A 57671-nucleotide genomic window follows, 5' to 3' on the forward strand; every position below is an offset into this window, starting at 1 on the left:
CGATGCTGCACTGGGCCTCATCAGCAAACTGAAATGCCGTGCGCAACAGGGTCATAAGCCGTTGGTGCTGGGCGGCGCTCAAAAAGCTCGGTGAACCGCCACCCAGATGTAACTGTTGAACGCGACAATGGCTGAATGCGGCGGCGCGCAGGGTTATTTCTTTCGCCAGATAGTCCAGGTAGCGATCCGCTTTTTCCTCATGACGGGTAACAATTTTATTGCAGCCACAGTAGTAGCACAAACTGTGGCAAAAGGGGATGTGCACATACAGCGACAACTCATCATTGGGGCTATTTCGGGCAGCAGTGATGAGGTGGGTGTCATTGACACTGTCATTAAATTCAAGCGCGGTTGGGTACGAGGTATAACGTGGCCCGTTAAGATTGTATTTACTGATAAGTGCTGGATCAAAAAAGTCGGTGGTTTGCATGGCCTGGTATCGCTGTTGTTAATAACTAAAAGCCAACGGGAGTAGTGGGCTTTTCAATGACAAACAGCATACAGAAACAGTAAAAAAGTAACTTTGATCTCGTTCAATAAAAAGGCGGCCAGGCCGCCTTTTAAGTGAAGAGGTTGAACGTCTATTCAGGTGAACAGTCAGAATTGTTTTCTGAGTGTTATGCCAAAAGTGCGGGGCATGCCGGGGTAGGCCATAATTTTGCCGGTTTGTACCGGTACATCAAAGCCATTCTTAGCCACATAGCGGGTGTCGAAAACGTTTTTGCTCCATACAATCACCTGACTGTCCCACTGTGGCAGTTCCCACAGCCAGCTGGCATTGACCAGTTCAAAACTGCCGACATGTTTATACGGATCGTTGGTGTCATCCATAAACAAATCACCGGTATACATGTAGTCTACACGCACAGTGGTAGGTAAAGAGCCTATGTCGAGGTAATGCTCAAGGCCCAGCGTGTACCGGCTTTCGGGTTCAAAGCCAATGCGATCTCCGGCGCGGGAGCAAAACGGGTCGTCGGGATGTTGCCGGCCGGGATCGTCAACCCCGGTGTGCCAGGTATAAGCTACCCAGCAGCTACCATTGTCGAAGTCGTCAAACCTGGCCAGTAAGCGCGCGTAATTAAAGGTTATTTGTGTAGAGGCCAGCGGAAACCAGGTGACATCAAGCTCCAGACCTTTGGTGCCGATACTGCCGGCATTTTGCAGGTTAAATCCCGTGCCGGTAAAGGTCGACGCCTGAAAATCGTCGATATCCGTATGGTGTATAGCAAGGTTCACCCGCAGATTGTGTTGCGGAACTTCCTGTTTGATACCCACTTCCCAGGCCGTTGAGGTTTCAGCCCTAAATACCGGGTCGAAGGCGCTACTGATACGGTCGGTATTGATACCACCTGATTTATAGCCGTTTGCCCAGGAGGCGTATATCAGCTGATTGTCATTGGGTTGGTAGCTGAGCTTAACGGTTCCACTGAGGTTGTTTTCTGACAGCGACTCGTTAAGCGGCGGGCGCGGCAGGACCGATGCGGTGTTTAAAAAGTAAAATCCCCAGCCAGGCTGTTGAAACGGGGCAATTGCAGCCAGTGAGGCACTGTCGGGCATCTGTCCACTGCTCAATGCTGCGCCAATACTGGCCAGAGCTGCTCCTGCTGCCAGAGGATCCGGAGGCGGCGGTAAGCCATTAAAGCCGGGGCCGGTTTCCTGAAAATTTCCTGTGAGTTCTTTATCTTCGGTGGTCCAGCGTAAGCCGGTGGTGAGCGTGAAGTGGGGCGCAAACTGCCAGTCGGTTTGCGCAAAGAGCGCGTAGCTGTCCTGTGTTTGATCTGCACTATGAGGAAACTGTGTTGCGCCGGGGGTCGCCGCTGCGGTAGGCGCTATTAAACCGCCTGACAGCGCACTTAACGTATCCAGGCCCTGGGTCAGTGGCGCAAGTTGTGCCGTGCTGGCGGCAAAAAATACCGGGAAGTCCTCGCCGATATGATTGGTAAAATCCAAATCCAGCCCCTGGTGAAAATAGAACGCTCCCACTATGGCGGTCAGATCGTCAGTATTATAATGTAAACGAAGTTCCTGGGTGAATGCCTGTTGTGAGGCATCGTTGGTGGTTGACAGCAACTCAACGTCGGCAAAGTCGGTATCAGATTGGTCTGAACTGTCGAAATAGCGCAGCGCAGTGAGCGAAACCAGCGACAGCGTGTTGCTGAGTGCCCAGTCAATTTCAGCCGATAACCCCCTGTCCTGCATTTTTGAGCGCGGCGGGGTGCTCAGTGCAGTGGTGAAATCATAAAACTGCTGTTGGGTAAAAACGGTACCGTTTAGCAAAGGTGAGGTGAGTATTGCATCAGTGCCGAACTTGCCGGCTATCTCATTGGCTTCGAGGTTGTCCTGCCAGGTGAGCGCAGCGCAGCAGCGCTCGTCCAGCTCAGCATAATCGGCAATCACCCTGACCGATAGCTTTTCTGCCGGCTGATACAATGCCTGTAATCTGACTCCCGAGCGGTCGCGGTTGTTGAGTGGTTTGCCAGGGTGGCTCAAATCATCCACCCAACCGTCGCGTTGCGAGCTGAACCCACTGATCCGAAAGGCCAGAATGTCATCGATGACAGTGATCGATTTGGCGCCGCTAAGGTTCAGCGTATTAAAGTTACCCCCGGTGAGCTGTAAAAAGCCGCTGCCGTCAAAATCTGGTTTTATTGTGTTGATTACAACCGCGCCGGAAGGCGTGTTCTTACCAAATAAACTGCCCTGGGGACCTCGTAATATCTGCACTGATTCAAGATCGACCAGATCATTGATAACTGAATTTTGGCGGGCACGATAAACGCCGTCTACGTATAAACCTACTGATGACTCAAAACCAAAGTTTTGCGAGGATGTGCCTACACCGCGTATCGCAAAAGCACTATTGGTTGCCGTTTGGCTTTGAAAGGCTGAGAGTGTCGGGACGCTTCGTTCGACGTCAAATAAATCAAAACTGGCTTTTTCTGCAAGCATTTGGCCCGTCAGCGCTGTAACGGCTACCGGCACTTCCTGCAGGTTTTCAGTACGCTTTTGCGCGGTAACTTCGATAACTTCGAGTTTATTGCCGGCAGCGGTTTGATTAAGTGTAGCGGTTTCATTGGATACAGCGGTTTGACTGAGTGCAGAGGTGCTGCTCAGTGATAAAGCGAAAAGTAAAAACGATTTTTTTAGCCAGTAAAACTTACTCAGGGCGCAGTCTGTGTGCATGTACAATCCGGATATGCGTCGCAAAAAAGGCATAGTGTAGTGCCAATTGCCGCTAAACGATAGACAGACCGGTTAATTAATAGAGTAAAAATCAATTAGCTTTTCATCATAATGTGAAACACGTTTGCAACACTTTGTGTTTCACCACCTGTTAACGTGCGTTTTCAGATAACCACATCGTTTGCGACTGGCGAGCCGGTGCTTTCAGGTTTTTTGTGGGTTGGCTGCTGTGAGTAACATGCTTACCGAGTAACTGTTCAATGGGCAAACGGCTATTGTCGGTGCGTAGTTTTTTAATCAGCTTGATGGTAGTGTGCGTTCTTGCTTGTCCATCGGTTTGGTTTTTTGCCAGTGCCGGACCAGCAGCAACAGATAATATCAGCAGGGCGGTTGAAACTAATTTAGTTGTCATCGTTAACTCGCATTATTGGTTTGGGGTCCAGTGAGTCTTATTTAACCTCAGACTGCTGGTGCAGACCATGGCCGCTGTCATACATAGGTATGTTAATTAATAACAATCGGTGTGTTAGTATGAATATTAAATGGATTGCCTAAGCTGTCTGAGCTAAAAAGGCGCTTTTCAGCGCCTTCTCCGGATATCCCTCACTACTGACAGGGAGCATCAGTTTGTACTTATAAGCGGGCCAGCAATGCTTTTGACACCTGGTGGTCCTGCAAGCTGTTTTCGGCAATCCAGCTTTGTAACGTTTTACCGTCTGTTTCAGGTGCGCCCAAGTCACTGCTTGGCATCTGTTTTACTAACAATGTGCCTACTTCAATGGCGTTATTGGTAATTGCTGTCTTAATCAGGCTCTGGCCACTGCAGGTGATGCCTGAGTAATAGTCTCGCAATTTTAACGAATAGTCAGCTTGAATATCACGCATTTTTTTGCGCAGTTCGCCTTTATCGTCAGCAGCAACGATAGTACAAATATTGGCAAGAGACTCTTCAACACCGGCTATAGCAGTGGTGTTGATGCCCAAAGTAACAGTTAGCAGCAGAGCAGCGGTCTTAGTAAATTTTAACATGGCTTGAATTCCAAAAAAGAGTAATGAGCTAAAGTGTGTTTCGATTGCTCGATGGCGCGCATTAAACACTGTATTGTTGAATAACTGAACAACTAAGGTGATACGTAGGTATGGTTATTTATACTATTTTTAAGTTGTTGATTTTAATTATAAAAAATGTTGACTTCAACTTTTGAGCGACACGCTAAAGACTGTGGTTTACGCGTGACAATTTAGTCGGGTGGTGATACTACAAGGGCTAAATCATATTCATGACAATGTTGATGATAGAGTGGGTGAGCAGTCAGCATAGCGGCAGATGCAACAGTCATACTACGGTGATTGGTAGCAGGCTGGTAATTGATATAAAGTAGACTTGCGGTGTGACAGGGGCTGTTAAAAATAGCCAAAAGGAAAAAAGACGCCTTGCGGCGTCTTCTTAACGCAGGGAACTGCTAAGTCCCTGCAACCATGTTGAATGAGTACATGGCGAACATGAATCCGGGTCGAGTCCGATTATAAGCGGCTCTGTAATTCTTGTGCTACAGCGTGGTCCTGGTGACCGTTTTCGTTGATCCAGGCTTGCAGCGTTTTGCCGTCAGTTTCTGGCGCGCTTAAGTCGCTGCTAGGCATTTTCTTAACCAGCAGGGTGCCTACTTCTACCGCGTTGTTAGTAATCGCAGTTTTAATCAGGCTCTGGCCGTTACAAGAAATACCCGCGTAGTAGTCACGCAGCTTTAAACGGTAATCTGACTCTACAGAACGCATTTTTTTGCGCAGCTCACCTTTGTCATCGGCAGCAACGATAGTACAGATGTTAGCCAGTGAGTCTTCAACGCCAGCCGTCGCTGTCGCGTTAATTCCGAAAGAAGCAGTTAATACAAGGGCAGCAGTTTTAGCAAATTTCAACATGGTTATTTCCTATTTGTTTCAGCAGTTAATGGTTTTGTTTGTTTCGTTTTGTTGGATGTATTACACACCGGGCTGCTGAATGATTAAACAGCAGGGCTGATACATGGGTATTTGGTTATATACCTTTTTTTCTGGTCGTATTTAGTCTGCAAAGTATTGATACCATAGAAGTTAGTAAAATAAAGACCAAATGCTCCAGGCTATCTGGTTGCTGGGTCGACGAGGTATAAAGCATCGTTATTCAGGCTTGTTAAGCGCGCTCTAATCGCAGAGCAGCGTAACCGTTGCGCGGGAGTTAAGGGTTGGTTTAATGCGCCGTGATCACAGTTCGTCACAGCATATCAATAAGGAAAAAAGGCGCCTTGCGGCGCCTTCTTAACGCAGGGGACTGCTATCTCCCTGCAACCATGTTGAACTTGTACATGGCAATCATGAAATTGTGTCGTAAAGGCCTATAGGCGGCCCTGTAATTCCTTAGCGACGGCGTGATCCTGGTGGCCGTTTTCGTTTATCCAGGCCTGCAGTGTTTTACCATCTTTTTCCGGCTCGCTTAAATCACGGCTCGGCATTTTCTTTACCAGCAGCGTGCCAACTTCCACGGCATTATTCTCAATAGCGGTTCTGATAAGGCTCTGGCCATTGCAAGAAATACCCGTGTAATAGTCACGCAACTTTAAGCGGTAATCCGACTCCACAGAACGCATTTTTTTGCGTAATTCGCCCTTGTCATCAGCACTCACAATGGTGCAGATATTAGCCAGGGCTTCTTCAACATTGGCATACGCGGTGCCGCTTACAGCAGTCAGAGCGGTAATAGCAAACAAAGAGGTTTTAACGATTTTCAACATGGTTAGCTCCTTCAAATATTTGGCAGTACGTTTAGGACAATCGTTTCGTTTGTTTTGACCAAGTGATTAAAGCTCGTGAGCCAAAATAATTAAATTACCAAGCTGATACCTGGTTATGGTTTTAAATACCATTGACGGTAGTTAACTAATTACTTTTCTAAAAAAAAGACTATTTATTAATAAGTTGCGGTGGAATTGCTACGCGTGCCTACGTTACCGTCTCAGGCGCGCTTTGACTCAGCAGTACTCGCTCTGAAGGACTGGGAGATAAACAATAATTGTTCTCTTATCCAGCGGTGCGCTGGATCTTCATTGGCACTGACATGCCAGTAGAGGTAGTAATTGAGTGGTTGCATGGCGAAGGGCAATTCACTGACGGCCAAATCGTAGTGTTTGGCCAGGTGAAAAGGCAGACAGGCGAGCAAGTCGGTTTTTACCAATACGCTGGGAATGGTTAAAAAATGGTGGCTTTGCATAACAATTCGACGTTGTTGACCAAGGCGGGCCAGTTCGATATCAAGTTCACAAGGCTCCCCCTGACGTGGCGTCACATTGATATGGCTATGGCTAAGAAAGCTTTGTAAGGTCAGCGGTGAATCAAATGCAGGATGGCCGGGACGGCCAACTACCACCAAACGGTCTTCCGCAATAATGTGTTTTACCAGATACGGATCGGTGAGTGGGTTACTGTCGGTGTAGAAATCCAATTGACCGCTGGCCAGCGCGTTGACGACGTTTTTTTTATCGACATCATAATTATTGATGGCAATAGACGGTGCCTGACCACTGATACTGGCAATCAGGCGGGGAAGTATGCTGGCCTCAATTAAATCCCGACAGGCAAACTGGAAGGTTTTCTCGGCCGTTGCCGGGTTAAACTCGCGGCTCTGTAAAACGCTGTTTCGTAGTAAGTCCAATGCTTGTCTGGCAGGCCCGATGAGGTTTTGTGCTACTGGCGTCGGCGTCATTATATGGCCCGTTCTGACAAAAAGCGGATCGTTAAGCAGGTCGCGCAAGCGCGCCAGGGAATTGCTCACTGCAGGTTGAGTAATACATAAAATATCTGCCGCGCGGGTTAAATTACCAGCGGTGTAAATGGCATCGAAAACGGCGAAAAGGTTTAGATCTATTCGATTAAGATTCATTAAGTAGCGGCCCTCAACCTGTTGAGTAGCTGCTATTATCAAGGATACTGATGGGAAATCAATATTTCTATTAAGCTAGCTTATTGTTGTGATACCAATACGACTCGGCCTTACAGCGAGCCTGCGCTTCTCCTTCACTTATATTAACAGGCCGGTAAAATACCGGCCTGTATTAAAGGTTAATTTGACGCGTCTTGTGCTGCGTCCTCAATGCCTTCGCCGGCAGACTGAACATCTTCACCAAGACCTTCAACGGTTGCGCAGCCGCCCAGAATACTCAGTGTGGCAAATGTGCTGATCAACAGCATTTGGCGTAGTTTTCGACTTATCATCATCTTTCTCCTGTGGTGTAGTTAACGGTTGGATGGTTCATCGGCTGAACCAGTGTCGTCATGCTCCGAATGATTAGCAGACTCAGTTGAGCCTTCAGCGGTGCGCGACGAGCCTTTGAGCATGGTATTTAATTTCTCGCCGCCTTTGGCGCCAAAATCCAACGTTCGGATAGGGAACGGGATCAGGATATCGGCGTCTTTAAGTGCCTTATTGATGGCCACAATGGCGTTGTGCCGTGCCGTCATAAAGCCCGGCTCGCCGGGGTATTCGATCCAAAACCAAACCAGCAGGTTAATGCTGCTATCGCCAAACGAAGAAGCAAACACGCCAGTGTCGTCTTTGTCGATAACAAACTCCAGTTCCTTTATGGCCTTTGTGAGCACCTCGGCGGCTACCTGCGGATCGTCTGCATAAGAAATGCCCACCGGCACTTCAATGCGTCGTTTACGGTTCACGCTGTAGTTGGTCAGAATATTTCTAAACAGTATTTTGTTGGGAATAATCTCGCGCTGACCGAAAAACGTCATGACATTGGTGTTACGCAGATTTATTGACTCTACTTTACCAAATACACTTTCCGCCTCTATAACATCGCCAATTTGGAAGGGTTTGCGGATGCCCATGGCAATGCCAGCGATTAAATTCTCGGTCATATCCTGAAAGGCAAAACCAATTGCCAGACCGATAATACCCGCACCAGCCAGTAACGATGTTACGGTGCCGCGCAGGCCTACAAAATCCAGAGCAATAAAAATGCCGACTGTTGCAACGGCGACTTTACTGATGGAGGTCAGCAGGTCAACAATTTGTTTCGAATCAAAGGTTCGGCCGAGCAAGCGTTTGGCGATGTTACCAATGACTTTAGCGGCGATACCAAATGCAATGGCAATGCAAATGGCAACAGCTATATTAGGCAGGTGTTTAATGCTGGCTTCGAGCCAGGTCACTAGCTTTTCGTTTATGAGTTGCCAGAAAGTATCGATTTGTAGTGGTTTCATAAGGTGTTGTGTGCCCCGGTATTACATGCCAGCCACGCAATGGCTGACGCTTTAAAATTGTTGTGTGTTCGCTGCTTAGTGATTCGTCGCGATAATTTCACCAGCAGTTGCAATAATCTCACCAGTACCTATTCATTTTAAGTGTCTGATATTTTTGATAAATATTTTTATTTTATAATTTGGGAGGATTTGATTGGTAAATATTTACCTGATTAAAGTAAAAATTTACGCAGTAACAAAGGCCAGGGGCTTATTGGGTTGCAACCTTTGTTTACAGTATTGCCGGAAAGTTAATCCATCGTAGCTTTCAGCCGTACACAATATAACGTAAGGTCAACGCTACATACCAAAGGAGGTCACTATGGCTGTAAAATTAAATGATGCCGAAATCGCAGAGCAACTTGATGGATTAAACGTGAGTGCCGATAAGAGCAGTCACTGGCGCCTCGACGGTGATGCCATTACCCGAACATTCGAGTTTAAAAACTTTATCAGCGCGTTTGGGTGGATGTCGCAAATGGCGATATGGGCAGAGAAGCTGACTCATCATCCCGAATGGTTTAATGTTTATAATAAAGTAGAAGTTAAACTTACCACCCACGATGTAGACGGTCTGAGTGAGTTGGATTTTAAACTGGCGCAAAAGATGAACCGACATTTCGCCGGTTAACGCCTGATCAAAAGCGATGGTGTCGTACGATAAATGGTCGTAATGGTGAGTGTTTGACCGCTTAGTCAAAAAAATGAAACAATTCATCAAAGAGCGCTTGCCAAGACACTTTCCCTATGTATAATACGCACCACTTGAGCAGCAGCATTGGTACAACGTACTTGTCTTTGCAGCACTCAAACCAGTTCAGTCGCGGGATGGAGCAGTCTGGTAGCTCGTCGGGCTCATAACCCGAAGGTCGTAGGTTCAAATCCTGCTCCCGCAACCACATTAAAAATGGTGTTCTCATGGAACAGTATTTTTCAAAAGAATTGTTCTTCAGCACAATTCGAATTTAAGCTGAAAAAACAAACGAAACAGACGCGGGATGGAGCAGTCTGGTAGCTCGTCGGGCTCATAACCCGAAGGTCGTAGGTTCAAATCCTGCTCCCGCAACCACATTTAAGGCCTCGATTACTCGAGGCCTTTTTTGTTGCTGGGTAATTTCATTTTTGCTGATTATCTTTTTCTGGCTACCACGGCTCCCCAAACAAGTAGGGAAGTGCCTTGCGTAGCACAAGGCACCTTTTATTATCAGAACTGATAAGTCACGCCCAGATTAGCCGTGGTACCAAGCCCTTTAATGTTATATCCACCGTAGGTATAAGACTGGGCGCGCGCGGGGTAATAATCACTGTTGAATAAGTTTTCAATGCCCATGAAGGCATTCCAATTGTCTGCAAACTGATATTGTCCGCTGAGATTGACAATGTTGTAACTTGAGATGGGGCCTTGATCACCCACGTAGTCACCTTCGCTGTTAGGTTCAAAGCGCTTACGATTGCCAACATAGAGATAGCTTACCGTCAACGACAGGGTGTCCATTGGCTTCCAATTCAGATTGGCCGTCGCTTTGGGGGGACTAATCTGGCGCGAGCCTAAATAAATGTCTGCTTCGGTGTTTTTTCCTTCAACATAGCTGTAGGTTGCCAGCAAGGATAAAGAAGGCGAAAACTGATAGTCGACTAACCCTTCGTAGCCCCAAATTTCTTGTGGTGCCCGCACAGGCTCATACACACCGGTGACCTCGTTGAAACTATTGGAGGTACCTAGCTCTGATGTGCTTCTGTAAGCCGCAACCTCAAAACGAACTTTCTCAAACGTTGAGTTAAAGCCGATTTCATAATTATCAATGATTGACGCTTCAGTCTGAATAAGGCCGATATCTGTCACCGTAGCCGCGCGTAACAAACGCCCAATATCAGCAATGTCAGACCCTTGTGAATAGTTTATGAATGGACTGAATTTATCACTGAAGTTGTATTTAAACGCTAAGTTATAGGTCGTCGCATCATAGTCAATGGTATCGCCTTTAACCTCGACGGGTACCGAACACTGGGTAGCAGAGCGACAAACTTTTAACGTTTCATAATCATCCACAGTGAGATCAATGTTTTCCTTTCTCACGCCTGCCTTGACAATAAAATCGTCACTGATTACCCACTTGGTTTGTAAAAAGCCAGCGAGGCTTTGCATATCCATTTCGGGCACCCAAATACGCCCATCGACTAAGGGTTGCGAGGTGATGTCGTTCAGGGCGTCGATACCATAAATAAAGGTCGCTTCTATGTTGTCAAAGTCGACAGCCGTATTAAAAGTGGCACGCGCGCCTTTTTTCTCTGATCGAATGATAGATTGTCCACCGCTATAACCCTCGTCCGGATTTGCCAAATTAGGTGAAAAGAAAAACACGTTTTCGATATCCTGAGCATAAACATCCAGTGTCATGCCGCTATTTGCAAAAATATTACTGTCAGAGTACTTAAGGGTAATATTTTCATTGCCGTCCGGACCCTGGGGCTTCCCCTGTTTTTGCAATGCTTCTGGCACATGAATGGCAAACGTTTTTTGCCCTTCGTTGATATCGCCGACTACGTCACCCAGGTCGGTCTTTTGCTGAGAACTAAAAAAGTTATAGCTGAATTGTAAACGCTTTTCCTCATCAATCTCATAGCCAAGTTTAGTGAAGTAGTTTTCGGTTACGGTGTCAGACAGGCCATACTGCAGGCCCAGAATATCTCCCTCAGCATCGCGCTGAACGCCGTTCTCTTCGTAGCTGGCGGTGACTAAGTAATCAATGTTACCGACTTTGCCGTTGACCCCGGCGGAGAATCGCGCGCCGGCGGACTCTTGCAGCTTTACTGCACTGAAACGGGACGACAAACTCACTTGTCCTGCATGCTCCCCCTGCGTCGAGGCTTGCTTAGTAATGTAGTTTATGATGCCGCCTGAGGCTCCATTCCCATATACCGATGTTGCGCCTTTAATTACTTCGATACGCGCCAGGGCACTGGGATCAATGGTTTTCACGCCGAGTGAGCCGTTTCTAAGCGGCGTAGATTGCGGTACACCGTCGATCATCACCAGGGGAGCTCTGCCTCGTAATGATTGTCCTGTGTTACTTGAACTTCCCGTATCAGGAGCAAGTCCTGGCACAACCTGAGCAAGCAGACTCTGTAGTTCAGGGTTGACCATTAAATGTTCTTCAATTTGCTTTTGAGAGATAACAGTAATCGAGGTGGGCACTTCGTCAATGCTTTCTATAACACGGCTTCCGGAGACGATAATGCGTTCAATGCCTGGGTCAGATTCACTTGCAACAACACAACTGCTAACGGCCAATGCGACCAGTGAAAGGGAAGGTTTAAACATGATACTCCTAAAAAGAAAAAGTTAGCTAAAGGTGGCGGGTATACTAAAGATAGGAAATGACAATGTAAAGCTAATGATAATTATTATCATTAGCGTTTGGATTTTGTGCGCTTTAACCAGAAGTAAATGCCAGAAGCGGCGAAAAAACACGGTAGCAGTGCAATCACAAACCACAGTAGCTGGATAACAGGACCTGCAAAGTCGCCAATGTGAAACTTGTATTTAAAGTGCCATACCTGCGTCGTAAAATTTGCTTTTGAAGCGTCATAATACCCTGTGACACGGCCGGAGTAAGGATCTGCCCATACCCAGCTGTACGCATGGGATTCTCCTGGGTTTTGCATTCTAAAACCCAGATGATCACCGGCTTTTTGCGGGAGATAGATACGAAATAGTGTCGCGGCGGGAAACACGTTCATCGCATGTGCGAAAGCAATGTCTACTTCTGGCGGCTCTGGTTGCGCTGTCGCTGTCAATGGGGCTGGAACTGGCCTTGTTTCAATCTCAGAAAAAGTAATGGTTTCAACCACTTTTTGCGTAGCGTCTTGCCAGTTGAAAGCTATACCGGCAAAGGTAATCATGATTAAAGGTACCATCATATAAACCCCAACGACGGTGTGCAGTTGATAAACAAGAATACGAAACTTGGCGCGGGGGTTTATCGCTAATCGCTTGATTCTTTTTTTCGGTTTAACCCACAGATAAAAGCCAATTAAGATCTCTACAATAAATGCGAGCGCACAGATGGAAACCCAGTTTCTCAGAGGCTTTTGATTATCGCTATCTTGATACAGCAGCCAGCGATGCAAGGACATGGTGAATCCGTACAGCGTAGAATAATAGTCATATTGATGCAGTATTTCAGAGGTATAAGGGTCAACACTGACATACTGGTTATTAGCCAGTTTTAATTGCCAGGCCAATGTCGAGTCTGACTCTGGCATCAGCAGTTCTACGCGTTGTTGAGTTTGCCTTTCAACGCGGGAAATAACGTCTGAAAAGGACAGGGGTGCAGATTGGGATTGGACCTGCCACTTGTCTGGCTGTAAAAATGTCTGAAGATCTTTGGCGTAGACTAAAATGGCACCAGACACGCTCATACATACGATGAACAGTCCAAACAATAATGCCAGCCAGAGATGTAACTGTCGTAACCACCGCTTCAAAATAATGCCTTTTTTCTGGTTAAATGCGAATAATATCTATTTACATTTGAAGGTCAACCTTAAATAAGGACTAATAATTTAGGCGTAATAGATAAAACTCTTATTTGCCATATACTTAGCATTAAGTTCACAAATGGTGAATGTACAGGGTCAGGCTAGACCCAAATACTATGACGGTCTCCCCGATGGAGTCTCTGTGGCTGTAAATGCCATTATTGGTCGCTTATATGTGCGAACTGGTCTTATCCCATCGGTTAGGACCAAGTATAAACTCGATTTTTGAAGTCGATTCTTTATAATTGCCTAATGACTTAAAATAACACACAAGATGGCTCATGAGTTGATGGTTGCGTTTGCATCCAGTTCAGGCTTGGATAGGGTAAGTTGTTGTTAGGATAATAGTGGCTGGCATCTGGCATAGAGGCTGAGTTAGCGCTGTACTTGAAGGCCCCGGATAATGCGGTCGTTCCTTGATTTGTTTGCAATACCCAATACATCACTGTTAATTGTTGGTGAGTATAGTCTGCCGCTGGTTTTCCTCTCGGTTTCTATCGCCGTTTTTGCTTCTTTTATGGGCTTTCAGGTTGCCTCACAGGCAGCCACCGCGCGAACCCGCCACAATCGTTATAGCTTAATTGGCGTAGGCGCATTTGCACATGGCAGCGGCATTTGGTCGATGCATTTTGTTGGTATGCTGGCCTTTGAGTTGTGCACGCCTGTATCTTACGACTGGCAGATCACCTTTCTCTCTATGATCCCCAGTGTCGCCTCGGCATGGATCGCGCTTAGTTTAATGGCGCAGCAGCGCAACAATTACAGACAAATAATACTCGGAGGTGTGCTGGTTGGCACCGGTATTGGTGTTATGCACTACACCGGCATGGCGGCCATGGACATGGCCCCGTTGCTGCGTTATGACCTTTATTTCTTCGGGCTTTCCATCGTGGTCGCAATCGTGTTGGCCATGCTGTCTTTGTGGGTTCGCCACGGACTCAGGTGGCTCATCAGTTCAGAACTTCACACCAATATATTGTCAGGTCTGGTGATGGGCTGTGCAATTTCGGGCATGCATTACACCGGTATGTCTGCAGCGCGCTTCGTGCAGCCGCCGGGCCTTGAATTGAGCACGCAACCGTCAGAAATGTCACTGTACCTGGCTGCCTGTGTCACTTTCATTTCAACGGTCATGATTGTTCTGGTGTTGGGTATTAGTCTGCTGGTTAAGTACCGAAAAGCATCCAGCGAAGCCAAAGCGGCGCAACTGCGCATGACCAGTTTGATGGAGTCGGCGGTTGAGGGCATCATTACCCTTGACTCCAAAGGCATCATTCGCACCGTCAATAAAGCCGTAACAAAAATACTTGGCTGGCAACGTGACGAGGTGGTCGGTAAGTCCCTGGTGCATTTTTTACCACAAGAACGCCGGCGCTTTTTTACGCCACAATTTTTTGAGAGCGCCATGGAGCCTGAGGGAATTAAACTACTCGGACACAGCCGTGACGGAGAAGCTTACAATAGTCACGGTCAACTGGTACCGCTGCGCACCAGTTTGTCGCATACTAAAGTCGCCGGTGAGTCGCTGTACATTTTGTTTATCGCGGACATTAGCGAACGCATCGCGATGGAAAAAACCATCAGAGAAAACGAACTTAAGTTTCGCTCCCTCATAGCAAATATTCCCGGTATCGCCTATCGTTGCCTAAATCAGGATGATTGGCCTATGGTCTTCATTAGTGATGCGGTTGAAAGCATTACCGGTTACGCGGCAGAGGAGTTCCTGTTACCCAACCCGACAGTGAGCTTTACCGATTTGTTTTACCCGGATGATCTGCCGGTTATCGAAAACGCGGTGGCTGAGCAGCGTGAATACAATATGGAGTATCGTATTTACGATAAGCAGGGCAACTTGCTTTGGGTGCGAGAGCATGGTCGGTTTATTCGCGACGAGGATGACAATATTCTCTGGCTGGACGGTTTTATCATGGATATTACCGACCGCCGTAAAATGGAAGACGATTTGGTGCTCGCCAAAAACGCGGCCGAACAAGCTGCTGACGCTCGCGCTGCGTTTGTGGCAAATATGAGTCACGAAATCCGCACGCCAATGAACTCGGTTATTGGTTTTAGCGATATTTTGCTCGATACGCCGCTCAATACTGAGCAACATAAATACCTGTCAACCATCAACCGTTCTGCCCGTTCTTTATTGCATTTGCTGAATGATATTCTTGATAGCGCAAAGCTCGATAAGGGCAAGCTTGAGCTCGACGCGACCGATTTTATATTGAGTGAAGAAGTCGACACGGTGATTTCAACATTCTGGCTGGAGGCGAAACGCAAAGGTTTAGCCCTGCAGGTTGAATTAGATAGTCAACTGGCCGGCGGCTATACCGGCTCGCCTGAAAGGATCAGGCAGGTGTTGAGTAACCTTATTGGCAATGCGGTGAAATTCACCGAATCCGGAAGCGTACGCGTGCACATCGTGCCGGTGGGCGCAGGGCAGGTAGAGTTTACGATAGAAGATACCGGCATTGGCATGACCGGGGAACAATGCGCAACCGTGTTCGATCCCTTTGCCCAGGCCGACGCCTCAATGTCGCGCCGATTTGGCGGTACAGGCCTTGGCACAACCATTAGTAAACAACTGGTCGAACTGATGGGCGGCACTATCAGTGTTAAAAGTCAGCCAGCAAAAGGTACGCAGTTTACCTTCAGGTTGCCGTTGACACCCATTGATAATGTTAAGCACCTTAAAACCAACAAGGCGATACAACTGCCACCGCTGCGTATTCTTATTGTTGACGATATCGAACAAAATATTGAATTGCTTAATTTATTGCTACATCGCGCAGGCCATCAGGTTGCCACTGCCAGAGACGGTCAGCAGGCGCTCGATGCCATGACGCAGCAGGATTTTGATGTGGTATTGATGGATTTACAAATGCCTGTGATGGATGGGCTCTCTGCGGCTCGAAAACGTCGCGAGTATGAACGCAGACACGGTTTGAAGGCACTGCCGATCATTGCGTTAACGGCCAGTGTATTAGCGCAGGACAAAAAATCAGCCACTGCCGCCGGTATGGAAGGTTTTGCCAACAAGCCCATCGACTTTCCGGTACTTTGTCATGAAATAGCCCGCGTACTGGGCATTCACGGGAGTGCACTGACGGCGCGGCACGAGCGCGCAGAAGACGTGCTCATAGACTGGTCGCGTGGCGAGAGCTTATGGGGCAGTAAGCATAAGTTAAGCAAAGAAATTCATCGTTTCGTTGACGATTTTCGCGCCGCTGAACGCAGTTTTGTTAGGTTAAATGAGAATGAAGATTTTGCCGGGCTTAACGCGCTTGCCCATCGTTTTAAAGGCGTTGCGGGCAACCTCGGGCTGATTCAAATTATGCGCAGGCTAAGACAAATTGAAATAAACTGCGCAGACAGGCTGAGCGCAACGCCGTTGATAACCGACTTGTTTGCATTGTTGCCAGCAGTGCAAGATGCGCTCAGTGAGCAGCAGCAAACTGAATTAATGCACTATATCAACGTAGACTCCAAACGCTTGCGAGAGCTGCTTGAAAACATATTAGTGTCGGTAAATAATAACCGTATCAACCAGGATGAACTCGATGCGCTGGCTGTATTTACCCAGAGTCACTACGCCGAGCCGGTACAAACCATACTCGATGCAATCGAAGATTTTGAGTTTGAACAGGCTGTCGCAGCCCTTAGCAAGCTTATAAATGAGTTAAGTGATAACTAACATGCAGACACTAGCGCCGAAACCCACACTGTTAATCGTTGACGATGAGTCGGCCAATCTACGGGTGCTTAAGCATATTCTCCATGATGACTATGTGCTGGCGTTTGCGAAAAGCGGCCCGGAGGCGTTAAGAGTTGCCGAGGCACAGCTACCGGATTTGATTTTGCTCGATGTGATGATGCCTGGCATGACCGGTTTTGATGTGTGTGAAAAGCTTAAAGCAAATGCGATTACCCGCGCCATTCCGGTGATTTTTGTTACCGCCCTGAGTGAAGACAACGATGAAGCGCAAGGTTTTGCCGTGGGCGCGGTTGACTACATTGCCAAGCCAATATCACCAGCCGTAGTGAGAGCCCGGGTTAATACGCACATTTCGTTAGTGCGAGCGGATGAATTAAAACGTACACGTTTACAGGTTGTGCAGCGGCTGGGAAGGGCGGCTGAATATAAAGACAACGAAACCGGCATGCACGTACTGCGCATGAGTCACTTTTCGAAGGTGCTGGCCCTGGCCTACGGATTTAATGAAGAGCAGGCCGAAACCCTGCTGCATGCAGCCCCCATGCACGATATCGGCAAAATTGGTATTCCGGACCACATCATGCTTAAACCGGGCAAACTCACCACTGAAGAATTTGACGTTATGAAAACCCATCCGCTCATTGGCGCTGAAATTCTCGGTGAGGCCGACTCTGAATTGCTGCGGATAGCCAAGTCGGTAGCATTAACTCACCATGAAAAATGGGATGGCAGTGGATATCCCAAAGGTTTAAGCGGCACCGATATTCCAGTGGAAGGCAGAATTGTTGCGGTGGCCGATGTATTTGACGCGCTGACCAGTAAACGGCCCTATAAAGAGGCCTGGACGGTTGAAAAGACCCTGGCGTTAATGAAGAGTGAAAGCGGCAAGCACTTTGAGCCTCGCTTAATCGAATTACTCGAGGAAAATCTCCCGCAGATCCTGGATATCAAGGAACGTTGGAAAGAAGATTAAATAATCGTGACAAATAGCCTGTTATGCGCTTTGCCGGTTGCTATATAAATCGTCACACAGTATACTACGCAGCAGTTTTTGGCTATCTGCCCTAGCTATTGCAGTATTATGCTTAGCAAATGCCGATGCCTTGCTGGTTATTTTTACTTTTGTTAAGTGTTAATAACCTTGCCTTATAGGGGCAGAAGGGACCGAATTTGATTGCCAAAAGCCCCGTTTCATCGGGGCTTTTTGTTAACTAGGTCTCACGCACAAGTGATACCGCATGTGGTATCAGTATATTGGGCATTATGCCCTTTTTTCGTTTTTGGAGGTTTGGATTGTCGAAGCTTGAGCAACGTTTAACCGAAATGTTGAATCCGGCGGTAGAAGCATTGGGATTTGAATTGCTGGGGGTGGAATTTGTCCGCGCCGGTAAGCATTCGATCCTACGGGTTTACATTGATCATGAAAATGGCATCAACGTAGATGATTGTGCAGATGTTAGTTCTCAGGTTAGTGCGGTTCTCGATGTCGAAGATCCAATCAATACTGAATACAACTTAGAAGTCTCGTCACCAGGTATGGACCGGCCGCTCTTTAAAGAGTCGCATTATGCCCTGGTGGTAGGCGAAACCGTCGCTGTCAGAATGGCATTGCCGTTGGATAACCGACGCAATTTCAAGGGGAAATTACTGGCGTGTGAAAATGGCACGTTAACAATCGAGGTCGATGGCGAGCAGTTCTCTCTGCCTGTCAGTGGTATCGAAAAAGGTAATTTAGTTCCAACATTCGAATAATACGGAAGAGATCTGCATGCTCAGCAGCATGCAACCAGTGAGGCAAAAATGAATAAAGAAATTTTGTTAGTGGCAGAAGCCGTTTCTAATGAAAAACAAGTGCCAAGAGAAAAGATTTTTGAGGCGTTAGAATTTGCCATTGCAAGTGCCACGAAAAAGAAAAACGAAGGCGAAATAGAAGTACGTGTCAGCATTAACCGCGAAACGGGTGATTTTGACACTTTCCGCCGTTGGTTGGTGATTCCTGATGATCAAGAACAAGAAAACCCGTTTGCGGAATTAACCATTTCGGCGGCACAAATTGATGAGCCGGATATTGCAGTGGGTGACTACGTAGAAGAACAGATTGAGTCAATCAAGTTTGACCGTATTACCACGCAAACGGCTAAGCAGGTCATTGTGCAAAAAGTGCGTGAAGCAGAACGTGCACAAATGGTCGCTGAGTATGAAGACCGGGTTGGTGAACTCGTCACCGGTACGGTTAAAAAAGTCAACCGCGATAACATTATTATTGATTTAGGTAACAACGCCGAGGGCGTTATTTATCGTGATGATATGCTACCGCGTGAAACTTTCCGTCCGGGTGATCGGGTGCGCGGATTACTTTATGTTATTCGTCCTGAAGCGCGCGGTGCGCAACTATTTGTTAGCCGTACACACCCAGAAATGCTGGTTGAGTTATTCCGCTTAGAAGTACCGGAAATTGCCGAAGAAACGCTGGAAATCAAGTCTGCGGCCCGCGATCCGGGTTCACGCGCTAAGATTGCGGTGAAGACTAACGACCGACGTTTAGATCCGGTTGGTGCTTGCGTTGGCATGCGTGGTTCACGGGTACAGGCCGTATCAGGTGAACTGGGCGGCGAAAGAGTCGATATTGTACTGTGGGATGAAAACCCGGCACAGTTTGTTATCAATGCAATGGCGCCTGCAGAGGTTGCTTCGATTGTTGTTGATGAAGACAGCCACACCATGGAAGTGGCAGTAGAAGCCGATAACCTGGCTCAGGCTATCGGTCGAAGCGGTCAAAATGTTCGTCTGGCAAGTCAGTTGACTGGCTGGGAACTGAATGTAATGACCATTGATGATTTGAACCAGAAACACCAGGCTGAAAACGAAAGAGTGCTGGCCGTGTTTGTTAACGGCTTAGACATTGATGAAGATTTTGCCTCAGTGTTGGTTGAAGAAGGCTTTACTTCACTTGAGGAAGTAGCCTACGTACCGGTCAGTGAGTTACTGGCCGTTGAAGGACTCGACGAAGACACCGTTGAAGAATTACGTAACCGCGCACGTGCAGCATTAACGACCCAGGCATTAGCCAATGAGGAGTCGCTTGAGAGCTCAGAACCTAAAGAAGAGTTGTTAAGCCTCGAAGGTATGGACAAGCACCTGGCATATGTTCTGGCAAGCAGAGGTATTATCGATTTAGAGTCGCTGGCTGAACAGGGCACCGATGATATCAGTGATATAGAAGGACTAGACGAAACCAAAGCCGGTGAATTCATTATGGCTGCACGTAATAAAGTCTGGTTCAACGAAGAATAAGGTCGACAAGGGGAAAAACGCGTAATGGCAGATGTATCCATTGAAAAACTCGCCAGTGATATCGGGACTAGCGTTGACCGGTTAGTGAGTCAGTTTAGTGATGCCGGCATTAAAAAAGCCGCCGGTGAAAATGTGACTGAAGATGAGAAACGCAAATTATTGGACCACCTGAGCAAACAGCACGGTGGTACAACCGGGGGTGAACCTACAAAAATGACGCTGCAGCGTAAAACGACCAGCACATTGAATTTAGGTAAATCCAAAGCAGTAAAAGTTGAAGTGCGTAAAAAGCGTACTTACGTTAAACGGACTGATATTGAAGAACAGCGTTTAGCTGAAGAAGAAGCAAAACGCCAGGCCGAAGAAGCTCGTATCAAACGTGAAGCTGAAGAGCGTGCCGCAGAAGAGGCGCGTAAAGCCGCTGAAGAAAAGGCCCGTAAAGCAGCCGAGTCGCGTAAAGCCGCTGAAGAAGAAAAAGCGCGTCGTGCCGAAAAAGCCAAACAAGAAGCCGCAGCGCGTCAGGAAGCAGAGTCTGAACTGACTGACGAAGAAAGAAAAGAGCAGGAAGCTGCACGTCAGGAAGAAGAACGTTTACGCAAGCAGCAGGAAGAAGAAGCGCAGCGCAAACTGGAAGAAGATGCTAAGAAAGCCGCTGAAGAAGCCCGTAAATTAGCGGAAGAAAACGAGCGTCGCTGGAAAGAAGAAGAAGAAAAACGCCGTAAAGCCGAAGCCGAAGAAGTGCACATGCACTCTAACCGCTACGCGCAGGAAGCCGAAGATATCGAAGATATGCAGGTTGAGCGTTCTTCACGACGTCGTAAGAAGCCGAAGAAAAACGCCAGCGAAAGCCTTAAGCAAGGCTTTAATAAGCCGGCAGCCCCGGTTGAACGGGTGGTTAAAATTGGCGAGACCATCACCGTAGGTGAATTGGCAAGCCGTTTGGCCATTAAGGTTCAGGAAGTCATTAAAGCTATGATGAAAATGGGTGAGATGGCAACCATTAATCAGGTGCTTGACCAGGATACCGCTGTGCTGGTGGTTGAAGAAATGGGTCATAAGTTTGAACTGGTTAACGATAACGCGTTGGAAGACGAGTTATTAGCAGATTCAGGCACCGGTGAAAAAACCGGCCGTGCACCTGTAGTAACCATCATGGGTCACGTTGACCATGGTAAAACCTCGCTGCTTGATTACATTCGTCGTGCCAAGGTTGCCGATGGCGAAGCCGGTGGTATTACCCAGCATATCGGTGCCTACAGCGTAGAAACCGACACTGGCAGAATTACCTTCCTGGATACGCCGGGACACGCCGCCTTTACCGCGATGCGTGCACGTGGTGCTACCGCAACGGATATCGTTGTATTAGTGGTTGCCGCCGACGATGGTGTGATGCCGCAAACCAAGGAAGCGGTGCAACACAGCCGCGCTGCGGGTGTGCCGTTGATCATTGCGGTTAACAAGATGGACAAAGAAAGTGCTGATCCGGATCGGGTTAAAACCGAACTGTCACAACTGGAAGTTATTTCAGAAGAGTGGGGCGGTGAGCACCAGTTCGTTAATGTTTCGGCGAAAACCGGTATGGGTGTGGATGAGCTGCTTGAAGCCATTTCATTGCAAGCCGAAGTGCTTGATTTGCAAGCCACGCCTAAAGGTCCTGGTCGCGGTATCGTTATCGAATCGCGTCTGGATAAAGGCCGTGGTCCGGTTGCTACAGTACTCGTGCAGGAAGGTGAGGTGAAAGCCGGTGATATCTTACTGTGCGGTGAAGAATACGGACGTGTTCGGGCAATGCGTGATGAAAATGGCCAGGATGTCAAACTGGCAGGTCCGTCAACGCCAGTGGAAGTACTTGGTCTGTCAGGTGTGCCTGTGGCCGGTGAAGACGCGCTGGTGGTGAAAGACGAACGTAAAGCCAGAGAAGCCGCTGGCAAACGTCATCAGAAGAAGCGTGAGCTTAAACTGGCACGTCAGCAAAAGGCTAAACTGGAAAACATGTTTGCCAACATGGAAGCCGGTGATGTGAGCGATTTGAATATCGTGCTTAAAGCCGACGTACAGGGTTCTGTTGAAGCCATCTCTGAGTCACTGACCAAACTGTCTACCAGTGAAGTAAAAGTGAACATCGTGGGTAGCGGAGTCGGCGGTATTACGGAAACTGATGCCAGTCTGGCAGCAGCGTCCAGCGCCATTGTGGTTGGCTTCAACGTGCGTGCCGATGCAACTGCGCGTCGCGTCATTGAGTCTGAAGAAATCGACCTACGCTACTACAGCGTTATTTACGACCTGATTGACGAAGTGAAAGCGGCTATGAGCGGTATGCTTGCCCCTGAATTCAAACAGGAAATCATGGGTCTTGCTGAAGTACGTGATGTCTTTAAGTCGCCTAAGATTGGCGCAATCGCCGGTTGTATGGTTACCGAAGGCATTGTGAAGCGTAGCAATCCAATCCGTGTACTGCGTGAAAACGTGGTTATTTACGAAGGTGAGTTAGAATCACTGCGTCGCTTTAAAGACGACGTACAGGAAGTTCGTAACGGTATGGAATGTGGTATCGGTGTTAAAAACTACAACGATGTAAAAGTGGGTGACCAAATCGAGGTCTTCCAAATTGTTGAAGTAAAACGCGAAATCTAATTAACATAGATTAAGTAAAGACGGCGGGGGCTTTGTAGCCCCCGCTTTTGTCTGTGCAGTTACCTGAAACAGGTAATAACAGAAAGGAGAGTAACTATGGCTCGGGAATTTTCTCGGACTGATCGGGTTGCCCAGCAAATCCACAAAGAAGTGGCCAGCTTGCTGCAAAATGAATATAAACACCGGGTGGGTGACATGCCGTTGCTGACCATTTCAGGTGTCGAAGTGTCACGGGATCTGGCGCATGCCAAGATTTTTGTCACTATTTACGATAACGACGAAACTGTCGCTAAAGCACAAATGAAACAACTGGCTGAATATGCTGGCTTTTTGCGAGGCTTACTGGCTAAACGCGTACGTATGCGAGCAGTACCGCAACTGCACTTTTTTGCCGATAATTCGATTACCGAAGGCATACGTATTTCTAACCTGGTCAGTGAAACCATTGCCCGTGACAAAGCGCGTACGAATAACACTGACGACGAACAGGAATAACAGATAATGGCTAGAAAGCGCAAAGGCCGTGCAGTTAACGGCATTGTGTTAATCGATAAACCGTTAGGTGGCTCGTCTAATCAAATCTTACAAAAAGTACGCTGGATATATCAGGCACAAAAAGCCGGTCATACCGGCGCCCTGGACCCGCTGGCGACGGGGATGCTTCCGGTCTGCTTAGGCGAAGCAACCAAGTTTTCCCAGTTCTTGCTCGATGCTGATAAAGAATATGAAGTGACTGCCCGGTTAGGTATTCGTACCACGACATCCGATGCCGACGGTGAAGTGGTGGCTGAGAAACCCGTAGAGGTCTCCGATACCGACGTACGTGAAGCCTGTTTGTCATTTTTGGGTGAGAGCAAGCAGATCCCGTCAATGTTTTCTGCATTAAAATATCAGGGCAAGCCGCTTTATTTTTATGCCCGCCAGGGCATAGAGGTACCGCGGGAAGCGCGTGATATTACGATTTTTGCGCTGGAAATTACCCGCATAGCGCTGCCCGATGTTGATATGCGCGTGCACTGTAGCAAGGGCACCTATATACGCTCACTGGTTGATGATATTGGTCAAAAGCTTGGGTGTGGTGCCTATGTTACGCGCTTACACCGAACCAAAGTAGCAGACTACCCAACCGCGAATATGATCAGTGTTGATGAGTTGGAAGCGATGGTTGATCCAGACCCTGAAAACCGTGAGTTTGCAGCAATTGATGGGTTACTGTTGCCGATGGATACCGCGGTAAAATCGCTACCCTGCGTGGACATTGATACAGCTGAAACCCACCGTTTTCAGCATGGTCAAAGTGTTACGCCACGCAGCACGGATGAGTTACAAGCCGGGCAAGTGTACCGGGTATATAACAGCGATGTTAGCCCGGCGCAGTTCTTAGGTGTCGGCGAGGGGCTTCGTGCACCGAAAGATCAAAAGCCGACGGGCGACCAGGTGTTTGTTGCACCGCGCCGCACAGTGGTCTATAACGATTAATAGTGCTTGCACCTTACATCAGGCTACGTATAATACGCCACTTAGTTTTGTCTGACTGAATTAGTGATCGGTCGGGCAGTTTAAATCAGGAGAAATATATGTCACTAACTAAAGAAGAAACCGCGAACATCGTTGCTGAATATGGTGTTAAAGAAGGTGATACTGGTTCACCACAAGTACAAGTTGCTTTGTTGACTCACAACATCAACAAGCTTCAGTCACACTTTTCAGCTAACAAGAAAGACCACCACTCGCGTCGTGGTTTGCTGCGTATGGTTAGCCAACGCCGTAAGCTGCTTGATTACCTTAAAGGTAAAGATGCACAAGGTTATCTTGATCTGATTAAGCGTCTTGGTCTGCGTCGTTAAGTCGCGATTGAGCACAAAAAAAGCGCCTTCAGGCGCTTTTTTTGTGTCCGGGAGAGTAATGTTTATGCTGCGTTAGTAGCATAAAGGTAATAATTAACTATACTCTAAGTTCAAAAAATACTGATAAACCTAACAATTATATTACTGGATTCACATTGTTAAATGCAGGCTGTTGGTGAATGTTAAAGAGCGCGCACAGTAAATGACCCATAAAAGTTCGTTAACGTCATCGTTGTTTCGTAACAGATATACAAAGTTGATCTGGCTTCCTTTGCTAACCATAGTTATCGGCTATTTTTTTGCCGCTCAGCACAGCGCCGGTTTTTTGAAAGCCCGTGACACCCAAATTGCGGAAACCCTGGATAACCGATTACAGCAAATCACAGAGGCGGTAAGGGAACGTGTTGGTCGCTATACCTTTGGTTTACTGAGTCTGCGCGGGGCGATATCAGCGTTTGATATCAATAATCTGCAGCATGCCAATATGAATGCATATGCGGTTAGTCAGAACTATGCTGTTAATTATCCGGGGGCGCGCGGATTTGGTTTTATCAGACGGGTTGAAGCCGACGACTTAGCTGAATTTCTGACCCGCGCAAGGGACGATCGCCCCGATGGTCAGTTTGAACTTAGAAGCTTAAGCCGTCACAACAACAGTAAATTTATTATTCAGTATATTATGCCTGAGTCGGCTAACCTGCAGGCTATTGGTTTAGACATTGGTTCTGAAGCAATGCGTCGGCGTTCGGCCGTCGCCGCTGCGACAACCAATTCAATTCAGTTAACAGCGCCCATTACCCTGGTGCAAGCAAATAAAAAGCCCTTGCAGGGCTTTTTGATACTGCAACCGGTTTACAACAGTTTGGCGGTTCCTGACAGCCCTGAGGAACGCATGGCGGCGTTGGTGGGCTGGACCTATGCACCATTGCTGATAGATGAGATTCTCTCTTCGGTGAGTGGTCTTAGGAACGATGTGTCGATAACGATTGTCGATAATACCGCTGCTGAGCCGATAACTTTTTTTGATAGACGCGATGAGTCGGTACTGGCAGATCTGCAAACAAACCAAAACCTTCAACTGTTCGGCCGAAACTGGCAAATACAACTTACGCCTAAACAGGCTTTTATCGATAACCTGAGACTGCCAGATAAGAACCAGGCCTTTAGTAATGCAATGGCGGTTGTTGTTAGCCTGGCGCTGATTATTTTAAGTTTACAGCTCCTGTGGAGTCGTCGGGCAGAAAATAAGCGTTACGAGCAGGAATTAGCACTGGCTAATCAGCGTGCGCTTGAGCTTAATAATGAACGCCTTGAAAATGAAGTTGCAGCCCGTACCCATGAGATAGCGCAAGCCAATATTTTGCAGCGTAGTATTTTAGAGGGCGCGGGCTATGCGCTGATTGCAACCGATACCGACGGCATTATTTCGGTATTTAACCCGGCAGCAGAGCGTTTGCTTGGCTATTCTGCCAGTGAAGTGGTGGGTAAAACCACACCAGCACCTTTTCATCTGCGCGCAGAGGTCGAGGCAGAAGCCAAGGCCTTGACTGAAGAGCTCGGGGTAGAGGTTACGCCCGGTTTTGAAGTATTTGTTGCCAGGGTAAAAGACGGCCAGACGATAACTAACGACTGGACTTACGTACGCAAAGACGGCTCACATGTACCTGTACGCCTGAGCGTAACCAGCTTACTTGACGACAGTTGCGTACAGTTTGGGTATCTTGGGATTGCTTTTGATCTCTCGGCGCAGCTAAGAAGGGAACGAGAGCTCTCTGATGCCAGAATTCAGGCCGAAAAAGCCAATGAAGCAAAGTCGAGTTTTCTGGCCAATATGAGTCACGAGATACGTACGCCGCTAAATGGTATTTACGGTACCTTACAATTGTTGCGTAAGGTGGTAAGTAACGAACAAGACCGTAACCTGCTCGACAATGCGACCTCTGCTACTCGTAATTTAAGTCGGATAATCAATGACATTCTTGATTTCTCCAAAATTGAAGCCGGTAAAATCAGTATAGAAGCCCATCCATTTGTCCTCTCAGAAATGCTCGAGACACTGCAAGCTGATCTGGCCATGATGCTGGCAGAAAAGCAGGTCTCGTTATCTGTTATCAACGAAGCAAGCGTGGATCACTGGGTGGGTGATGCGGTTCGGCTGCGTCAGGTACTGTTAAATATTGGTACTAACGCCATTAAATTTACTGAACAGGGAAGCGTAACGATTGTGGTGACGCAACCTACTGAAAGTGAGCTTTGCTTTGCCGTTAAGGATACCGGAGTTGGTATGTCCGGTTCGGCACTACAACGACTGTTTCAACGATTTGAACAAGCGGATTCATCAACGACCCGTAAGTACGGCGGCACTGGCCTTGGCCTGTCGATTACCCAGTCATTAGTAGAGTTGATGGGCGGTAAAATACATGTGCAAAGCCAACTTGAGCAAGGTTCGGAATTTACTATTACGCTGCCCATGGAGCCAGCGCAGCAAGGCGTCAATGAACCCGACGCTGCGAACGACACCACGGATAATCACGCTTCCTGCGATCTTGGCGGTCGTACTGTACTGGTGGCCGAAGACAACGACATCAACCGATTAGTACTTGAGGCTATGCTCGAAGAGACGAACTCAAAGGTGTTTTTTGTTGTGAACGGCAAGGAGGCGGTGGAGTTTGCTGGCAGTAAACGCCCGGATATCATTTTAATGGATATTCAAATGCCCGAGATGGACGGCATAGAAGCGTGTAAGCGCATTAAACAATTCGACCAACATGCACTGATTATTGCGGTCACAGCAAATGCCATGACCCATGATATCGAGCTTTATAATCAGGTGGGCTTTGACGATTACCTGTCTAAACCTATAGATATTAAACTCCTGTATGATCTGCTTAACCGTCACGTAGCAAGCCACTAGCAGCTAAGCAAACAGGCAGTGTCGCCTGTTGCAGTGCGGTAAAATCAACGTGCCTGGCGACAATGTCACGCAGTGGGTTTACGTCGAACACATTCACATCGTAAGATGAGAGGTACTGGAAAGCGCCTTGTCACCACTTGGTGACTGACGACTTAATTGGGTCAGGCACATCAAACCCGGTATCCTGTGTTGCTACATCGTACCAAAAGTCGGCGAGCGCCTGGCGGGCACCTGCAGCACCATTTTTACACCAGCCTTTGGCCAGCATTACGGCGTTCATTGCCCCGGCGCTGGCAACACTGATACCTTGGATCTGAATCCATGATTCGCTGAGCAGCCGGTTTAAAACGCCCCAGGTGAAGGCACCATGAGCGCCACCGCCCTATAATGCCAATGATAATGTGACCGTTTTCATACCATTACTCCCTGTAAGTTGCGGCATTGCAGCATTTAAGAGTAATAGTTACGCGTCAACGTAGCATAAGGATGATTTTTGTTTAAAAAACACTCAAGATGGTAGCCCGTCATGTTGACGGGCGGGCCGATAGGGTTACTGACCAGCTGAAGGTGCCGGTCCTGATGAGCTCTTGCCTGAGGGGGAGCTGACAACCTTGGTTGCCAGATCACGCAGATTGTTTTCGAGGGTTGCAATACGGCTCGACAAGGCATTATTACGTTGCTCTAACAAGGCAAGCTTGTCGCCAAGATTTTTAATGGCTTGCTGACGTTCACCGCCGGTCGCGGCCAACTGTTCCATTTGCACATTAATTGCCAGCATCTCATCGGAAACGGTTTCAATGCTTGATCTGATGCTTGCTAACTGCGTTTTTTGGTTGTCTACATTGCGCGCTACCTGCGACACCGACTCCTGCATCGCTTTGTTGTCACTGGCAACCCGGTCGGTGAGATCGGCTATTTCTTTTTGATTTCGACGCCACGCTGATGCCCACAGCTTGTCCATTTGCTCCCACAGCTCTGCGCTTTTATTGGTCAGCTCGGTCACTTTAACTTGTAAAGCAACGGTTGACTCGCCCATTTCTTCACCGGTGGCAGACAGCTTGTTTTCTAATTGCTGGATCCGGTTACTGGCACTTAGCAGCGCATCCTGCTGTGTTTGTATTACGGTAAATAAGTAGCCAGCGGCGCCGCAGCCTGCAATGGCCAGCAGTAATGCAATGATTGCCCAACCAGACCCTCCACCGGACGTTTTTTTCGGCTCAGGCGATGCCGAATTGGTCGCAGCGCTTGCCGAACGGCTGGCAGGTGAGGTTTTAGTTTGAAAGCCTCTGCGGTCTTCTTCATCGAGTCGTATTGTCGGAAAATCATCGTCTCTCGAATTATTAGCCATATTTCCTCTTAATAACAACTGTGGCGTGCTTATGGATGTTACAGATAAATCAGGCACCCAGGCCTTTTTATGATGTTATCGCTATTTAGTTTGCAATACCAATAGATGACAGCAATTTTTGAATAATTACCAGCTAATGGGTGCATAGGTGGGCAAATTATCGCCAGTTTCCCCTTTGTTATGCATATCAATAATATCCTGCTGTAACTGCATACGATAGGTTTTTACCTGCCGCCATTTGTCGTTGAGCGTTGGAACCGCTTCGCCTTCGTTTTCTAAGGCCAGAAGCTTGCCTAACTTTGCGTAATGGCGATAAAGCTCATCGGCCTGGGCGTTCTCAAATGCGGCGATGGCCGTCGTTGGCGGCACAGGCGTTTGTTGCTGCTGCCATTGTTGTAACGCGTGCTGCAGGTAGCTGGCCAGCGCATCTGCCGATTCGTTGTGGGCATTTTGCCAGCGTATCAGAGAAGCGCGGTTAACCACTTGCTGCGTTGCCGGGTCGACCAGTAGTAAGGTCGGCGTGGCAAAGTAAGCAGGGTAATCGAGTTGGGCTATCAGTGACTTTTTATTTTCCAAAAAGCCCACGTCGATGGTAACCATCTCAAATTCGGCCAGCGGTGTTGCCAGTGCTGGTGACTGCATAAAGTCAGCCAGCGCCCGGGAGTCATGACACCACTGTGCGCCAAGCACCACTGCCACTAAAGTAGAAGCTTGCCTGGCGTTGCCGAGGGCCTCATTTAATACGGCCTGCTCATTGTCGTGGCGCTGGTAAAACGATGACTGCGTGGCGGCCATCATCGTTTGGCTGAACGTGGCCAACAACGCGACCACGCAAAGTGTTAGCCGGCGCATTAGTCCTCTCCACCAAACCACTCAACGCGGTACAGATCCCTGCGGCGGTCGAGGTAATTGCGCACCGACCCCTCGTTCTGGAGTTTAGTGAGTTTGTCTAAATCCAAATCAACAATCAGGGTCATTTCAGTATTCGGCGTGGTTTCCGACACAATGGCATCGTGAGGGAAAGCAAAATCAGATGGCGAGAACACCGCAGTTTGCCCGTACTGAATGTCGACGTTATCTACTTTGGGCAGATTACCGACACTGCCGGCGATGGCCACGTAGCATTCGTTTTCGATAGCCCGCGCCTGGGCGCAGCGGCGAACCCGCAGGTAACCATTTTTGGTATCGGTCCAAAACGGTACAAACAGAATTTGCATTTCTTGTTCTGACAACACCCGCGCCAGTTCAGGAAATTCAACGTCGTAACAAATCAGGATACCAATTTTGCCAAAGTCTGTGTCAAAACAGCGCAGGTAGTTGCCGCCCTTCATGATCCAGTCTTTTTTCTCATGGGGAGTTGGGTGGAGTTTGTACTGGCTTTCAATGGTACCGTCGCGCTTACACAGGTAGCTTACATTGTACAGTTCTTCATCTTCGATAACGGGCACTGAACCAGCAATAATGTTGATATTGTAAGATACCGCCAGCCGCGAGGTTGAGGTCAGAATTTCATCGGTATATTCAGCCAGGTGCCAAATGGCGTCGATAGATGATTCAGACTCGGCCAATCCCATTAAGGGTGCGTTAAAAAACTCCGGGAACAACGCGACATCACAGCCGTAGTCGGATAACGCGTCAACAAAGTACTCCACTTGCTGGAGTAACTCTCCAACATTCTCGAAATAGCGCATCTGCCACTGCACACAGCCAATACGGGCAGAACTTTTTTTACCGCCGATAAGCTGTGGGTTGCCTGGCTCATAATAGATATTATGCCACTGCAATAGGGTGGCATAGCCATTTGACGCTTTGTCTTCCGGCAGGTAAGCCTGCATAATCTGTTTAACTTCGAAACCGTTAGAAATCTGAAAGGTCAGAATGGGGTCGTATATATCTTTTGCCTTGACCTTTTCAATGTATTCGTAAGGCGTCATTTCGTTAGCAAACTGACCATAATTAGGTATACGGCCACCGGCCATAATCGATTTTAAATTAAGGTTGCGACACAACTCTTTACGGGCTTCGTATAAACGTCGTCCTAACCGTAAACCACGATACTCCGGTGATACAATCACTTCAACGCCATACAGAACGTCGCCGTTTGGATCGTGTGTTGTCAGGTAGGCATCGCCGGTGATTTCATCGTAGGAGTGTTTGTCGCCAAACTGGTCGTAATCGACAATGACAGAAATCGCAAAAGCGACCACTTTGCCTTTGTCTTCTATACAGATCTGGCCGTCAGGAAAGGTGGTGATTTGCGCTTTATAATTTTTAAATGGCCATGCACCGCCGACGTTACGGTAAACATCATCCATGAGTTCTTTGACATCCTGATAGTCATCGAGAGTCAGATGACGTAAATCCAAATGGTGTTCGGTATCTTCGGTATAGGTTTCTTCGCTCATTACACGCTCGTCAAAATACGACAATAAATTGCAAGCAACATAGCATGATGCCACGTTAGGCTCCACCCTTAACCACAGAGTTTCAGCACGAAAGCCCGACCAACGACAGGTTTTTACTGATATAGCTATCGCCGCATTAAAACAGTCATATAAATCGCACAAAATGCTTGCTAGTTCGGCTGTTTAGGTATATTTATCCTTTTTTATTACCGTTGAATTTTTTGCTATAACAATGCAATTTTCCGATCATGCCCAAAGTGTTGGCACCGCAGCCCCTGAGCCGCTTTTTGCCAGCATTGCCGACGATATTTTACAGCGCGGTTTCAGTATTGTGCCAAATGCGCTACCCATGGCGTTAACCCACCGTTTAACCGATTACGCTCAGCAGGCGGTAGGTTTTGATCCGGCTGGCATTGGCCGTAACCAGCAATACCAGCAAAATGAGTTTGTTCGGACTGATGAAATTTGTTGGATCCAGGGTAACGCGGCAGTCACGGCCGCCTGGCTAAACTGGATGGATTGCTTAAAAAGCTATTTGAATACCCGCCTGTTCCTGGGCCTGTTTTCCTATGAAAGCCATTTTGCACATTATCCTCCGGGCAGTTTTTACAAGCGCCATTTTGATGCATTTCAGGGCCAATCTAACCGGGTATTGTCGACGGTCTTTTATTTAAACTCTGACTGGGGGCATAACGATGGTGGCGAACTGGTTATTTATCCGCCCGACAACCAGCCCGACAGCATAAATGTAACGCCGCTGGCAGGTACCCTGGTGATATTTTTAAGTGAGGAGTTTCCCCACGAGGTATTGCCTGCCAAACGTGACCGGTTCTCCATTGCGGGCTGGTTTAGAGTGAACGACTCTACAGCGCAGCGGGTTAATCCGCCAAATTAACGCAACAGCCAAATCTGATTGGTTAATAAATAGCCTAAAGGTGTAAGCGTGATAGTGGCAGTTTTTGGAAAAACGGGATAACATCAGAAAATTACATTAATATGAATAATGTTGCCGATAACAACATGCTGCTCAGTACCGTGAAATATAGCGTGAAGTACGCCTTTTTTTCCGTTTTTTATGTGCGTACAAGTGCTGATGCCGACATATACAAGGAACGCTATCAAGTGTTGAGTGGTTACTTATGATGGATAAATTCCCGTTACCTAAATCGATTGATGAAATAAGGGTGCTGGTTGTTGATAACCAGGCGTTAATTCATGATTTGGCTAAGTCTGCATTATTGGAACTGGGTGTACGTCAGGTAAGTAGCGCGCAAAATGCCTATCACGCGTTGCGGTTATGCGAAAAGTTTCAGTTCGATGTGGTATTGCTGGCGTTTAACGTGAGCAACGACAAAGACGGCTTCCATTTATTCGAAGAGCTCAAACACAATAACTATATTTCCGATAAAACCACGGTGGTGTTTTTAAGTGCTGAAACCAGTGCATCATTAGTTAACTGTATTATTGAGCTGCAGCCAGATGATTTTTGGGTAAAGCCGCTGGATAAAAAGCGTATCCAAAAGCGTTTTGAGTATTTAATTAACGTTCGCCGTAAATTGCATAAAGTGATGCACTGCATGGACAGCGCCGATTATTCTGCGGCGATCTATCATGCTGAGCGAGGCTTAACCGATAGTAGCCTGGTTGAATATCATCCCCGCTTAAAGCGCATGATTGGCGAGTGTTTACTGCAGCTTCGTGAATATGGCTCAGCAGAGCGTTATTTTACTAATCTGAAAAACGATTACGATCATGCCTGGGTAAATATTGGTTTAGTCAGATCCTTGTTTAAACAAGATAAAGTACTGGAGGCGGAGCTGCTGGCTGAAGACTTACTGCAACGCCCGGATACCCGCTTTTTAACCTACGATTTACTGGCTCAGTATTACATTAGCAAAGAACAGTTCGATATTGCCTACGAGCAGGTAAAGGCAGCCAGCAAGCTGGCCCCGCGAAACATTGAGCGAAATAAAAAGCTGTGGGATTTAGCGCGCTTAAATCGTGATAAGTATGGTCAGCTCGACGCCGTGCAGAATATGGCCAAGTATGCCAAAAATTCCATTCATGACTCGCCGGAGCTGAGTTTAAATGTGGTGAGAACCATGGTCGACCTGGCCGCCAGTGTTACTGGCGCTGAATCTGAAAAGCTGCAACGTAAAATCCATAAGGAAATTCTCGCGGTTGATACCTCAGATACCAGCGAGCCAAGCCTGGGTAATAAATTACTGGTTATTAAAGCGCGGGTAGAATCGATCAAAAATAATAAGAAGTCTGCTGAGAAAATGCTCAAAGACAATCTTAATAAAGAAATCACCATGAACCTCGAAGACAACCTTGATCTCATGAAGGCCTATCATGAGTTAGGGATGAAAGAAGAGTGCCTGGCGATTCTCGATTCGTTACGCTCTCAGTTAGAAGGTGACACGCTGGTTAGTCAGGTGGTGGATGAATACCTGAAACGAGAAGAAATCGAGCGGCGTGAAATTAAATTTACCACCAAAGAACTCAAAGAAATGGCAGCGGTGAATTACCGCGAAAACCGCATACTGCCAGCCTTTAATAACCTGTGCCAGGCCATGACGTTGTCGCCCCAGGATAAGTCGATTGCCTTTAGCTTGTTAAAAGTACTGGTTCATATTAATAAAAAAGAGCCCCTCGACGATGCGCAATTTAGCATTGCGCAAACCGCAGCGGATTTGCTGAATAAAGACACCCTGGTACCCGGACAACAACAAAAGCGCGACGAATATCTGCACGCCCTTGGTATGAGTGAAGTTCAGGCTGACGCGGGTTAGCCAGACCGGTTTTCTTTACCTGTCACTGCAGGCAGAACTTTTCTGCGCTGCAGTGTTAGCCGCAGCACCTTCTGCTGAGGCGCTCATTCTGCTGAGGAACTGCGCCCCAACCCCATACCGGTAAGTAGCTAAATACACGCTAGCTTTCCTGGCTGTCACAAGCAATTATAAACACTTTCAAACACGTATGAGTTATTTTGCCATAACGCCTGGCAAAGTCTTTGACCCCGGTAAATCAAGCCTGCTGGTTAAATGAGAGTCATTACGTTCTCAAATATTGATTAATTCCTATTCAAAATAGCTTATTGATAGCTTTTCTCGAATAAGCCTTTCAACAAATCCAATTATAAATTCATTCATTAGCCCGTTAAGCTTATCTCATCTTGTAAGGGGACGCGGTTTAACAATCCATTCGGGTTGAAAATCCGTAACTCATTAGCAAATCAATAGTGTGATTGCATTAAGACAGTAATCACGCAGTGATTTTTATGATTAACAGAAGCGTTAATACATCTAACTCTAGGAGAAAGTAAATGGCTTTAATTAATACCCAAATCAAACCATTCACAGCGAATGCATTTAAAGATGGCGAGCTAATCGAAGTAAGCAGCGAAGATATCCAGGGCAAGTGGGCGGTATTTGTGTTTTATCCGGCAGACTTTACCTTTGTATGCCCAACTGAGTTAGGTGATATTGCTGACAAATACGAAGAGCTGCAATCACGTGGCGTAGAAGTGTTCTCAGTATCTACCGACACGCACTTTACCCACGCGGCATGGCACGAAGCGTCAGAAACCATTGGTAAAATCAAATTTGCCATGATTGGTGACCCAACCGGTACTATTACCCGCAACTTCGACTGTATGCGTGAAAACATGGGTCTTGCTGACCGTGCAACTTTCGTGGTTGACCCTGACGGTATCATCCAGGCAATGGAAATCACTGCCGAAGGTATTGGCCGTGACGCCGACGACCTGGTACGTAAAGTAAAAGCAGCACAGTACGTTGCATCGCACCCAGGCGAAGTTTGCCCAGCCAAATGGAAAGAAGGTGAAGCAACTCTGGCACCATCATTAGATCTGGTTGGCAAAATCTAAACTGACCTGGTTACTCCAGGTGTTTAACCAACGATAACTGTCGGTGCGGGCACTCAGCCCGCACACTTTTCCCACACATTAACCAAGGCAGAATTTACTATGTTAACGCAAGAAATTTTAACCGCTTTAAAAGGTTATACCGCGTCTATGCAGAAAGACGTCACTTTTGTTCTGCAAACAGGTGAGCACAGCAAACGCGATGAGCTCAAGAAGTTTCTGTCTGATGTGGCAGGTGTAAGCGACAAGATCCAGTTGGAAGAACGCGATACAAACGGCGTATTACGCAGTGCAATCAGCTTTTTACTGGAAGCTGATGGCGAGGACACCGGTATTCGTTTTTCCGGGATCCCAGGCGGACATGAGTTCAACTCATTTGTTCTGGCGCTGCTGCACGCATCAGGCACCGAACTTAAAATCGACAACAGCGTACAGTCGATAGTTAAAGGTGTTAAAGACGAACTTAAATTTGAAGTTTTCATTAGCCTGAGCTGTCATAACTGCCCGGATGTTGTCCAGGCACTAAACCAGTTCGCGCTATTAAACCCCAACATCTCGTCAGAAATGATTGACGGTGGGTTGTATCAATCGCTGGTAGAAGAGCGGGATATTCAGGGTGTACCCAGTGTGTATTTAAACGGCGAGTTGTTTGCGAACGGCAAAGTCGACGCCGCGACACTGATAGACAAGTTACTGGAACACGATCCAAGCCTTAAACAGGCTAACGCCGGTCAGTCTCTGCCACTGCAGGACGTGACGGTAATCGGTGGTGGTCCGGCAGGCGTAAGTGCTGCTATATACAGCGCACGTAAAGGATTAAAAGTTACTGTTATTGCCGATCGCTTTGGTGGTCAGGTGAAAGACACCATGGGCATCGAAAACCTTATCTCTGTACCGAAAACCACCGGTCCGGAACTGGTGGGTAACTTAGCCGAGCACATGAAAGACTACGACATCACGCTTAAAGAGCATGTGCGGGTAGATAATATCGAAAAAGGCAATATTAAAACGCTGACCCTCTCGTCGGGTGAGCAAATTAAAACCAAATCGCTGGTTGTTGCCACCGGCGCACGCTGGAGAGAACTAGGTGTACCCGGAGAAAAAGAAAACGTGGGTAACGGCGTGGCTTACTGCCCACACTGTGACGGCCCGTTCTTTAAAGGCAAAGATGTTGCCGTAATTGGTGGCGGTAACTCCGGTATTGAGGCAGCGCTTGATTTGGCCGGCATTGTAAAGTCAGTGACCGTATTTGAGTTTATGCCAACGCTTAAAGCGGATCAGGTGTTAATTGATCAAGCGTTAAAACGCGACAACATCAAGATTATTAAAAATGCGGCGACCAAGCAGATTGTGGCCGATAACGGCAAGGTGAGTGCCATAGAGTATCAGGACCGTGCGACTAACGAAGAGCACCGTCTGCCACTTGCTGGTGTGTTTATTCAAATAGGTTTAGTGCCTAACAGCCAGTTTATGAAAGATGTGGTGGATTTAAGTAAGCACGGCGAGATTATTGTTGATCACAAATGCAACACCTCTGAGCCGGGTATTTTTGCGGCAGGGGACGTAACCACGGTTCCTTATAAACAAATCGTCATTTCGATGGGCGAAGGAGCAAAAGCGTCGCTGGCTGCGTTTGAATATCTGCTGTCTCACCAGACAGAAGAAGAGTTGGAGCAGCAGGCCGAGGTTGCCTAGGCTTTTTTAACAGGACATGTAATACCCTCCCAACCATTACGGGCAACTCACGTTGCCCGTTTTTTTTTGCCGGTAGGGGGGAGGCATCGCTACTGCTGTTTTTAGCTAACCGCCGTTGCAAAGGCAAGCAAGTGCAGGGAGCCGTCGAAAGCTATTCGCGTAAGGTTAAGTTTTAAAGCTCAACAGCGAGTGAATCACTGTAGCTGCATAATAACCTTAGCTGAGCTCGCACAGCTCAGACACCGACAATATCAGTGGCCGAATTGAACCCTTACCCCTGCATTGGCGATAAAGCCGTCGTTTCTCGACCAGATATCTGTGGTCCATCGGCCGCTAGGTGCGCGAGCAGGCAATAACAGCGGATGTTCATCGTTTTGTTTTACATCTAACAGGTTTTCCAGATTAATAAACCAGCTTACCCGACCCATGGTGAGTTCTCCCATGAGGCCCAGATGCCAATAGGGCTCAGACACCTCCCGGTAAGGATTGTTGTTTAATCGCTGTGAGCCGGTGTAATACGCTTCAAAACCGGCGCGAAAATTACCATGCTGCTCCCACATCGCCACAAAGCCCGCTGAATGTCGCGGAGTGAGCGCCATTTCTTGTCTGTCGTTGTTGGTTGCCATTTCCTCGGTGGCATCCAGGTACAGGTAGCTCGCTGTTAGCTTAATGTCTTGCCAGTAATAACGCAGCAGCACTTCTGAGCCGCGGATCTGGCTCTCGCCATCAACATTGACGAGTCTTACCCTATCCAGTACTGCATTCCCGGCAGACGAAAATGCCTCTAACTCTGTGGCATTATCAACATTTGAACCAAACAGCGTAAGACTGGTTTCGATGTTGTCTAAGGTGTAGGTAAAATCCAGTGAGGCGGTTTGTGCTTCTTCTTCCTGCAAGTTTTGTATGGGCGCAAGTCGCGATAGCCCGGCAGCTTCAATCTCTTCCACGAAGGGGGTAGGCGCATAAAAACCCTGTCCGTAGGATCCTCTGATGGTCACATCGCCGGGGCGATACAATACCGAAAGCCTGGGGCTTAGCTGCGTGCCAAACTCATTGTGATCATCGGCACGAATACTGTAAGAGGTGGTAAGTTCGGAGGTTATCTCATAATCGAGTTGCGCGAACAGCCCGGGCACCGAATAAGAATAATCGAACTCTGGATAGGTTGTTGATTGGTAACGATCTGACTGATAGGCCAAACCCACCACCCAGTCACTGTTATCGCTGTAGCCGGACAGGCTGCTTTCAAACAGATAGCTTTCGTGTTTGTCGTTTTCGCTATCATTACCATAACGATGATCATGCTCTTGCAGCATCGCTGACGCTCTGGTCGAAAAGGTGAATTGATTACCCAGTGGTTTAGAAAATACCAGGCCGCCATCGGTGCGCTGTGACTGCTGGCTGTGCTGAAACTCATTGCCATCTGCAACCACACCACCTGTCACCGTGCCGCCATGACGATTTTCTGTCATGTACCCCGCGGTAACATACAGACTCTCACCGTCGCCTCCCTGCCAGAATAGCCGGGGCCGAAGGGTATATCGCTCATAGCCGGCTAAATCAATCCAGTCGTCGCTATTGGTATCTTCACTTTTTTGATGATGTGCGCCTGCCGTTACCGAGCCGCTTAAGGTGTCAGACAGTGGCGATTCAACATAGGTGGTCACATCCTGACCGTCGCGGGTGGTTAAATTTATTAATGTTTCGCCGCTGAACTCATCACCGGGCCGTCGTGACACCAGATTAATCACACCGCCTAACGCCGAACCTCCATACAAAGAAGACGCTGAGCCTTTGATAATTTCGACACGCCCTAAGTCGGTTGGTGGAATTTGCAGCAGACCAATTGATGCCGCCTGATTGCCATACAGTGGTAAGCCGTCAGCCAGCAATTGCGTGTACCTGCCGTACATGCCCTGCAGGCGAATGTTGGCGCTGCCTAATGCCGGAGAAGTAGTCTGCACACGCACGCCACCGGTTTCTGCCACCAGCATAGAGATATTGCCCGGACGCATGGTGGCTTTTTCGGTGATTTCTTCACGATTGATAATTTCAGTGCGAATGGGCTGCTCATCAGCAATGCGACCTGAACGGGTTGCCTGAACAACAATCTTTTCCACGTCGTCACTATGCTCATCATGGCCATGCTCATGCTCTGAGTGTTGCGGCTGTGCCTGTGATTCAGACTGTGGCTGCGGCGCGGATTGAGGTGGCGTTGGTTGACTGGCCAGGCTCTGAGCAACAGCGCCAAAAGAGAGGGCCAGCATGGCCACACGAGGTATGAATGACATAGAGCGTTCTGTAATCGTTGTGAGTAATGTATATTGAGTATAAAGGTTACTGTTACTGGAAGGTCAAGATGAAAATAAGTCAGCTCGCTGCCGCCTCAAATGTTCCTGCTAAAACAATTCGTTATTACGAAGAGGTAGGGCTGATAGCCCCGGCACGGCGCAACGAAAGCGGCTACAGGCACTATGAACAAAAGGATATAGAAACGCTGATATTTATCAGGCGCTGCCGGGAACTGAATATGGCCATTGACGACATAAAGCAGTTACTCGACGCTCAACAAAACCCCAAAGCCTCATGCGCTGTAGTCGATGAGATGATTGACAGGCAGCTTAAGCGAATACGGCAAACTCAAAATGAGCTCGCCATGTTAGAAAAGTCGTTGTCGTTACTGGCAACGTCCTGTGTTAATCATAACATCGAAAACTGCGCTATATTGCACCAGTTAAAATCGGCTTAAATAAGCTTTTACCATTGTTAGCGATTTAGCATACATGCAGCATTGCAGCCAAATACCGCCAATTGCAGTAGGGCAGGAACCCGGCCCATGTTGCGTTGGTGAACGCCGCTAAGGATAACCGCCATTGCCCCGGGTAATAAGCAATGACGACAATACCGCTGGGTGTTAATTTATTTTCAATACATCGCTCAACCAGCGCAGCGTTGACCGCTCTTGGTTACAAGGGGACCGGTTGCTAGTTATTTATGGACGACTGGTTTGTACGTGAAGCCGCCGGTCAGATGTGAGATACCAATCGACAGTAACGAGCGATAAACGGACATTGACATAGATTCCTCTATTCAAGCAGTATGACTAATTAACTATTCCCTATCAGTGGAAAATACCTTGAAATTAAAAAAGTATTGGCGTGCATTATTTGTCTTATTTTTGTTAAACGCTCTTGCGATTTTTATATATAACGATGTTTTTAAGATCAGTATATGTCCAAAAATTGGCTGTATTGAGAATTTTACAAATTATTACTCGCCAATCATTAAAGCTATAGAAATTCAGTTAATATTATTTGGAATCTGGACTGTTATAGACAGGATAGTACTAACTGAAAAACAAATAGAAAGCCTATCACAAGTAAACAGTTTCAACGGTTACATACAGCATAGAAAAGAATTTTTCGACCTTACAAGTCGCTGTGAAGAAGGGCAATACAAAATATTAGGCGGGGAGTTGCTATATCAAAAATTATTCTCCAACAATACTCCTCGACACTTCACAACCATCCCTACCAGCCCTGACGAAAGCCCTATCTCAATATTGGGATTAGTAAATGAATTCAATGAAATTATCGATTCATTGAATAAAATTGGTAAGGAAACGCAGGGGTTTAATCATTTTAAAAATAAAGAAATTTGTGAAGCTTTATCCAACTACAATGTCCTCAGGTGTCAGTTAGGAGTGAAAGAAAGTGATGATGTACAAGTCATAGGAAAAAATGCTTTGTATATGGGAGCATTTAGTTACTTGCCATTATGCCCTTCAGAAAGTATTCATAGGACCGCTAATTTTTTAAATGGGCTAGTAAAATTTTGTTGCTATGATCTGAAAGAATATCAGTTGAAAGATTTTAACTATTCTCTTTCAACGGGGGAATCTGCTTACTATCATCTCGTTGTTGATGAATCCTTTTCTAACCCAGCAGATTTAGGATGTTATGAAGAGGGTGAGAAGGCGTTTATAAATGGAGTATCGATATCGGATTGTCCATATCACCAGACATCAATTGAATTTAAAGTTTGGCATGAAGGGTGGAAAGCAGCTTCATCTCAGATTAACGAGAAATGATTATACTTCCATTTAAATGTCCGCTATTGGCACAAACTAGAAGTCGCAAAACAATAATCCAAACGTCGGCTCCTTGTCTATTTGAGCCAGTGACTTCGTTAGGCCGAAGCGTACGTTTTGCTGCCGGTCTGCCTGAAAAGGCAATAGCAGTTCATAACCAATGAAAGCAGACGTTCATAGTTTATCTTAAGCCTCGGATTTACTGGCTCAATGAACAGTCGATAAAAATCCAGCTAATACATGAATGGATACCAGCGTTTTTTTGCAGCCACAGGTAGCTGCGACAATATTGACTGGCAATTTCTCACACTGAGCATGCCACAATGGATGATTGCAATATTTGCTGCCTACAGTGTCGTTTTCGTATTGGTGTTTTTGATTCGGCTGTTGAAACAACATGGCGCCTAAGGCGTCATCTAAGCTTTTCGCAATCTATCCTTTAGACTGACCAAAATAAGCCTTTGCCGCTTTTTTAGCTTGGTCATAGGCGCTTTGTGCGGGGTCATTGCATAAAACGATTGTTGAAAACTTGACCTCAGGATAGCGTTCATAAAACGCGTTTACACCAAGCCAGCCGCCACCGTGCGCAACAACCTGGTGCCCTTCACTTTCAGCAACTACTTGGCCATTTGCGTATTTACCGTCCATGAAAGCACCAAAATCACTATTTGGGGTGAGAAATTGTTTTAATAATACCTCGGGGGTTTTCCCCAGCGTTGGTGTATAGAAATAAGCATCCCATTTCGCCAGATCAGCAACAGTTGTATGAAGCCCACCATCCCCAACCCAAAACAGGTTAGTCATATCAATAACCCAGTCGCCCTCATCGTTTTTTCGATACCCTGAAGCTCTGTTTTTGACGATTTCCGTTGGCTCATCACTGAAAAAAGTCTCATTCATGTTTAGTGGCTTAAAAATTCGCTTATGGGCATATTCACGCAAAGACTCGCCAGAAACTTCTTCCACCAGCATTGATAGTAGGAAATAAGCGAGATTACTGTAATTAAACTTTTCATCTGGAGCATGCCTTAACGGAATCGTTTTAACCAAATCATAGAACTCATCAATGGTCAGATAGTCTTCATTCCCCAATCTGAAAGGACCGTCAGCGGCAGACTTCACCACTTTTTCTACCGAGTCGTAATCCCCCATACCAGCAAAATGGCCCAGCATTGCGTTGATAGTAATAGAATTCTGATAGTCCATTAACTTAGGTAAGTGTTTTCGAATGTCATCTGAAAGAGATATTTTGCCTTCTTCAGCAAGTAACAAAACGGCAAATGCGGTGAATTGTTTCGAAATGGAACCGATTCTATGCACGTTATTACCAGAAAGTGGTACATCCAACTCGAGGTTAGCCATGCCATAACCTTGCTGATGCACTAGTTTTCCGTCTTCAATTACGCCGATTGAACACCCAGGCGCTTTGTCGCTATTTAATGAGGAGAAAAGTTCATCATAATTGACTTCAGAAGCAACAGAAACTTGTGTAACTAAAGCCACACAAGTCATCGACGGTAAGGCAACATTCCAATTCTTCATGTTTTGATATCCTATTCCATTATAAACTTTGAGCTAGCAGAACTTTGTTCTACAACCCAGATCTTAAGTTAAAGATATTGACTGTTAGTTGCTCATGACCACAGTTAATTATGTTTACAAATTAACAATGGCTTAAAGGTTTGTAAATAAATATTGATTTTGAAATCGTTGGTTAGGCTAGGTTTCAAATATCAAGTGCACCATATTAAGTGACTATAGTTCCGAATTTCCCCAAGCTCTGAGCCAATCTGGTGTGAAGGTCCGCTTTGTAGCAATCAACAGTTTTGTCACCTGATTTAAAGAAACAATCGAATGACCGCTTCTTGTCTATAACAGACTAACAAATTCTGATATTCGAAGTCCGAAGTCCGCTCAAAGCGCAAATATATATCCAGCTTTAGTTTATGCGTGTTTCGCAAATAACCTCGCTATAAGCTGTCTCCTAAAGAGCTGACAGCTGCGCTGTTACTTGTTTTTACTTTGAATTATATCGGCTAACATCGCTTCTATACGCTGTACACTCTGGGTTAAGGCCTGCAGATCAGAGGGTGGGGTGTCAGGCTTTTCGCTTGGTGGGTTATTGCGGGAGGTCACGTTTTCTTTTTGATCAAGAATGGCTTCTCTAAAATCAGCGGCATCAACAATGCCTACTAACGATACGAGTGCGCCCTGGCTCGACTGCCCGGCGGTTTCAAAGGCTAGTCGGTATAAGCCGAAGAGTTTCATGAGTGGTCCCTGGCTCATGGAGACGTCCGTGATCTTATCCAGTGGAATAGACTTTTCCTCGGTAAACCAAATACCGCGCTTCACCACTAGTTTACGCTCTGTCAGGGTGGCCGACATTGCTGCGAGCATTTTACCGCAAATAAATAAAAACACCGGAATGCTGATGATGAGTAGGGGAATACCAATAACCGTTGCGCCGGAAATGATCAACAAGCTGATCATCCAGTAGGTTTTAACCTTTGGATCAAAGGAAGCGGAACGAAGTATTTTCTCTGCCATGACAAACTCATTTTGTTTTGTATGGCATTTTTATCGCATTATTTGGTGGGGTAAACAAGAGTCGCCGGGTAAATTGGCGTGGGGATATTGTAAGTATGTGTGTGAATGGGTATTGCGGCGGTTGGTAGTTGCTGCGCAGTTCACCAGTAACAATGAACTGAGCAGCAATATAGGGTTGTTTACTTACCGGCTAGTTGCAGCGCAGCATTTACGGTAAATAAATAAGCACCGCCAACATTAATGACATATTCGTTTTCACCCCATAAAAACGGCCAGTCTTCCATGTTTTCCGGCAGATCCGGTTTCAGGATTAACACACCCGGCACAATGGCGCCGCTGATGAACGAGAAGTCAGCCCGATTCATACCGTACGCCACTTTCTTTGATACGGTTCCCACGTTAGACACAAATGAAATATCCGAATCCGGGTGAGTACCATAGAGGTAATTTAACGAACGATAAATTAATTCGCTGTCGTATAAGTCCGGGAAGGCGGTATGCAAGTAATACTGGGTCATCGCCATTTGTAAAATGGTGCCGTTACCCGCCCAGCCATATTCGGTAATAACCACGCCAAAGGGGTTTTTACTGGTTGCCGCGTCAAGAGTTGGCTTATAGCTTTCGGCAGCACTGCGAATACGTTCTCGGTAAGCACTATCCATGTAAGGCATTGCGCGGATAGCCAGGATCGCATTACGGCCAAACTCGCTTTCAATGTAAGGCAGTAATTTATTGATAGCGCGTTGGTATTGCTTATCTTTGGTGGTGATCAGCAGTTCCACAGCGGCTTTAAGCTGCTCTTCTTCGAGCCCACCGCCAGTGGTATTACCCACTTGAAACATGTCCGGCGCGTGAGTGGACTCTTCTTCCCATGCTGCAATAGCTGTCTCTATGCTTTCTTTGGCCAGAGCCGGTTTATAATCGGCCAATGCTCGACTCGCGGCAGCCAGCGCGGCCATCGAACCGTAATTAAGCGGTGTGGATTTACTGGTAAACGCCCAGCGATCGTCAAATACACCGCTATTAATACCATCGGACTCGGTATCGGCCATGTCCGGGTTATAAATCAGGTTGTCGGTCATGGTGAGGCCGTCACCCAAATGGGTGTACTGGCTCAAATCAGACACGATTATACCCGGTATAGCGTGACCAACTGCTTTATATTGCGCCAGCAATGCCAGTGTACCGTGCTCAATTTGCTGCAATAAATCAGGTTTGCCATCTGGTACATGAATATCCACGTACTTGCGATCGTAATCAACCAGCGTGGTGTCGCGACTGATGCCAAACTCTTCCCAAACCTGTACCAGGGTTCTTACGGTGCGATACTGGGTTTGTGTGCGAATGTCATAATCGCCGGCATCGTACCAGCCGCCTACATTTAAGCCGGGAATATGCTCACCCGGTTGGTAAGGCGTGTCAGTTGTCGGGCCCTGAGCGTACAGGTCAAAGTGCTCGTGGTTAACAGGGGCCTGCAAGGCATCGTCTAAATGCGATGCACCATGCCATACCCGGTATGCTTCGTTGATCAGCATATGATCCATCTGTACCGGAAAATAGTGATCCAGCGTTGGATGCCATGCTTTATCCAGTACCGTTGCGTCAATCGGAAACGCGGCGGTGGTGGTGGCACCATAGCGCAACTGATAAACCCCCGGCGTAGTCACATCAGAAAAATCAAACGCTGCGTACTGATAACGGGTGTAATTATCCTGCTTAACGGGTTTAGCCTGTTTAACCACCGTGGATGAGCCATCAGGATTTATTTTAAGCAACTGTGCAGTACCATTGAGCGGCGCTCTGGCATCCAACTCAATCACCGCACGTTTGGTTTGGTCAGGCAGGTAGCCCACCTGAGAGTGACCAATCATGGGATCGCGCAGCCAGTTATCATTGGTACTGGCGGTAAGCTTCCATTTAGCCAGCGTGCCGGCTTTACCCGCAGGCAACAATCCGCGTACCACATACCAGCCATTCTGCGCTTTGGCACGGCCATCATACAGCGCTAAGGGTAAGGTTTCAGATTCTATCGAGACACGTTTCCCGGTGTCTTCAGGTGCCAAAACAAGATGCTGGCCCTGGGCAAGTGGCAGGGGCTCATGGGCACCTATCACTTCTTTTACGCCGGTAGGGTAAAGTGGAAATGCGCCGGGTTTGCCGTCAGCTAAAAAACTGGTTTCCATATAAACGGAAGGCAAAAACTCCATATTAAAACCCGCTTTGCCCTCAAGCTCTGCTGGCAATGGCTTGGGCGAAGACAAGGTGAGCTCAACGCCATTGTCGATAGGGCTGGCGGTAATTGTATAGGTGAAATCGTATTCGGGGTAGGAGAGGGTCGCGCTAATGGTGCCAGACTCCTGGTCGACAACACGTTCTACAAACGTCGGGATTGGGTCCCATTGCTCCGGCGTTGCACTTAACCTCACATCACCATTGGTGGCGGTGCGTTCGCCAAAATGAATCAGTTCAACACCACTGACTTTTGAGTCGCCGAACAGGCCATTATACCAGTTACTGAAAACCACTACGTCCAGACTCGGCTGGCTGAAATATTCTTTGTCGTTGAGGCTGGGCGTTTTGGCTAATGCCGCCGTCGATGACGCGACTAAAGCACCGGCAACTGCGGCAGCGATAAGTGATTTAAGCACACATATACTCCTTTTTTTATTGTTAACAAAAGGTTATCAGTTATGTGCGCGATTTAAATTATGCTATTGGTTTTCGCTATTGTGATTTCGTCAGATGGCACTGACAGCGTTGTTGTAGCGCTATCAGTGCCATTATAGCAGGGCAGTGTACAGGCTACACTTCGCAGCGGATCAGTGGTTCGACTTCGTCGATATAGTAAGCGTAAAGCTGTTCATGCAAGCGCTTATCAAGGGGGGATAATGCCGAGACTGCGGCATTTTGCGATACCTGTTTGGCTGAACTGGCACCAGGAATAATGGCCGATACAGCGTCGTGATCTAAAATCCAGCGCATGGCAAATTGGGCCATGGTTAAATCATCGGGCTTAAATGTTTTGAGCCGCTCAATCAGCTTAAGGCCCTGGTTAAATTCTATGCCACTAAAGGTTTCGCCAACGCTGAAGGCATCGCCGTCTTTATTAAAGTTGCGGTGATCGGTGGCGTCAAATTGCGTGTTCTGATCAAATTTACCGGTTAACATGCCGCTGGCCAGTGGTAAGCGCACAATAATGCCTACCTTTTTCTCCAGCGCTTTATCGAACAGTTCGGTCACCGGGCGCTGGCGCATCAGGTTAAATATGATCTGTAACGATGCTACATCGTCGTGTTGCAAACAAATGTGCGCTTCTTCCAGTGTTTCCACACTGGCACCAAAGTGACTGATATGCCCTTCCTGCTGGACTTCTCTTAGCCAGTCAAATATGGCGCCGTGGCTCAATACGTGTTTAGGAATGCAGTGCAACTGGAGTAAATCGAGGCGGTCACGCTGTAACCGGTCCTGGGCGCGTTTAACGGCGTCGCGCAGGTCAGTAAGGCTGTAACCGTCAGGATAGGTGCCCTCACCACGTCCGTATTTGGTGGCAATCACGGCATCAGGGGCAATGTCAGATAATACTTTGCCTAAATAGCTTTCACTCTGACCGCCACCATACACATCGGCGGTATCAAAAAAAGTGATACCATCATCAACGGCCTGGGTAAGCACTGCCATCGCGGTTTGCTCATCAATGGGGCCAAAATCCCCACCCAGTTGCCAGCAGCCCAGGCCCACTTCACTTACCTTGAGTGCCGATGAGCCTAAAATGCGTGACTTAATACGTTGTGCTGACATGGTGTCTCTCCATTTATAAAACCACGATAATACATGGTTAGGTTTGAATCATGTACGACCAGACGCTAACAGCGACATGGTGAATTGAGATGATGCATTTAACTACAAGCATTACTAAATTTGTTTATGCTGTGGTTGTTTAGAAACCAGTAAAGGTTAATAACTAAAGATAATCAATATCATAGCGCAACTATAACGTTATGATGGGCACGTTAAAAGTGGTACGATGAAAGATGCTGACGATTTGTTGTACCCGTGATTGTCTGCACAGGGGATGATTGTTCATCCCCTGTGCAGGTTTTTAAATTCCTTAAGCGAGGTAGTTCTATTGGTATTTGGGCTTGCTGGTACGGGTGGTTTTAGGCTTGTGCCTGTTGCCCGACGCGTTGGCATTTGCCGCCGTTCTGATCCCGGTATGCTTGGTTAACGCCCGCTCGCCCCGGCGCGGCTTTGCTGCACGCTGGCGCTTTTCATTAGCACTTTCTGGCGGTACCAGGTGCTGCGGGCCACGGCCAATCAGATCCTCACGGCCCATCTTAACCAGCGCTTTACGAATTTGAGCAAAATTCTTCGGGTCATGATAACGCAGCATGGCTTTATGCAGACGGCGATGAATTTCGCCTTTGGCTGAAGGCACGGTTTCACTGTCTTTCTTAACCTTACGCAGCGAGTTAACCTCGGTGTGGTACAAGGTCGTTGCAGTGGCCATGGGCGACGGATAAAAGTTTTGTACCTGATCCAGTTTAAAGCGATTTTCTTTTAACCAGATAGCCAGCTCCAACATGTCTTCGTCGGTAGTGCCGGGGTGCGAGGCAATAAAATACGGGATCAGGTATTGCTCTTTTCCGGCCTCTTTAGAGTATTTGTCGAACAGCTCTTTAAAGCGGTAGTAGGTGCCCATACCAGGCTTCATCATTTTACTTAACGGGCCATCTTCGGTGTGTTCAGGGGCAATTTTTAAGTAACCGCCAACATGATGCTTGGCTAACTCTTTTACATAAGCCGGATCTTCTATGGCCAGGTCGTAGCGTACACCAGAGGCGATAAGAATTTTTTTGATCCCCGGTAAATCACGCGCGCGTCGATACAAATTAATGGTGGGCGCATGATCGGTATCCATATGGGCACAAATCGACGGGTACACGCAGGATGGCCGGCGACAGGTCGCCTCGGCCTTGGCGCTTTTACAGCGCAAGCGGTACATGTTCGCCGTGGGCCCGCCTAAATCGGAGATAACGCCCGTAAAGCCCGGTACCGTATCGCGGATTTGCTCAATTTCACGAATAATGGAATCTTCTGAACGGCTTTGAATAATGCGCCCTTCGTGTTCGGTAATCGAACAGAAAGTACAGCCGCCAAAACAGCCGCGCATAATATTCACTGAAAACCGGATCATGTCGTAAGCAGGGATCTTGGCATCGCCATAGGCCGGATGCGGCACACGCTGGTAAGGTAAATCGAACACCGCGTCCATTTCTTCGGTTTCAAGGGGCATAGCGGGTGGGTTTATCCAAATATGCCGATCGCCGTGGCGTTGCAATAAGGCGCGTGCGCAGCCCGGGTTGGTTTCCTGATGCAAAATTCGGTTGGCGTGGGCATAGAGTGTTTTATTGTCACGCACCACTTCATAAGCGGGCAATTTTACATACACGTTTTCCCACGGCTTACGACGCTCGGCCGGCTGCACCACAATGGCTTTTGCAGTTTCGGGCGCAGCTGGCTCGGTTTTATTTTCATTTTTGCCGTCGCAATCCGGTTCCATCACATAGGGGCTGGGCAGCGGATCGATTTTACCTGGCCGGTCGAGGGATGTGGAGTCAACTCCCTGCCATTCTGGTAAGGGTTGTTTGACGATAATGGCAGTGCCGCGCACATCTGTGATGTCGGCAATAGCTTCGCCGGCGGCTAAGCGGTGAGTAACCTCTACCAGCGGCCGTTCGGCATTACCAAACATCAATAAGTCAGCTTTGGCATCGAACAATACCGACCGGCGAACCTTTTCTGACCAATAGTCATAATGGGCGATGCGTCGCAGGCTGCCTTCGATACCGCCAATAATAATAGGCACGTCTTTAAAGGCTTCACGACAGCGCTGGGAGTACACCGTGACTGCGCGATCGGGGCGTTTACCGCCTTCATTATTGGGCGTGTAGGCATCGTCGTGACGGAGTTTTTTGTCGGCGGTATAACGGTTAATCATCGAATCCATGTTACCCGCTGTAACACCAAAATAGAGGTTGGGCTTACCCAGCTTCATGAAATCGTTTTTATTTGTCCAGTCTGGCTGGGCGATAATACCCACTCTGAAACCGTGAGCTTCAAGCAACCGTCCTATAATAGCCATGCCAAAACTGGGATGATCCACATACGCATCGCCGGTGACTAAAATGATGTCACAGCTGTCCCAGCCAAGCTCATCCATTTCGGCCCGCGACATAGGTAAAAAAGGTGCGCTGCCATAACAGTGGGCCCAATACTTGGGATACGAGAACAGGCTGCGATCAGCCTTAATAGTTGCTTGCATGGAATTCTTCAGAAGGTAGTGGAAACGCGGCGATTATAGCAAACATCAAAGCCGGAAAGTAGCGTAGTGTTAACCACTAACCGGTTAATATTTGTGCGCTGTTAAGTGCTTTGTACACCGCGCGTAAAAAGCGCCGCTAACGTATGACTTGCCGGGCCCACTGAATAAGCTGCGCAGCCGGCATGGCACCGGCCTGGCGCGCCGTTTCAGTGCCTTGTTTAAACACCAACATGCAGGGAATACTGCGTATAGCATACTGTTGACTTAAGGCCTGATTCGCCTGGGTATCGACCTTTGCTAATACCGCGCTGCCTGTTAGCGCTGCGGCGGCTTGCGCAAATGCCGGTGCCATGGCTTTACAGGGGCCACACCAGTCGGCCCAAAAATCAACAATAACGGGTAAGTCAGATTTTTGTACGAAACGTGCAAAATTAGCCTGCTCAAGCGTTATCGGACTGGCTGGCAGCAACGGCTGCTTGCATTTTCCGCAGGTGGGCGAGTCGTTAAGGCGCGTCGCCGGACTGCGGTTAATCGCCTGGCAAGAAGGACATACAATTTGAATAGCGCTCATCAGTGTTTACCGTTGTTTAAATTTAACCGCGGTGTAAGGCGAAGATCTCACACCGCAAAGACTGTAAGGTTTTACCCACCAATCCTACTGCTTTTGCACGGCGTAAATCAACGTGTGCCAGGCCGCTGATTGATTGGTTTATCAGGTTAATCAATCAACCAATAGAGCGCGTTCAAGCAAATCTACTCCTGCGCTGCCAGGTAAGCATTAAACAACACCAGGGTGTGTTCCAGCTCATGTTCCAGTTGCCGGAACAGGGGCGGGAACTGCTCAAATTCGAAGTTACCGGCGTTCTTTTCTAACTCGCTGAGGGTTTTGTGTAATGCCACAGCGCCCACGTCACCGCTGTTACCTTTAAAGGCATGGGCTGCAAAGCGGATACCCTCACGGTTTTGCTCAGCCAGTGCATTGTTAAGATCTTGCATTTTCTGCTCACTGCTTGCTATGAACAGCTGGATCAGCTTTGTCATTAAGTTTTCACGTCTGCCTAAACGCTCAAGCGCCTGGTCTTTTTGCCACAACTCGTTACTGGCTGGCGCGGTATATTGCGCTTGAGGCGGAGCATCTGCAGTTAATTGCTCATTTTCTGTCAGCGCTGCGCCCATATGTTGGGCTAATTTGCGTTCCAGCAATACCGGGTCGACAGGTTTGGTAATAAAGTCGCTCATGCCGGCGGCATAACATTTTTCGCTTTCACCCTGCATGGCATTTGCCGTCATAGCGATAATGGGTATTGTTTTGTTGTCTTCTCCCGCGGCACCATTGCGGATGGCTTTGGTTGCCTCATAGCCATCCATCACTGGCATATTGCAGTCCATGAGGACGGCATTAAAAGGCTGACTCGCTTCTTTGAGCATGGTGATGGCTTCCTGGCCGTTTTTAGCAATAAGAATTTCACTTCCCAATGGCTCAAGAATGTATCGTGCTACCTGTGTATTAATTTCGTTGTCGTCCACAACTAATATATTCCCTGACAGTACCCGGTTTTTCAGTGCCTGGTTGCTCTTGCCGGGAATGTCATGGCCCCGGCGTTCGGTGTCGGTGGTTAAGCTGGGAGTATCATTACTACGCGCGTTTAACAGGGTCGAGAGCAATACCGAACGATACACTGGTTTTACTAAGTTGATGGCATTTACCGGCAAGTCAGCTGTAGGGATGACCTGTTCAGACAATATCACCAGTTTAGGCAAAGGTTCATCGCCAGTCAGGCTCAGCCAAAAGCTGGTAAATGCTTCATAATCAGGGTGTTCGCTGTCAACAATTAACAATGAAAGTGGCGCGAGATCGCTGGGTGTAATGGGGGCGCTTAGCTCAGCCAGGGTGCCCTGGTTATTAACAATAAAGCGGCTGATGACATCGCGCAACGGCGGCGTTGCGATCATTATGCCGACACTTGAGTTGGCCAGACGCGCATTGCCATCATTGGGTTTTTCCTGCCACTCCTTGGTGGGCACAGTAAAGGTAAAGACCGATCCTTTGCCCGGTTGTGAGCTGACCGATATTTTACCTCCCAAAATAGTAATGATTTCCTTACTAATAGAAAGGCCCAGTCCGGTACCGCCATACCTGGCTGATATGGTATTGTCAGCCTGCGTAAAGGCGTTAAACAACCTGGCTAATTTCGCTTCTGCGATACCAATACCGGTATCGGCTATTTCGACATGCAGATAACTGGTAGTGGCGGTTATTTCACTCCAGGCTTTTACGGCAATGTGACCGTTTTGTGTAAATTTTATCGCATTGCTGAGCAGGTTGTTGATGACTTGCGTTAAGCGGTGCGGGTCACTGTTAATCGAAACAAAATGCAAATCGTTGGTGTCGATATAAAACCCCAGGCGTTTCTCGTTGGCAACCACCGACATGGTGCTGGTGATGCTTTCCAGTAATGCCTCCGGGTTGAACTGCTGATACTCCAGCTCCAGTTTACCGGCTTCTATTTTGGATAAATCCAGTATATCGTTAATCAGCCGCCGCAATGACTCGACGCTGTTTTCGGCCATCTGCACCAGCTTTTTCTGCTTGGTGTTGAGTGGCTCTTGCTTGAGTAAACCGGTGGCCCCAACTATGCCGTTTAATGGAGTACGCATTTCGTGGCTGATAGTAGAAATAAAGTTAGACTTTAGCTGACTAACCTCCAGTGCCTTATCTCTGGCTTTCTCCAGCTCAAAGGTGCGCTTGGCAATGGTCTTTTCTAACCCTTTATTGACCGATACTATGTCAAGCTGCGCCTGCTTTTCGCTGGTAATATCACTCACCGCAATGGCATAAGCGGCGTTAGAATCCCTGTTGTCTATTTTGGCCACTTTCGTGTGCAGCCATTTTATGCCGTTATCGTGGCAGGAAGGCTGCCAGTCGTAACCGCTAAAATCAAAAGTGTTATCGGCATTGGCGATCCGATGCGCTAACTCCTCATCGCCATAATAGCCTAAAAACGCCGCCACGGGTTTGCCCTTTACGGCATTAAGGTGGGCATTAAACAGACGCTCGAAGGCATAATTAACAGTGTTAATTCGCCACTGTTTATCAACGGTAATAATCGCATCTTCGGCTACATCAACGGCCGCTTTGGCTTCTTCGGCAACACTTAGCAAGCTGCTTAAGCGCCGATTATTACGATGTAACATATACAGCGCCAGCAACGACAGAACCAGTACACCGAAAAGCGCTATAAAGGTGTCCGCGCGGCGGTTGTTAAGCGCCGCAGCATAATAGCTATCGGGCAGTAAGATGGTAGCTGTTAACTGACCACCGCGTTCATGGGCGGCAACCACCAGTCTGGTTGACTTACCCCACAATAACGCATCGTCCTTTTGATAATTCACCAGTGAGGTGTCACCGTGCACCCTTTGCAAATAGGTGGTGTGGAGCATCTGTTTTGCCGCCAGGTCACGGCTATACTGCAGTGCTGTGTCGGGATGCTTTATAAAATAGCCATCGACATCGGTTAGCAGCACTTGATAGTCTTTAGTAACCAGGTGATCCAATGCGTTGAGAAGGTAACTGACGTCAACGTTAGCGATAACAATACCAAACAGCTGGTTAGCCTCGTCATATATCGGTTTTGCCAGCCGCAAAGTGGGCTGGTACGGAAAGGTAATTCGGCCAAACTCGCGGTTTAAATCAATCACCGACACAAACAACTGTTCTTCGTGTAATGAAGTGGTTTCGGTAAAATAGTAGCGTTCGCTTTTATTTTGCAGATCGTTGCTCGCGCGCGGTACCACTTTGCCATTAAGGCGTTCAACGCGCAGCATTTCCTGGCCTTTGGCATCAATAACGCGAAGCTGAAAGTAAGCCTGGTTGTTTTCCATAAAGCTGGTAAATATGTTGCTTAAACGGCCTTTCCAAAGCTCGGTGGTTGTGCCATCAAGGGGGTCTACCCCATCATTAGTGGCGGCACGGGTAAGCCCACTGATGGGCGGCGTAGAATATAAAAATGTAATGTCTTCTTTAAACGCCCGGTATTCGCTGCTTATCAGCGTTTCGATTTCGCTTAAGTTGATGTCAAAATCGGCAACGAGTGTTTTGTTATAAGCGCTGACGATTTTTTGATCGGCAAAATAGGTAATGACGCCCACAAAAAACACAGCGGTTAATGCAAACAGCGGAAAGGAAAAACGCATACTCATTTAATAGTTGCCTAACGATAGTATTAACAGAGGCCGTCGTTATGGTGAGGCATAAAAGACGGCCTGGGTATGTGTAATTAATAGGTGTAAAAGTAAAAAAAAGCAAAGCAAAACCAGCGAATCAGTTAAGTTCTACTATACTCACTGAGAATGTGGCGCGCGATTCCCGCAGATGTAACAGGACAGATTACAAGGCAAAGCAGTTTTATGAAGCTGGATTTTAATAAAGGACTAATACTGGCAGTCGATGATCAGGCAGCAGACCTGCTGATTGTTGAGCATGCGTTGAGTGATTACTACACGGTAGTTACCACGACATCTCCCGAAAAAGCCCTCTCTTTGGCACGTGAGTTAACCCCCGACATTATTTTACTCGACATTGAAATGCCAGAAATGGATGGCTTTACCCTGTGTAAAGCACTTCAGGCAATTCCCGCGCTGTCCGGCTCGACATTCATGTTTATTACCTCCCATTCAGATGTCACCTTTGAGACCAGGGCGTTGTCGCTGGGGGCCGCTGACTTTATCTCTAAACCCATTAACCTGGACATTTGTCGGTTGCGGGTTAAAAGTCAGATGACCATTAAACAGCAGGCCAGTTCGCTGCATCAGGCGTATTCCATTCTTCATCGGGAAAAAATGCATTTAAGTACTATTTTACAGTCTATTGGTGACGCGGTTATTGCCACCGACATTAATGAAGTGATTACCTTTATTAACCCCGTCGCGCAGCGCTTAACAGGCTGGTGTCAGAAAGAGGCGGTGGGGCAAAAACTGACCGATGTGATGGTGTTACGGGACGCCTCAAGCGGTGAGACAATGATAAACCCGTTAATCGTGGCACTGGAACAAAAGCGCACAGTGGCGATGGCACTCAATGCCGAGATTGTCAGTAAGGATGGCAATTGTTACCGGGTAGAAGATTCAGCCAGTCCCATTCTGGACATGGAAGGAAATCATATTATCGGCGGCGTCATCGTGTTTCAGGATGTCACCGACGCCATTGCCATGACAACCAAAATGACGCACCTGACCAACCATGACCAGCTCACTGGTTTGCCAAACCGGATTTTACTGTACGATCGCATGCTGCAGGCAATTAACAACATTAGTCACACTGATCGTATGGTCACCGCACTGCTCATTGATCTCGATAACTTTAAGTATATCAACGACTCACTAGGGCACCATGTGGGCGATGCGATTATTCAGCAGGTGGCCAAGCGATTAGAAGGGGTGTGCGATCCCTATACGACGGTATCCCGCATTGGTGGCGACGAATTTGTGGTATTGCTCAGTGACTGCAGTTCTATGGGTTATATTAATACGATTGCCAGCAGTGTTATAGAAACCGTGAATGCGCCGGTAGCGGTCGACGGTGACGTTCACCGGCTGTCGATAAGTATGGGGGTGAGCATCTACCCAACGGATGCCCGCTCGCCTGAAGAGATGTTGCGTCACGCCGATACAGCCATGTATAAGGTAAAAAGCGAGGGTAAAAATCACTTTTCGTTTTTTGCCGATGAACTGTCAGAAGACTTAAAAGAGCGTGTGAACGTCGAAAAGATGCTCCATCATAGTCTCGATGCAGACGCTTTGCTGGTGTATTTTCAGCCTAAATACAGTCTCATTGACGGACATTTAACCGGCATGGAAGCGCTGGTCAGAATGAAGCGGTGTGATGGCAGTATTATGACACCCTATCATTTTATACCGGTAGCTGAAGAGTCGGGTCTTATTATCCGGCTCGGTAAACAGGTGCTGGATAAAAGCTGTAAACAGGCAAAGGCGTGGTTCGATGCAGGCAAGCCCGTTAAAGTGGCGGTGAATATCGGGGCATCGCAATTTAATGAGTTTGGCTTTACCAAAACCGTCGCCGATACCTTATACAAATATGATTTATCGCCGGAGTGGCTGGAGTTAGAAATTACCGAGTCTGCGTTGATTCAAAACATTAATAGCGCCAAAAAAGCAATAATGTCGTTGCAACGCCTGGGGGTGTCTATTGCTCTGGATGATTTTGGTACCGGTTATTCAAGTTTGTCTTACCTGCGAAGCTTTAATTTTGACGTGTTAAAAATTGATCGCTCGTTTATTCTGGATATTGACTCCGATGAGCAAGCGGTAAGGATTGTTAAAGCTATTATTGATTTAGCCGATTCACTAAGATTGGAAGTTGTGTGTGAGGGTATCGAAACACAAGCACAATTGGTAGCATTACAAACCATGGGGTGTGAGCAGGGGCAGGGCTTTTACTTTGCTAAGCCACAACCCGCTGAAGCGCTGGAGAGTGCCTGGGAAGCCCGTTACTGAGAGCTTGTCAATTAAAGCATCAATGAACGTTAATCAATTAATGTACATCAGTGACTGTACATCAGAATAAATACAGCAATAAAAGCATTCGCCTGCTGTGAACCAGAGAGTCAGACTATGGCCAAGATTGACACCTCCGTATTGCAACCCCACTCGTTTAGCGACAAAACGTTAGCAGATTGCAGGGTATTGATTGTTGACGATGAGGAAGCCAGCCGGTTGGTGTTATCTTCCGTCCTGGAAGAGTTTTTTCAATGCACCTGTATTGGCGACAGCGCCAGTGTCATAAGAACCTGCGAACAAATACAGCCCGATCTGATTCTGCTTGACGTAAATATGCCCGGCAAAGACGGGTTAACCCTTTGTGGTGAACTTAAGCAAACAACACACTCTGCGGCTATTCCGGTGATGTTTATCACCGGCGGCGGCGATGCCGCACTTCAGGATACCTGTTGGGAAGCCGGCGCGTCAGACTTCATTGCCAAACCAGTGGTAGCGTCGACCCTTATCCACCGGGTAAAAAATGTGTTGCAGAGTAAACTGCGTTTAGAGCTAATTAGCGAAATGACCTTCCGCGATCAGCTTACCGGGTTATATAACCGTTATTATCTGACCACCGAAATACCCACCATGTTGAAACACCTTATCAGAGAGCAACAGCCGCTGGGCGTGATTATGATGGATATCGATAATTTTAAAGGTTTTAACGATACCTATGGACATGTTGAAGGTGATAAGTGTTTGCACGCGGTGGCCACAGCGCTAAAAAGCTGTCTGCGACGTCCACAGGACTTTGCCATGCGATATGGTGGTGAGGAGTTCCTGGTATTTCTGCCCAATACCAGTCAGGAAGGCTGCGAAACAGTGGGTAACGCCATGGTAGAGTCAGTGCAGGCGCTGCACATCACCAATTCAATCAGTCCCTACAAAGAAGTAACGGTAAGTGCCGGCTATATTGTGATGCAGCCCGAACATTCATCGAAGCTCGAAGACATTATTAACCAGGCCGATGAGCAATTGTACGAGGCAAAAGCGGCCGGTAAAAACCGACTCATTGGCCGCAGCCACTGCTAAATAACAGGTGCTAAATAAAAGACGGCGTATGCTGCACAGCGTTGTACCGGTAACAGAATGATGCCGCAGTTCAGCCGTGCCATGTAACCCTGGGTTGGGTATACTATCGGGCTTGAGCTTTTTGGTGGGGTTTAACATGCAATACTGGTTATTTAAGTCTGAGCCCGATGTGTTTGGTATTGCGCATCTGGCTAACCGTCCTGATCAAACTGAACCCTGGGATGGGGTGCGCAATTATCAGGCGCGCAACTTTTTGCGCGATGAAGTCGGGCTTGGCGATCGGGTGTTTTTTTACCATTCCAGCTGTAAAACAGTGGGCATCGCCGGTGTTGTTGAAATAGTGCGGGCAGGCTATGCGGATCCGAGCCAG

The 57671-nt window shown here is 47.5% G+C and carries 42 protein-coding genes, 2 tRNA genes and 1 pseudogene (2 of these 45 cut by a window edge); 22 read left to right on the plus strand and 23 right to left on the minus strand.

What is annotated here, in order from left to right:
* From hemN to OIK42_RS08205, 9 genes are all read right to left on the minus strand, one after another.
* Window positions 1–430: the 5' end (the start) of an oxygen-independent coproporphyrinogen III oxidase gene (gene hemN, locus OIK42_RS08165; RefSeq protein WP_273639649.1), read on the minus strand. It extends 941 nt beyond the left edge of the window; 430 of the gene's 1371 nt are visible here — the first part of the coding sequence; its start codon is at window positions 428–430; the stop codon falls past the left edge of the window.
* Window positions 431–597: 167 nt separating this feature from the next.
* The gene (locus OIK42_RS08170) at window positions 598–3183 is read right to left on the minus strand and encodes a TonB-dependent receptor (protein ID WP_273639651.1); all 2586 of its coding nucleotides are present in this window, start codon (window positions 3181–3183) and stop codon (window positions 598–600) included.
* A gap of 151 nt (window positions 3184–3334) precedes the next feature.
* A complete protein-coding gene (locus OIK42_RS08175) occupies window positions 3335–3595 on the minus strand; it encodes a hypothetical protein (RefSeq protein WP_273639652.1) in 261 nt (86 codons plus the stop codon).
* Between the two features lie 221 nt (window positions 3596–3816).
* Window positions 3817–4212 carry a DUF3718 domain-containing protein gene (locus tag OIK42_RS08180; protein WP_273639653.1) on the minus strand — a complete coding sequence of 132 codons (396 nt, stop codon included), beginning with the start codon at window positions 4210–4212 and terminating at the stop codon, window positions 3817–3819.
* A gap of 495 nt (window positions 4213–4707) precedes the next feature.
* On the minus strand, window positions 4708–5103 hold the full coding sequence (locus tag OIK42_RS08185) for a DUF3718 domain-containing protein (RefSeq protein ID WP_273639654.1): 396 nt from the start codon (window positions 5101–5103) through the stop codon (window positions 4708–4710).
* Between the two features lie 452 nt (window positions 5104–5555).
* A complete protein-coding gene (locus OIK42_RS08190; RefSeq protein ID WP_273639655.1) occupies window positions 5556–5951 on the minus strand; it encodes a DUF3718 domain-containing protein in 396 nt (131 codons plus the stop codon).
* A gap of 221 nt (window positions 5952–6172) precedes the next feature.
* Complete coding sequence (locus OIK42_RS08195; RefSeq protein WP_273639656.1) at window positions 6173–7096, minus strand: LysR family transcriptional regulator; 924 nt, start codon at window positions 7094–7096, stop codon at window positions 6173–6175.
* Window positions 7097–7275: 179 nt separating this feature from the next.
* Complete coding sequence (locus tag OIK42_RS08200) at window positions 7276–7404, minus strand: entericidin A/B family lipoprotein (protein WP_273641451.1); 129 nt, start codon at window positions 7402–7404, stop codon at window positions 7276–7278.
* 45 nt (window positions 7405–7449) lie between these two features.
* Window positions 7450–8427, minus strand: a complete 978-nt coding sequence (locus OIK42_RS08205) for a mechanosensitive ion channel family protein (RefSeq protein WP_273639657.1) — start codon at window positions 8425–8427, stop codon at window positions 7450–7452.
* A gap of 361 nt (window positions 8428–8788) precedes the next feature.
* On the opposite strand from OIK42_RS08205, the gene OIK42_RS08210 reads away from it, so the two are divergent.
* From OIK42_RS08210 to OIK42_RS08220, 3 genes are all read left to right on the plus strand, one after another.
* Complete coding sequence (locus OIK42_RS08210) at window positions 8789–9097, plus strand: 4a-hydroxytetrahydrobiopterin dehydratase (RefSeq protein WP_273639658.1); 309 nt, start codon at window positions 8789–8791, stop codon at window positions 9095–9097.
* Window positions 9098–9288: 191 nt separating this feature from the next.
* Window positions 9289–9365 (plus strand) — tRNA-Met (locus OIK42_RS08215).
* A 93-nt stretch (window positions 9366–9458) separates the two neighbouring features.
* Window positions 9459–9535: transfer RNA gene (locus tag OIK42_RS08220), tRNA-Met, on the plus strand.
* Window positions 9536–9670: 135 nt separating this feature from the next.
* Here the strand turns inward: OIK42_RS08220 and OIK42_RS08225 are convergent.
* Window positions 9671–11788, minus strand: coding sequence for a TonB-dependent receptor (locus tag OIK42_RS08225; protein ID WP_273639660.1), 2118 nt, complete (start codon window positions 11786–11788; stop codon window positions 9671–9673).
* An 89-nt stretch (window positions 11789–11877) separates the two neighbouring features.
* Window positions 11878–12954, minus strand: a complete 1077-nt coding sequence (locus OIK42_RS08230) for a PepSY-associated TM helix domain-containing protein (protein ID WP_273639661.1) — start codon at window positions 12952–12954, stop codon at window positions 11878–11880.
* Window positions 12955–13411: 457 nt separating this feature from the next.
* On the opposite strand from OIK42_RS08230, the gene OIK42_RS08235 reads away from it, so the two are divergent.
* From OIK42_RS08235 to OIK42_RS08275, 9 genes are all read left to right on the plus strand, one after another.
* Window positions 13412–16708 carry an MHYT domain-containing protein gene (locus OIK42_RS08235; protein ID WP_273639662.1) on the plus strand — a complete coding sequence of 1099 codons (3297 nt, stop codon included), beginning with the start codon at window positions 13412–13414 and terminating at the stop codon, window positions 16706–16708.
* Between the two features lies 1 nt (window position 16709).
* Window positions 16710–17702 (plus strand): response regulator, encoded by a 993-nt coding sequence (locus OIK42_RS08240; RefSeq protein ID WP_273639663.1) that lies wholly within the window; start codon window positions 16710–16712, stop codon window positions 17700–17702.
* A gap of 320 nt (window positions 17703–18022) precedes the next feature.
* On the plus strand, window positions 18023–18481 hold the full coding sequence (gene rimP / locus OIK42_RS08245; RefSeq protein ID WP_273639664.1) for a ribosome maturation factor RimP: 459 nt from the start codon (window positions 18023–18025) through the stop codon (window positions 18479–18481).
* A gap of 48 nt (window positions 18482–18529) precedes the next feature.
* Complete coding sequence (gene nusA, locus OIK42_RS08250; RefSeq protein ID WP_273639665.1) at window positions 18530–20023, plus strand: transcription termination factor NusA; 1494 nt, start codon at window positions 18530–18532, stop codon at window positions 20021–20023.
* Between the two features lie 24 nt (window positions 20024–20047).
* Window positions 20048–22657, plus strand: coding sequence for a translation initiation factor IF-2 (infB, locus tag OIK42_RS08255; protein WP_273639666.1), 2610 nt, complete (start codon window positions 20048–20050; stop codon window positions 22655–22657).
* Window positions 22658–22753: 96 nt separating this feature from the next.
* Window positions 22754–23152, plus strand: a complete 399-nt coding sequence (gene rbfA / locus OIK42_RS08260) for a 30S ribosome-binding factor RbfA (RefSeq protein ID WP_273639667.1) — start codon at window positions 22754–22756, stop codon at window positions 23150–23152.
* A 6-nt stretch (window positions 23153–23158) separates the two neighbouring features.
* Window positions 23159–24136, plus strand: a complete 978-nt coding sequence (gene truB / locus OIK42_RS08265; protein WP_273639668.1) for a tRNA pseudouridine(55) synthase TruB — start codon at window positions 23159–23161, stop codon at window positions 24134–24136.
* A 98-nt stretch (window positions 24137–24234) separates the two neighbouring features.
* Entirely contained in the window at window positions 24235–24504 is a 270-nt protein-coding gene (rpsO, locus tag OIK42_RS08270) for a 30S ribosomal protein S15 (protein WP_273639669.1), read from the plus strand.
* Between the two features lie 202 nt (window positions 24505–24706).
* A complete protein-coding gene (locus OIK42_RS08275) occupies window positions 24707–27418 on the plus strand; it encodes a CHASE domain-containing hybrid sensor histidine kinase/response regulator family protein (protein WP_273639670.1) in 2712 nt (903 codons plus the stop codon).
* Between the two features lie 130 nt (window positions 27419–27548).
* On the opposite strand, the pseudogene OIK42_RS20380 reads toward OIK42_RS08275, so the two are convergent.
* From OIK42_RS20380 to OIK42_RS08295, 4 genes and pseudogenes are all read right to left on the minus strand, one after another.
* Window positions 27549–27788, minus strand: a pseudogene (locus OIK42_RS20380) (hypothetical protein); the annotation flags it as partial.
* A gap of 180 nt (window positions 27789–27968) precedes the next feature.
* Window positions 27969–28766 (minus strand): coiled-coil domain-containing protein, encoded by a 798-nt coding sequence (locus OIK42_RS08285; RefSeq protein WP_273639672.1) that lies wholly within the window; start codon window positions 28764–28766, stop codon window positions 27969–27971.
* Window positions 28767–28892: 126 nt separating this feature from the next.
* Window positions 28893–29618 (minus strand): thioredoxin domain-containing protein, encoded by a 726-nt coding sequence (locus tag OIK42_RS08290; RefSeq protein WP_273639673.1) that lies wholly within the window; start codon window positions 29616–29618, stop codon window positions 28893–28895.
* Complete coding sequence (locus tag OIK42_RS08295; protein ID WP_273641452.1) at window positions 29618–31171, minus strand: bifunctional GNAT family N-acetyltransferase/carbon-nitrogen hydrolase family protein; 1554 nt, start codon at window positions 31169–31171, stop codon at window positions 29618–29620. The genes OIK42_RS08290 and OIK42_RS08295 overlap by 1 nt, the downstream gene beginning before the upstream one ends.
* Before the next feature lie 232 nt (window positions 31172–31403).
* Here OIK42_RS08295 and OIK42_RS08300 point away from each other — a divergent pair, with 232 nt between their 5' ends.
* From OIK42_RS08300 to ahpF, 4 genes are all read left to right on the plus strand, one after another.
* Complete coding sequence (locus OIK42_RS08300; protein ID WP_273639674.1) at window positions 31404–32066, plus strand: 2OG-Fe(II) oxygenase; 663 nt, start codon at window positions 31404–31406, stop codon at window positions 32064–32066.
* Between the two features lie 244 nt (window positions 32067–32310).
* Entirely contained in the window at window positions 32311–33966 is a 1656-nt protein-coding gene (locus OIK42_RS08305) for a response regulator (RefSeq protein ID WP_273639676.1), read from the plus strand.
* Window positions 33967–34499: 533 nt separating this feature from the next.
* On the plus strand, window positions 34500–35063 hold the full coding sequence (gene ahpC / locus OIK42_RS08310) for an alkyl hydroperoxide reductase subunit C (RefSeq protein ID WP_273639677.1): 564 nt from the start codon (window positions 34500–34502) through the stop codon (window positions 35061–35063).
* 99 nt (window positions 35064–35162) lie between these two features.
* Complete coding sequence (ahpF, locus tag OIK42_RS08315) at window positions 35163–36755, plus strand: alkyl hydroperoxide reductase subunit F (RefSeq protein WP_273639678.1); 1593 nt, start codon at window positions 35163–35165, stop codon at window positions 36753–36755.
* 251 nt (window positions 36756–37006) lie between these two features.
* Here ahpF and OIK42_RS08320 read toward each other — a convergent pair whose 3' ends face one another.
* Complete coding sequence (locus tag OIK42_RS08320) at window positions 37007–39046, minus strand: TonB-dependent receptor plug domain-containing protein (protein WP_273639680.1); 2040 nt, start codon at window positions 39044–39046, stop codon at window positions 37007–37009.
* Between the two features lie 68 nt (window positions 39047–39114).
* On the opposite strand from OIK42_RS08320, the gene OIK42_RS08325 reads away from it, so the two are divergent.
* The 3 genes from OIK42_RS08325 to OIK42_RS08335 all read left to right on the plus strand — a co-directional run bounded on the left by OIK42_RS08325 (window position 39115) and on the right by OIK42_RS08335 (window position 41253).
* Complete coding sequence (locus OIK42_RS08325; RefSeq protein WP_273639681.1) at window positions 39115–39504, plus strand: Cd(II)/Pb(II)-responsive transcriptional regulator; 390 nt, start codon at window positions 39115–39117, stop codon at window positions 39502–39504.
* A gap of 387 nt (window positions 39505–39891) precedes the next feature.
* Window positions 39892–40845: a hypothetical protein gene (locus OIK42_RS08330; RefSeq protein ID WP_273639682.1), complete on the plus strand. Its 954-nt coding sequence runs from the start codon at window positions 39892–39894 to the stop codon at window positions 40843–40845.
* A 240-nt stretch (window positions 40846–41085) separates the two neighbouring features.
* Entirely contained in the window at window positions 41086–41253 is a 168-nt protein-coding gene (locus OIK42_RS08335; RefSeq protein ID WP_374211847.1) for a disulfide bond formation protein B, read from the plus strand.
* Between the two features lie 24 nt (window positions 41254–41277).
* Here the strand turns inward: OIK42_RS08335 and OIK42_RS08340 are convergent, their stop codons facing one another.
* The 7 genes from OIK42_RS08340 to OIK42_RS08370 form a co-directional block, all read right to left on the minus strand.
* The gene (locus tag OIK42_RS08340; RefSeq protein ID WP_273639683.1) at window positions 41278–42387 is read right to left on the minus strand and encodes a serine hydrolase domain-containing protein; all 1110 of its coding nucleotides are present in this window, start codon (window positions 42385–42387) and stop codon (window positions 41278–41280) included.
* A gap of 465 nt (window positions 42388–42852) precedes the next feature.
* Entirely contained in the window at window positions 42853–43392 is a 540-nt protein-coding gene (locus tag OIK42_RS08345) for a PH domain-containing protein (protein ID WP_273639684.1), read from the minus strand.
* Window positions 43393–43571: 179 nt separating this feature from the next.
* On the minus strand, window positions 43572–46040 hold the full coding sequence (locus OIK42_RS08350) for a glycoside hydrolase family 9 protein (protein WP_273639686.1): 2469 nt from the start codon (window positions 46038–46040) through the stop codon (window positions 43572–43574).
* Window positions 46041–46194: 154 nt separating this feature from the next.
* Complete coding sequence (locus OIK42_RS08355; protein ID WP_273639687.1) at window positions 46195–47190, minus strand: aldo/keto reductase; 996 nt, start codon at window positions 47188–47190, stop codon at window positions 46195–46197.
* Window positions 47191–47515: 325 nt separating this feature from the next.
* Window positions 47516–49714 carry a YgiQ family radical SAM protein gene (locus OIK42_RS08360; RefSeq protein ID WP_273639689.1) on the minus strand — a complete coding sequence of 733 codons (2199 nt, stop codon included), beginning with the start codon at window positions 49712–49714 and terminating at the stop codon, window positions 47516–47518.
* A gap of 136 nt (window positions 49715–49850) precedes the next feature.
* Window positions 49851–50285 carry a thioredoxin TrxC gene (gene trxC / locus OIK42_RS08365; RefSeq protein ID WP_445206761.1) on the minus strand — a complete coding sequence of 145 codons (435 nt, stop codon included), beginning with the start codon at window positions 50283–50285 and terminating at the stop codon, window positions 49851–49853.
* A gap of 182 nt (window positions 50286–50467) precedes the next feature.
* Complete coding sequence (locus OIK42_RS08370) at window positions 50468–53914, minus strand: ATP-binding protein (protein WP_273639690.1); 3447 nt, start codon at window positions 53912–53914, stop codon at window positions 50468–50470.
* A gap of 207 nt (window positions 53915–54121) precedes the next feature.
* Between OIK42_RS08370 and OIK42_RS08375 the strand changes: the two genes are divergently transcribed.
* The 3 genes from OIK42_RS08375 to OIK42_RS08385 all read left to right on the plus strand — a co-directional run.
* Complete coding sequence (locus tag OIK42_RS08375; RefSeq protein WP_273639692.1) at window positions 54122–56227, plus strand: two-component system response regulator; 2106 nt, start codon at window positions 54122–54124, stop codon at window positions 56225–56227.
* Window positions 56228–56344: 117 nt separating this feature from the next.
* Window positions 56345–57301: a GGDEF domain-containing response regulator gene (locus tag OIK42_RS08380; protein WP_273639694.1), complete on the plus strand. Its 957-nt coding sequence runs from the start codon at window positions 56345–56347 to the stop codon at window positions 57299–57301.
* A gap of 136 nt (window positions 57302–57437) precedes the next feature.
* Window positions 57438–57671: the 5' portion of an EVE domain-containing protein gene (locus OIK42_RS08385; protein WP_273639696.1), read on the plus strand. Its footprint extends 231 nt past the window's final position; the window shows 234 of its 465 coding nt (coding positions 1–234); its start codon is at window positions 57438–57440; the stop codon falls past the right edge of the window.

It is taken from the genome of Alteromonas gilva (assembly GCF_028595265.1).
Classification (GTDB): Bacteria; Pseudomonadota; Gammaproteobacteria; order Enterobacterales; family Alteromonadaceae; genus Alteromonas; species Alteromonas gilva.

Coding starts and splice junctions, on each gene's coding strand:
- OIK42_RS08170 (WP_273639651.1), bottom strand. CDS start 3,183: ATGCACACAGACTGCGCCCTGAGTAAGTTTTACTGGCTAAAAAAATCG.
- OIK42_RS08175 (WP_273639652.1), bottom strand. CDS start 3,595: ATGACAACTAAATTAGTTTCAACCGCCCTGCTGATATTATCTGTTGCT.
- OIK42_RS08180 (WP_273639653.1), bottom strand. CDS start 4,212: ATGTTAAAATTTACTAAGACCGCTGCTCTGCTGCTAACTGTTACTTTG.
- OIK42_RS08185 (WP_273639654.1), bottom strand. CDS start 5,103: ATGTTGAAATTTGCTAAAACTGCTGCCCTTGTATTAACTGCTTCTTTC.
- OIK42_RS08190 (WP_273639655.1), bottom strand. CDS start 5,951: ATGTTGAAAATCGTTAAAACCTCTTTGTTTGCTATTACCGCTCTGACT.
- OIK42_RS08195 (WP_273639656.1), bottom strand. CDS start 7,096: ATGAATCTTAATCGAATAGATCTAAACCTTTTCGCCGTTTTCGATGCC.
- OIK42_RS08200 (WP_273641451.1), bottom strand. CDS start 7,404: ATGCTGTTGATCAGCACATTTGCCACACTGAGTATTCTGGGCGGCTGC.
- OIK42_RS08205 (WP_273639657.1), bottom strand. CDS start 8,427: ATGAAACCACTACAAATCGATACTTTCTGGCAACTCATAAACGAAAAG.
- OIK42_RS08210 (WP_273639658.1), top strand. CDS start 8,789: ATGGCTGTAAAATTAAATGATGCCGAAATCGCAGAGCAACTTGATGGA.
- OIK42_RS08225 (WP_273639660.1), bottom strand. CDS start 11,788: ATGTTTAAACCTTCCCTTTCACTGGTCGCATTGGCCGTTAGCAGTTGT.
- OIK42_RS08235 (WP_273639662.1), top strand. CDS start 13,412: ATGCGGTCGTTCCTTGATTTGTTTGCAATACCCAATACATCACTGTTA.
- OIK42_RS08240 (WP_273639663.1), top strand. CDS start 16,710: ATGCAGACACTAGCGCCGAAACCCACACTGTTAATCGTTGACGATGAG.
- nusA (WP_273639665.1), top strand. CDS start 18,530: ATGAATAAAGAAATTTTGTTAGTGGCAGAAGCCGTTTCTAATGAAAAA.
- infB (WP_273639666.1), top strand. CDS start 20,048: ATGGCAGATGTATCCATTGAAAAACTCGCCAGTGATATCGGGACTAGC.
- rbfA (WP_273639667.1), top strand. CDS start 22,754: ATGGCTCGGGAATTTTCTCGGACTGATCGGGTTGCCCAGCAAATCCAC.
- truB (WP_273639668.1), top strand. CDS start 23,159: ATGGCTAGAAAGCGCAAAGGCCGTGCAGTTAACGGCATTGTGTTAATC.
- rpsO (WP_273639669.1), top strand. CDS start 24,235: ATGTCACTAACTAAAGAAGAAACCGCGAACATCGTTGCTGAATATGGT.
- OIK42_RS08275 (WP_273639670.1), top strand. CDS start 24,707: ATGACCCATAAAAGTTCGTTAACGTCATCGTTGTTTCGTAACAGATAT.
- OIK42_RS08285 (WP_273639672.1), bottom strand. CDS start 28,766: ATGGCTAATAATTCGAGAGACGATGATTTTCCGACAATACGACTCGAT.
- OIK42_RS08290 (WP_273639673.1), bottom strand. CDS start 29,618: ATGCGCCGGCTAACACTTTGCGTGGTCGCGTTGTTGGCCACGTTCAGC.
- OIK42_RS08295 (WP_273641452.1), bottom strand. CDS start 31,171: ATGAGCGAAGAAACCTATACCGAAGATACCGAACACCATTTGGATTTA.
- OIK42_RS08300 (WP_273639674.1), top strand. CDS start 31,404: ATGCAATTTTCCGATCATGCCCAAAGTGTTGGCACCGCAGCCCCTGAG.
- OIK42_RS08305 (WP_273639676.1), top strand. CDS start 32,311: ATGATGGATAAATTCCCGTTACCTAAATCGATTGATGAAATAAGGGTG.
- ahpC (WP_273639677.1), top strand. CDS start 34,500: ATGGCTTTAATTAATACCCAAATCAAACCATTCACAGCGAATGCATTT.
- ahpF (WP_273639678.1), top strand. CDS start 35,163: ATGTTAACGCAAGAAATTTTAACCGCTTTAAAAGGTTATACCGCGTCT.
- OIK42_RS08320 (WP_273639680.1), bottom strand. CDS start 39,046: ATGTCATTCATACCTCGTGTGGCCATGCTGGCCCTCTCTTTTGGCGCT.
- OIK42_RS08325 (WP_273639681.1), top strand. CDS start 39,115: ATGAAAATAAGTCAGCTCGCTGCCGCCTCAAATGTTCCTGCTAAAACA.
- OIK42_RS08335 (WP_374211847.1), top strand. CDS start 41,086: ATGAATGGATACCAGCGTTTTTTTGCAGCCACAGGTAGCTGCGACAAT.
- OIK42_RS08340 (WP_273639683.1), bottom strand. CDS start 42,387: ATGAAGAATTGGAATGTTGCCTTACCGTCGATGACTTGTGTGGCTTTA.
- OIK42_RS08345 (WP_273639684.1), bottom strand. CDS start 43,392: ATGGCAGAGAAAATACTTCGTTCCGCTTCCTTTGATCCAAAGGTTAAA.
- OIK42_RS08355 (WP_273639687.1), bottom strand. CDS start 47,190: ATGTCAGCACAACGTATTAAGTCACGCATTTTAGGCTCATCGGCACTC.
- OIK42_RS08360 (WP_273639689.1), bottom strand. CDS start 49,714: ATGCAAGCAACTATTAAGGCTGATCGCAGCCTGTTCTCGTATCCCAAG.
- trxC (WP_445206761.1), bottom strand. CDS start 50,285: ATGAGCGCTATTCAAATTGTATGTCCTTCTTGCCAGGCGATTAACCGC.
- OIK42_RS08370 (WP_273639690.1), bottom strand. CDS start 53,914: ATGAGTATGCGTTTTTCCTTTCCGCTGTTTGCATTAACCGCTGTGTTT.
- OIK42_RS08375 (WP_273639692.1), top strand. CDS start 54,122: ATGAAGCTGGATTTTAATAAAGGACTAATACTGGCAGTCGATGATCAG.
- OIK42_RS08380 (WP_273639694.1), top strand. CDS start 56,345: ATGGCCAAGATTGACACCTCCGTATTGCAACCCCACTCGTTTAGCGAC.